Below are 55451 nucleotides of genomic sequence, written 5' to 3' on the forward strand. Positions count from 1 at the left end.
GTTCCGGCATCGCGCCAGTGGATGTCACTGGAAAAGTGCCGCACCTATGCAGGCGGCACGAATTGGGCGCGTGCGGCTTCAACGGCGGCGCGGGTATCGCAACCTTCGATATGGTCAATGCCGCCTGACTGTTTTGCAGACCGTAACGCCTGCACATCAGACAGTCCTCGGGGACAGATTCATGACATGCCAAGAAGCTATCACCAAAATTTGTACCTGATTGAGCACCCTTCAATCGCTGTGCTCAGTGGAAACTATCCCCTGGGGATAGCTCCATACACGGCCAAGGAGCGCTGTTTTGGATAGGCTGTGTTTTCCGTCATCGCGCCAGTGGATGTTGCTGGAAAAGTGCCGCACCTATGCAGGCGGCACGAACTTGGCGCGTGCAGCTTCAGCGGCGGCGCGGGTATCGCAACCTTCGATATGGTCAATGCCGCCTGACTGTTTTGCAGACCGTAACGCCTGCACATCAAACAGACCTCGGGGACAGACTCATGGCATGCCAAGAGGCTATCACCAAAACTTGTACACCCTTCAATCGCTGTGCTCAGTGGAAACTATCCCCTGGGGATAGCTCCATACACGGCCATAGAGCGCTGTTTTGGATAGGCTGTGTGTTCCGTCATCGCGCCAGTGGATGTTGCTGGAAAAGTACCGCACCTATACAGGCGGCACGAATTGGGCGCGTGCGGCTTCAACGGCGGCGCGGGTGTCGCAACCTTCGATATGGTCATTGACCAGACCCATTGCCTGCATGAAGGCGTACATGGTCGTGGGGCCGACAAAGCTGAAGCCGCGTTTTTTCAGATCCTTGGACAATGCGGTGGATGCCGCTGATGTGGTGAGCGTGCGCAGCGCATCGCCGGTGATGCGTGGCGGCCTACCTTGCGCCGCCTGTGGCGCGTAGCGCCAGACATAATGGGCGAACGAACCATATTCACGCCGCAGTTCCAGCACGCGCCGCGCATTGTTGATGGTCGATTCAATCTTGCCCCGATGGCGCACGATACCCGCGTTGCCCAGCAGGCGCTCGACATCCGCTTCCGTGAAACACGCCAATTCATCCGCCTCGAAATTCGCCATCGCCGCGCGGAAGGCTTCGCGCTTGTTAAGGATGGTCAGCCACGACAGCCCCGCCTGAAAGCCCTCCAAACAGAGTTTCTCGAACAGGCGGCGCTCATCACTGACCGGAAAACCCCATTTCCGGTCGTGATAGTCGCGGTACAGCGGGGTGCTGTGGCACCACCAACAACGCACGAGACCAGCTTCGTCGGTGAATAAGTCGGTGTCGGGAGCAGGCATGAGTAGGCGATTTCAAGAATATTGGGAAAGTGGGGTGTTGCACTATACCCGTGGCATAGCACCAGTGGCCGTTTGATTGGCGTCTGCTAAACAGACGCAGGGACTTGCCTGCATAAAGTGAAGGCTGTTAGCCAAAGGAAGCTTGCATTTCTATCTATCTTGTGCTAAGCGTTAGAGAAATCATGCTCCCAGCATAGGACGCGGTCAGGTACAATGCACGGCACATCCTTCTCATTTGACAAGGGCATGGAAAATATCGCCTCTCCCGTACAGAATAAATCCAAGCTGTCGCCTGTTTATTTGGATAATCCTTCTGACGCAGTTCCCACACTTTCTCGCAACAGAAAACGCCGTATTGCATTTGGCTGGTACGGCGGAAAATTTTCACATCTGGATTGGTTGCCCGATTTGTTGCCGGAAGCTCCCCACGTCCACCATTATTGTGAACCTTTTGCAGGTTCAGCCGCCGTACTGCTGAACCGCGCACCTGCCAGCGTGGAAACCTATAACGATATTGATGGTGAGGTGGTCAATTTTTTCAGGGTTCTGCGCGACCAGCCTGACGAGTTAATCCGCGCGATTGCTCTCACCCCTTTTTCGCGCGAAGAATACCACCAAGCCATTTATGAGGACACACAGGAACTTAACGCTGTAGAACGCGCCCGTCGGTTTTATATAAGGGCTAGACAAACTCGTACCGGATTGGCGCAAACTGCTTCTTTGGGGCGCTGGGCTAATTGCAAAAATACCAGCCGTGGCGGCATGTCCGGTGTTGTTTCAAGATGGTTGGGTGGCGTGGAAGCCTTGGATTCCATCGCGCAGCGCCTGTTGCGGGTGCAAATAGAAAACCGACCGGCGGTCGATGTCATCCGTTTGTATGACAGTCCGCAAACCCTTTTTTATTGTGATCCTCCTTATTTGCATGCAACACGCGGTGACAGCAAAGCTTACGGCTTTGAAATGGATGAAAGCCAGCATAAAGACCTGGCACAGGTGCTCAATGACTGCCAAGGCATGGTTGCCGTATCAGGATATGAACATCCGTTGATGGATGAACTGTTCCCACAGAAAAAATGGATGAAAACCAAGGGGGCGGATAAAACCATACATTCGACAAAAGACAAGCGCGCCGAATTTCTTTGGACAAACTACGACCCACATCAGCAAAAAGAGCTGTTTTCTTGAAAAACATGAACCCCGCAGACATCCTGAAAAACATTCAGAAGCATGCAGAAAAATCTTTGGCTACGTCGCTGCTGGAGGGCGTTGCCACAAGGGAAAGCATCGATTATATATGTCGCTGCACAAGCAACCGTTCTGGGGTTCGGCTAATCATGGCATGTCTACTGGCAAAGCTGGACAAGCCGGATGTTGACCCGCGCAAGCCTTACACGGAAATCGGAAGCGACGATTGTTTTTCTGGGCGTAGCTATGACGAACAGTATTTGACTGCATTCATCCACGCAAACCGTCTCCCTGTCAATGCAACGACGGCTTTTTTGACGCCCACATTGCGTAATATCAACCAGCCATTGACAACGGGTAGAGAACTGATTGGCAGACCGCGTGAACTTTACAATAATGCGCTGAAAATTTTGGAAGACGTAGCCTTACAACGTATCCCTGCCAACGTTGTATTGACGGAAATCGTGCGTGTCTTGATAACTATTCGGAATGAGCAAGATGCCCGCATGGATTCGTTGCTGAGATCAATCAAGCACGGCGAAGGAAGTTTGCCGCTTTCGTCAGAAGATATTGTTACGCTTATCAAGCAGCATCTGGCATGCAAACACGCCAGCCGCTTGCCCGTTCTGGTCGTTGCCGCCGCCTATCAAGCCGCCGGTGAAAAACTAGCCGAGTACATCAGACCACTGCACGGGCATAACGCCGCTGACCTGCAAACGGGTGCGCTGGGTGATATTGAGCTTTGTCTGGCCGGTGAAAACAAGACTGTGACGGCTTATGAAATGAAGATGAAGCAAGTGACGCGAGATGATATTGACCACGCCGTCAACAAGATTGCCAAGGCATCTTGTCAAGTGGACAATTATCTGTTTGTCACCACTGACCGCATAGACCCGATGGTTGCAGAGTACGCGGCCAGTTTTTATGAAAAAACATCCGGTACGGAAGTTGCCATTATCGATTGCATTGATTTTATCCGCCATTTCCTACATCTGTTTCACCGTATCCGGACAGATTATCTGAACGCCTATCAAGGACTGGTGTTGAATGAACCTGATTCATCAGTTAGTCAGGCTCTCAAAGAGGCCTTCCTTGCCTTGCGAAAAGAAGCGGAAAGCGACTGAGTTTTCAGATTGGAAGCGGTGTCAACGGCACGGCCAGTGCGGTACGCAGGGCATGCTGGCGAACGTCCGGCTCGGTCAATTCAAAGGTGAGCATGTCATAGCTCACATCAAACAGTTCCGCCATTTCCCCGACCAGTTCGTCTTGTACGCGCGGCACCGAAAATTCTTCCCCTTGCACGTCAAACTGTGCCAGCACGTCCTGAAAGAAACTGTCAAAATCGACGGTCAGCTCGCGGTCTTTGGCGTAGCGCTCCCAGACGAGTTTGCCCATGCTGCGCATGACCGCCAAGCGTTCGACCTGATGACGGCCCAATCCGGCATAGAGCACGGTGGGAATGGCGGGCAGCAGATAGCGCACGGCATCGCTCATGCGGCTGATGTGGGATTGTTGTATCGGATAGCCGTCTGCGCCCAATCTTCGTGCCAATTCAGACTGCGACAGCGGTTTGCCGGTTTCCTGCTCGTACAGTTCGCGCGCTCGTTCCACGCCCAGCGCGCGTTCGATAAAGGTCAGATTTCCGCGCAGTTCGTTTTCGGCCAGATGGCCGGTCAGGGTGATGATTTCGCCGCGCTCGGGCCACGGGCGAAACAGGCAGGAGATGCGGAAAAATTGTTCGTCTTTTGTTTCTGACCATAGTTCGCGCAGAATCGCCAGCCGGGTATTGCCGCCGTTGCGGATAATGTAGTGGGTTTCGCCTGGGCGGCGAGTAATGGCAGGCGCGGCATCCAGTCCGCGCTCGCGGATGGAGGCTTTGATTTCTTAGTAGGCCGGATTGCGTTTGACGCGCGGGTCGTGGTCGTAGGGGCGCAGCTCGTCCAGCGTCACCACCATCGGGGTATCGACAATCGGGTCGGTCAGTGCAGATGCTGATGGGCTGCTGCGCTCAAAGCCGCTTGCCAGCAACTTGTTGGCAAGGTTTTGGGGAGTCACTTCAGCCATGACCGTTTCCTTGGGCGACTGGCGTTGCGCCGGTGTAAATGTTGGCGCTGCCCTTGGTGAAGATAAGGCGACCATCCAAGGTGCGTCTGACTTGCCAGCCTTCGCGCAGGGCAAATTCAATCAGCTTGCGCAGGCGTTCATTACCGTGCTCCAGTTCATAGGCGGTGGTCATACGGCTGCCTCCCGTGGCGGACGAGCAGAACCCGATACAGCAAGCAATTGCGTCTGCCGCTGCGGCAGCAGTTCCAGCGCCAACATGCGCAAAGTATCCAGAGCAGCAGGCGCAACCCGTCCCGCAGGTTTTCGGGGTTCCACCCGATGCACCGGCAAGCCCAGTGTGGCCGCGCGAGGATAGGCTTCGATGGCAGGCACCGTGGTATCCAACACGCGAATGCTGGCTTGCCCTTGAAACAACTCGCGCAGCGCCTGCTGAATCATCCGCGCATTCGCAGAGACCGGATGGACGCGGTTAATCAGTAAGTGCAGTGGCGGCGGTTGGATGCCCAGATGCCGATACGGCGCGATGTCCTCCAATAATTGCAAGGTGCCGCGTCGTAACTCCCGCGCGGCGAGGATTTCCGGTGTGATGGGCGAAAGCGCAAGGTCGGAAGCCAACACGGCCATTTCCAGCAAGACACTGCGTGCGCCTTGGGTATCGATGAGCATCAGGTCGTAATGCGGAGCCAGCGTTGGCAGCAGGTGACGCAGGCGCAAGCGGCCATCGGCGGCGTGCAGCAACAGCGTGTTCAGCTCGCCCCGATGGTCGTTGGACACAATCAAATCCAGACCTGGAATAGTCGTGCGGGACACCAGTTCTTCCAGTCGCCGCTCATTGAATGCCAGCAGTTCATAGATGCCGCCAGACGCACGCTGTTCCAGCGTGTAGTACGACGACAGCGTAGGCTGCACATCAAAATCCAACAACAACACGCGCAAGCCCGCATCGGCCAGCAGACCGCCCAGATTGGCGGCGGTCGTGGTCTTGCCCACGCCGCCCTTGGTCGAAATAATCGAGATAACCTGCATGGCTACACCTGACGCGCCAGACGCTCAAGCACCCATTGTTCGACTTCCACCGAGTTCCAGCCCACCGCCCGCACGCCCAGCCGCACGGTTCTGGGAAGCTCGCCTTTCTGCATCAGGTTATAGAGATGCGCTCGTTTGAAGCCGGTCTTGGCCTGGACTTCATCAAACCGCAAAATGCGGTGTTCGACTGGGGGATGTTCCTGGATTTGTTCGGGGTTCGACACGGCGTTCTCCTTGGCGCTGGTCAGCGCGAAACGGCAGGGTTTCCATGTCAACCGGAATCGGTGTAAATCGCCATCAACAATCCGAAATGTACGCTGACGGTTTGATGCTGGCTGCGTTCAAGCGACTGTGTTGTGATGGTATTTGTCAACGCCTGACGGACATGGATGGCCCGAGCGTCATGCGCTTGGGCGCAAGGTTCAAGATCGATTCGGTCTGCTGTGATGCGGAAAAGGTCTTACAGGGCGCGAAAAGGCGTTTTTTGCCCTCTGAACCTCAGGAATTGCCCCAAAAAACGCCTCTGTAAGACTTTTTTGGAATGCTGTTAGACCGAAAAAGCATCACAGCATTCGGGGCGGATGAGTCTGCCGCCCCGAATTTTGGATGGCGCTTCAGTGCATCGCCACGCACGCCTCTTCATCGACAGGCTCAACGTCAAACGACCTGTGTATCGACATCCGCCTCGACGCACCGCTCTGCGACCAATCGCGCGGCCAGATGCAGATTCGTTGGCCGTACGGCATGAATGGCCGGACGCTGCCCCAACTTCTCGTAGGATTGCAGCAAAGCGCGATAGACATGCCAAGAATCCAGCCCCATCGGCACATGCTTCATCACCGCCTGAACCAGCTTGTGTTTGAGCGGGTCAATCTGCCAGTTCGGTACGCGCTGTTCAAAACGAAGAACGCCGTCAGGAAGATCATGCGGAATTGATCGCTTCGGAGAACTACGCCAACCCGCTGGTGATGGCTATCCAGAACTCCGTGTTCACCAACAAGTACGCCGAAGGCAAGCGCTACTACAGTGGCTGCGAGTATGTTGACGTGGGCAAGCGCCTTGCGATCGAGCGGGTCAAGGAATTGTTCGATTGTGACTATGCCAACGTTCAGCCTCATTCTGGCACCCAGGCCAACGCTGCGGTGTTCCTGGCTCTGACCAGTTCTGGCGACACGGTGATGGGTATGAATTTGGCACAGGGTGGTCACCTGACCCACGGCAACCCATCCAACTTTTCTGGTCGTCACTACAAAATCGTGCCATATGTGCTCGATCCCAAGACCGGAATCATTGATTACGACGAAATGGAGCGCATCGTGCTAGGTTTTCGGGGGGGGATTACCGGGCCAAGCCCGGCAATTCATTTTCTCTTCTTGCTGCTTTTGCCCTGCTTGGGCAGCGCCTTGGCGGCGTCCTCCAATGCTCGCACATTGGCATTTGCACCTTCGGCCTCCAACAAGGCTCGCCGCTGGACGGCGAACTGCTCATATTGGTTCTCAGCGTGGGCGTCGGCCTGCTTCTTGGAGATGCGGCCTGCGCCGGCGAGCACATCGCGTTCGTTGAAGGTCAAGAAGGCATCGAGCCGCTGCGCCCAGTCCTTCAGGAACACCTCCTTGCGCCGACGAGCCTGATCCTCGGCAAAGTCCAGCCACATCGTGACGATGCGGTTGAGTTCGCTGATTTCCGATTCCCGCAGGTAATTCTTGGCAACGCTCACATCGGCCTTCTGTACGCTGCCGGATTTCCAGGTCGTCAGCCCCATGTTGGGCTGGCGGCTGTCGGCACGCTCGGCGATCAGTTCGGCGGCGGTCTTGCCGGTGACGGCGAAGTGCAGCTTGTTCTGGATAAAGCGGAAGAACTGGGTGGTTTCCGGCAGCGTGGGCGAATAGTCCGCCGCCATCGAAAATATCTCGCGCACTCGCAGGTACATCCGGCGTTCGCTGGCCCGGATGTCGCGGATACGTTCGAGCAGCTCGTCGAAACGGTCGGGAACGGCGGAACCGGCGACAGGCGGATTCTTCAGGCGTTCGTCGTCCAGCGTGAAGCCCTTGACCAGGTACTCCGCCAGGCGCTCCGTGGCCCAGCGGCGCAATTGTGTGCCCCGTGGGGAGCGCACCCGGTAGCCGACCGCCAGAATCGCCTCCAGGCTGTAGTAGGCCACCCGGTAGTTCTTGCCGTCAGATGCAGTTGTCAACCAATGGTTGACAACTGCATCTGGCCGCAGCTCCTCCTCGGCAAAGATTGCCTTCAGGTGCTTGGCGACGTTCTGCTTGCTGGTTTGGAACAACTCGGCCATGCCCGCTTGTGGCAGCCACAGCGTATCGGCTACGAAGCGGCATTCGACTCGGGTTCGCCCATCCTCGGTCTCGTAGAGTAGGAATTCGCCGGGTAGAGCTTGAAGTTGGTCGGTCATGAGCAATACCCGTGCGAAATCTGCAGGAAAGCAGGAATATCCGTCATCCATCTGCCCCTAAACCCACCCGGCCGACAGTGCCTCGGCCTGCGGCAACAACACTGTCTAGCTCGAAACCGAGGGTGCCGCCGTTGTTGTCGTTCTGTGCCATTGTTTCCTGTCCTATGCGCGCGCCGGGCCGCTCAGTACGACCAGAAGTTTTTTGCCATCGCTACTCATGAGCAAACACCGCTAACAGGCCGACGATGGCGGAGCGTGCCTGCTCCTTATCTGGGCTGGCCAACATCGTGCGCACCCTGTGAGCCAAGTCGTCAGCCGATGGCACCGATACCGCACTGCCGGTATGCGCCTCCCGCATACCGGCAGTGATCATCTTGGCGGGCGGGTCGTACTCCCCCCGCTCATACCGGCTGTTCACGCAGCCATTTTAGCAAGGGCAGATAGAGGTTTTCATGTCGGTGGTTGAGTGCCCGTTCGAGCAACTGCAGGTAATCGTCGTCTTCCAGGTATGCTTCGACGAAGGTCAGCGGTTGATTGCGCACGGAAAGTCAGCCACGCATTGCGCTCCAGCGGTGTCAGCTGCTCATCCAGCAACAAGGCTTTCGGGGTGATGATGTCTGAAGGTTGATGTGACATGACAAGGGGGCGTCGGCCAGCGCACTTACATCAGCGTAGGCAGTGTACGGATCATCCAAGAAACGCCATGTACGTCCATCAAAAGACACATATCAGCTTTGGGTCCAAGAATAGATCCAAGCACGCCAGTGACCTCTTGTAATATCATTTAAAAAAGATACGAATCAATAAACCCTTCTGTATTGGTAAATGACGGCAGAACCATGCGCATGCGCTGATGATGATGGGTGCTGATATAGTTGCAAACCGACGTATCGAGCATGTCGATACGATACAGAAAAACAAACTGGAGCCAGCATATGGCGCTGAATCTCGCAAAAACGGTCATTGCGTATTTGCAGGCCCGGCCCGGAGAAAAATTCACGGCCAGGGAAATTGCCAGGTGGATATTTGCGACTTATCCTGAGCAATGCGAGCAAAAACGCGCCAACAGCCTGAGGGGCCGGATCAGATCGGATGCCGATTTGATGCAGCAACTCGTCGCAGAAATCGGCTCGTCCCGCCAGCGCATACAGGCCAGATGCCCTGCTATCAAAACAACTGAAGGGAAACCACGCAGGTATTACTATTCGGAACAATCAGACAGCGCAGAGGTTGCCGCAGCCGAGGGCGAATGGGGGGCCGGCACAACCGATGGCAATACTTCAATTCCCGATGAACGCACACTGTATATCCTGCTCCCGCAATATCTCCGGGATGAATTTGGCGTTTTCTGCAAACGTATTGACGAAAAGCGCGCATCGAACAAACGCGGGCCCAATGGAAACCGATGGTTATATCCCGATATGGTCGGGTTGGAGGATTTGGGCGCGGACTGGCACCGGGAAGTACGCGAGTGCGTCAAACAGTATTCTGACAAGCGCACCAGAGTGTGGTCGTTTGAAGTCAAGCGGCTGATCAATCGCTCGAATGTGCGCGAGTGTTTCTTTCAGGCGGTGTCGAATTCGTCATGGGCCAATTTCGGCTATCTGGTGGCGGCTGAAATCAACGGGCAGGACACGTTGAAAGAATTGCGGATGCTGTTCGCAGCGCATGGCATTGGTGTTATCAAACTGGATGTTGACAATCCCGCTGACAGCCAGGTGCTGATTCCCGCGCGTGAACGCAATGAAATCGACTGGAACATGGTCAACCGGCTGGCTGAGGAGAATGGGGATTTCATGGCCTATGTCAAACTGGTCAGGCAGTTTTACCAGACCGGCGAGGCGCGTTCGAGGGATTGGGATGCGCCTGAAGGTGAACCGCCCACTCAATAGTAAGATGATTCCATGGGCGGCCTTGGGGCCTTACTCGGCGGCAAAAAACCACTCGCGTCGCGCAAACATTAGGCCGATGGCGTAGATCGCGAAAGCAATAAGCGCCGTCGCGGGCGCAGAAAGCTCGGCGTAGCCGCCGCCAAAAACGTGCAGCCCGATCCCGACGACCGCGGCCAAGATCCATGCGGTAATTCCGAGTGGATTAGGAACGTGGCTCGATCGAAATTCCAGAGTGCCGCCCGACAGGCGATCATAACGATCGCTCAGAATATGAGCCATGGCCACAGCGACCCACGCAACGACGAAGATACCTTGATAGGCCAAGGCCTGCAGGAGATAACTGAACACGTCAGCCAGCATCAGTACATAGACGATGGCACCCACCGCAATCGCCCAACCGATCCGCCCGAAGCGAAGCCGGCCAAACAGTTGGACAAGCGCCTCCAGATTGACGGCGGCGAGATAGTAATTCGCCGTGTTGATACGGGTCTGGCTAACCCAAACGAAGGCCAGGCCCCAGATCCCCATAAGCTTCAGCAGCGCGAGGAGTACGCTGACCTCCGAGAGCGCGCCGATATCCGGTACGGTGCCGATCATGAACATGCCGAAGAGCCCGCTGACCAAGAAGGCCATGGCATAGAACGGTATTCCGAAATTAAACCAGGCGTGATAGCCGACGTCTTCTTCTCGACCGTTGCGGGCATAATCGAAGGTGAACATCATCAGTACCCAGATGCCCATGTAATAGACGAAGCAGGACCACCAGCCACCAGCAGGCTCACCCGTCTGCGGCCCCAAGTTCAGCCACTTGTCGCTGTAGCCGTACTCGCCGATGGCGAGCGCGACGGCAACGATGAGGCCGAGGATATAGAAGGGCAACAGGACGCCGTTGAACTTGTCGAGCCAAGTCTGGATGCTGCCGAAGATGAGCGGCACACTATAGAGCACCACGATCAGCGCCGCTATGGGATAAGCGATCGACGGCGCGATGGTAGTGATGCCGACAGCAATGACCGCACCTTCGAAGACGGCGTAATAGCGAAACGACTCAGCACGGTATTGATGACGCCATAGACGATTATCGTCAGCACCAGGCCGATGATGGCGTTGCGCGTACCGAAATTGAGTGCCATCGCCGCGCCGACGACAACATAGAAGACGGCGCTGCATACCGCCCACCAAGCCATGGTAAGCGCCATCTTGGGCATGCGCTTGTCTGCAGGAACTGCCGTTGCAGAGTAGTCGAGGTCATCAACCTCAGTACTTGAAATCTGTCCAGCCATGATGTCTTCTCCTAGTATCGGTTAGATTTTCGAGGCTTGCCAGTGGCTACCCGCTGGCTATGCCTGCAGGTAGTTCCGCACCCTGTTCAGGAGTACAGCTCGATCAGCACGCGCTTGGAGCGCTTCTTGCATATTGACCTTCACGAACCGCGTTGGTGTGTTGGGTTGCATCTGGCCGATCAAATCCATGTCCGCGGAAATGACCGCCCCCAAGGTAAAGTACCCACCGCCCGACACCGCATCGCGGTGCAGGATGATCGGCTCGGTTCCGCCGGGAACCTGGATCGAGCCATAGGGATAGCAGCTGTCGACGATGTTCGACGGATCGGAACCGGCACCGAAGGGCTGCTTGCGCTCGACGAAGTCCAGCTTGCGGCCGCCCTTGAAGCGGTAGCCCATGCGGTCGGCTTCGTTCGCCACCTTCCATTCGTCGGCGAAGAAGTTTTCCAGCGATGCCTCCGTCACACGATGCCAGTAGAGGCCGGGCACCACACGCAGCACCACCGGCGAGCCAGCCGCACGCATATACTCATGCGCAAGGGATGCACCTTCAGTGTCAAGACGCCCCTTGCCGATCGGCAGTTCGTCGCCGACGGCAAGGGGTCGGCCCTTGAAGCCACCGAGAGCACCAATTGGATAGGTCGAGCGGCTGCCCAGCGCTTCGGGCACGTCGATGCCGCCAGAGACCGCGATGCAGATGCGCGCGCCGGATTTCAGGAAATCGAAGGTGAGCACCTGCCCCGCCTTCACCTTGAAGGCGGTCCAGCCGGGCTGGGGAGTACCGTCCACCTTGACCGGCATATCCGCGCCGGTGACGGCAACCAGCGCATCCTCGGTGAATTCGAGCTGCGGGCCGATGAAGACGGCTTCGAGGCCGGCTGCCCCCTCGTCGTTGCCGACGAGCAGGTTCGCGGCGCGCATAGCAAAGCGGTCCATCGCGCCGCCGACCGGGATGCCGAGATGGAAATAGCCGGGACGGCCGAGATCCTGGACGGTGGTCGCAAGACCGTGGTGGAGAACTTTAATGGCCATTGAGCGTACCCTCCAGCTTGGCGTTATAGCCGTCGATATCCTTCTGGAATTCCCTCAGGTCGAAGCTGAGCTCGCGGATCGGCGGGGCGAAGCGACCCTTGTCGACATCCTCCACCGACTGGTCGTAGGCGTCGCGGTCGATCGGCTTGAACTTGACGATGTCGCCGGGGCGGAAGAAGACCATGAAGTCGCGCAGATAGCTGATCGTCTGGGCCGGATCGAAGATCGGCATCGGCGTGATGCCGAACATCTGGTAGCCACCGGCCCCGCGTACCGAATAGATGGCGCCGAAGCAGCCGCCGTGGCCGACCGTCAGCCTGGGCGTATCGGTACGGGGACGCGGGTATTTCGGCACCTGGATTTGCCGCTTGCGCTCGACCATCTGGTACATGAAGGGCAAGCCGGCGACGAAGCCGACCATGGAGACGAACCAAGGCGAACCGGAATGGGCAGCGACGAAATCGTCAATCGAGCCGTAATTGTTGATGCGCGCGGCATAGTCGAGGTCGGTGCCTGACGGATCCTGATGGCGCTCGCGGAAACGCATCAGCGTCTCATGCGTCCACGGATCGTTGTAGAAGACCGGGATCTCGACGATGCGGGTCTTCAGCACTGGCTCGGCCTTTTCCGCCGCGCCCTCGATCGCCTTCACTTCCTCCAGGATGTCGTCGGGATGAATGACATCCGGGTCGAACTTGATCTGGAACGAGGCATTGGCCGGACAAATCTCGGTGACGCCCCTGATGCCGCTTTCCCGCACGCCCTTCGCCATGGAAAGGCTCTTGAAGAAGGCTTCGAGCGACATCTCCTCGCTGCATTCAACGAAAAGGTGCTCATCGCCGCCAAAAGTGTAGCGTGCCGTCATTTCTTCACCTCCTCAGAAATGGTGCTTGGCTGGGGAAAGTTGACTTCAAGCCAACTTTCGAGAAAGCGCGTGTGGAAGCGACCGGCAGCGACCTCTGCATCCGCGGCCAAGGCAGCATGGAGCGGAATCGTGGTTGGAATGCCGTCAATCTTCAGGCCAAGGAGGGCCTGCGCGAGATTCATCAGGCAGTCGTCGCGATCCGTGCCATGGACGATGAGTTTGCCCAGCAGGGAGTCATAGAACGGCGGCACCGTGTAGCCGTCGTAAAGCAGGGTGTCGAAGCGCGTGCCCCGGCTTTGCGGAGCACTGAAGCGCGCGATTGTGCCGGGACACGGAGCGAAGTTCTTGAATGGATCTTCTGCATTGATCCGGCACTCGATGGCGTGGCCGGTGGTGCGGATATCCTCTTGTCGAACAGAGAGCTTCTCACCGTCGGCAATCCGGAGCATCTCCTGAACAAGGTCGAGGCCAGTGATCATTTCGGTCACGGGGTGCTCGACCTGAATACGCGTATTCACCTCGATGAAGTAGAATTTTCGTGCTTCCTCGTCGTATAGATATTCCACCGTGCCGGCGCCGCGGTAGCCAACGGCCCGAGCGAGCGCGACAGCGCTTGCGCACAAACGCTTTCTGACATCATCCGGCAGACCGATGGCTGGCGCTTCCTCCCAGACCTTCTGGCGCCGTCGTTGCAGCGAGCATTCCCGTTCGTAGCAGTGCACAAAGTTTTCTCCGTCGCCGAGAATCTGCACTTCCACATGTCGCGCCTTCTGAACCAGCTTCTCGATGTAGAGGGTGCCGTCGCCAAATGCCGCTTCCGCTTCAGCAGAGGCCTGCGGAAACTGGCGTTTGAATTCCTCAAGGTCATGGACGATACGGATTACACGCCCACCGCCGCCGGCGGCCGCCTTGATCATCACTGGAAACCCAAGCGCTAAAACGAGTGCGACCGCCTCATCAGGATCTGCAATCCTTCCGTCACTGCCTGGAACGGTGGGAACGCCAGCCTTTTGCGCGACTTCGCGCGCGGCCACTTTGTCTCCAAGGAGGCGGATCGACGCTCCTGACGGCCCGACGAACTTCATCCCGGCCGCAACGACGGCGTCAGCGAAGTCTGCATTTTCTGCCAGAAAGCCATAGCCGGGATGCACTGCATCGACATTGGCCGACTTCGCAGCCGCCAAGACGGCCTCAACGTTGAGATAGGACTTCTTGGCGGCTGGGGGGGCGATCAGGATGGCTTCGTCGGCAAGTCGCACAGCAAGAGAATCGGCGTCGGCGGCGCTGTAAACCTGCACCGTTCGGAGCCCTAAAGCCTTGGCAGCACGGTTGATGCGTACTGCAATTTCGCCTCGATTGGCGATCAGGACGGAGCGCATGTTCATGCCTGCACCTCGGCCAGTGTTTGGCCTGCCATCACGGCGTCGCCATCATCGACCAGGAAACGAATGTTGAGCCCTGCAATTCCGGCGCAGATCTGGTGAAACGACTTCATCACCTCAATGAGACCGATGACATCCGTTGCTTCAACCGCATCTCCGTCGGCTTTTAAAACAGGGCTTTCGGGCGAAGCGCTCCGATAAAAAACGCCGGGTAAAGGTGACTTGATTTCAATCGTACTCATTTTTATTTTTCCTATGATTTTGTTGGGTGAAGCTATATGTTTGTGACAGGTTCAATGCGTATGCCGTGCGCGATCAGCGCTGCGTGCATTGCACTTGCAATTTCGAGGCAACCCGGTGTGTCGGAGTGAAAGCAGATCGACTCGAATTCGATATCAATGTCCGACCCATCGACGGTGCGCACGCGGCCGTCCACGCACGCACGGACGACCTTGTCGGCGACAGCCTGCGGGTCCAGTCGGCCACTGTGCCGCGTGAACACGATGGAGCCCGTATCGTCATAGTCTCGGTCGGCATAGAACTCCCGTACCGTGGGCTGTCCTGCCGCGATTGCCGCTCGGTAGGTTGTGGATACGCCCATGCAAAAGATGGAGGTGCCAGGTGAAGTGACGCGCATCGCCTCAACGAATGAGCGGGACATCGCCTCATTCCTTGCCAACTCCATATAAAGCGCGCCATGGGGCTTCACATGCCTGAGATTTGCGCCATGGCGGCGGCAGAACTCTCGCAGGGCACCTACTTGATACAGGATGTCATTGACGATCTCGTCGGCGCTGCCATGGATTCTTCTCCTTCCGAACCCTTGGAGATCCCGATAGCCCGGGTGTGCGCCAATGCTGATCCCACGCTGAACTGCGGCGCGCACCGTCGCATCCATCAGGTTCGGGTCGCCAGCGTGGAAGCCGGTAGCGATGTTCGCCGAACTGATGAACGTCATCAATTCAGCGTCGTCTGCACCCCCAAGGTGCCAGCAGCCAAACCCCTCTCCCATGTCGCAGTTTATGTCGACAACAGCGAGTGCCATGTCTCATTCCTCCCCGAATGACCCATTTGATCATCCCTATTTCAGTTCGAACTAGAATGGCAGTGAGAGGCGAGATTGTAAAATCATATAATTTGAGGACAATACACAGAACTTCTGATGCAATCGACACGAGCGGCTCACCCGCATTTTTACTAATAATGTTAATTGGTTACGGGTAATAAGGATGCTCTGAAGCACACTGTATGACTTTGAGCGTATTGATTTTTTTCGATAAATAAGGCAAGACTTCCAAAAATTACTGAGGCGTGATTATGCAGATAAAGATAAGTCTCCGTCAGATACGCTATTTCGTTGCGACGGCCGAACATAGGCAGATTTCCCAGGCGGCCATCGACCTTGGCATTTCGCAATCGGCCATCACCGGCTCGATCAAGGAACTGGAGCAGGTTGTTGGTCAGAGTCTTTTCAGCCGGTCAACCCAAGGAATGGAACTTACCGTCGCCGGCCGACAGTTCCTTTTTCACGCATACGAAATTCTGGAAAAGGTGCGCGAGGCGACCAACCTGCTTTTGCCGTCAAACGATTTTTCCGGCCGGTTGAATGTCGCGGCGACATACACGGTGATGGGGTACTTTCTGCCCAGTCATCTCGGACGGTTGCGGCGCGCCTGGCCGAACCTCGATATCCATCTCTACGAGGTTAACCGTGAAGCTATCGAGGAAGGTCTTCTGTCAAATCGGTACGATGTCGCGGTGTTACTGACTTCAAATATCATTAACTCGGATCTTTCGATTGAAACTTTGATCAGTTCCCGCCGTCGCCTTTGGGTGGCTGCGAGGCATCCGCTTCTATCTCGGAGTTCAGTGGGTTTGCGGGAAGTCGCCGAGGAGCCGTATATCATGCTGACGGTGGATGAAGCCGCACACACAACGCTGAAATACTGGACGACCACGCCGTACCGTCCGAACGTCGTATTGCGAACATCGTCTGTGGAGGCGATGCGATCATTGGTGGCCGACGGTCAGGGCGTGGCTATCCTGTCCGATATGGTGTTGCGGCCTTGGTCACTTGAAGGAAAACGCATCGAGACCATCGAACTGACTGACCTAATACCCTCAATGGATGTCGGTCTTGCCTGGCCACGCGACGCCCCCTTCAATCCTGCGTTGGAAGCTTTTCGCTCATACTTCAGGCAAACATTTTTTCTGCCACTCAGTCGATAGTGGAGCGTCACTCTAACTTCAAGAAATTAGCGCCGACTGCTCGAATAGGTGAGCAGCTTTCCGTCGGAAATGCTGTACCACAGGCCGTGGATGTCCCGCTGACACGAAGCGATGGCTTCCTTATTCGAGTTTGGCGTCGATCATATTGGAGGGATAAGGCAATGGCGGGATCGCGCTGTGCTGTGTCACTGCGCCTTACCCTGCACCAGCCGCCAGTCCTGGGCCTGCTGCTGCGTGTTCCACAGCCGCGCATAAAGCTCCCGCGGGCGAGCAGCGCGTCATGTTGGCCCTGCTCGACGAGGCGCCCCTGGTCGAGCACCAGGATGCGGTTGGCGTGGCGCACGTTCTTGAGCCGGTGGGCGATGACCACCACGGTGCGTCCGTGCGCAAGTTCCGCCATGGCGCGCTGGATCTCGGCTTCTGCTGAAGGGTCGACGCTGGCCGTGGCTTCGTCGAGTAGCAGGATCGGCGCGTCCTTGAGCAGCGCGCGGGCGATCGAAATGCGCTGGCGCTCTCCGCCCGACAATGACGCGCCGCCTTCGTCCAGCACGGTGTCGTAGCCCTGCGGCAAGGCTTCGATGAAATCGTGTGCTTGCGCTCGCCTGGCCGCGCTAATGGCCTGTTCGCGAGTGGCGTCAGGGCGGCCGATGCGCAGATTGTCCAGCACGGTGCCGGAAAATAGCAGCACGTCCTGAAACACCATGGCGACGTGCCGCTGCAGTGCGTGGGTGCCGATCTCGCGCAGGTCCACGCCCCCCAGGCGGATGGTGCCGCCGCTGACGTCCCACAGCCGCGCGATCAGGTGCACCAGCGTGCTCTTGCCCGCGCCGCTGGGGCCGACCACGGCGGTCAGGCCCTGGGCCGGAATGGTGCAGCTCACGCCATCGAGCGCGGGTGGTGCGTCTTTCTCGTTCGTGCCTTCATAGGTGAAACGCACATCCTCGAACGCGATCTCATGGCCTTGTGGCGACTTGGGCTGCGTGGGCTCAGTCAACGCAGGCTCGGCCAGCAGCGCCTCGATACGCCCCAGTGCCCGCTTCGCGAAGCGCAGCAGCATCGTGGATACGCCCACGTCGAACAGTTGCCGGTACACCGGCAGCGCCAGCACCAGGAACAGCACCAGCACTTCGGGGGCGAGTGTGCTGTTGCCCAGCCACCAGGCACCGGCCACGACCAGACTGGCGTAACCGGCTTCCAGCAGGAAGCCGTAGGCCGCCAGCCAGGGTGCCGGTTTGGATTCCACCGCCAGCATGGCCGCATGCTGCTCGCCAAGCACGGCTTCGAGGCGCTGCCAGGCCTGGCCGAAGCGGCCAAAGCCGCGGATCACCGCGATGCCCTGTACGTATTCGAGCAGGGCCGCGTGCGCGCGGGCATTGGCGGTGATCACGCGCGCGCCAGGTCGCGCCAGCACCTGCTGGGTCCAGACCAGCGCGCCGAAGGCCAAGGGCAGCCCCACCACCATCACCAGTGCCAGCCGTAGATCGACCCAGAACAGGAACAGCGCCAAGAATAGCGGCATCGCGATGCCCGACACGAACACGCCGAGGAAATGCGACCACAGGTTCTCGACCAGTTCCAGGTCGGAGGTCAGGCGCGCGCCCAGGTCGCCGCCGCGCTGGCGGCCAAACCAGCCCATTGGCAGGCGGCGCAGATGGTCGGCCACGCGCAGCCGGGCCTCGCCCATCATCGCGTAGGCACCGTTGAACACCAGCGGCATGGCGATGCAGCCAGCCGCGATGCGCAGCGCCACGCAGGCGGCCATCGCCAGACCGATGAACAGCGCACCCTGTGCCGTTGCGCTGCCAGCGAACACGTCGCGCAGCAGCAGGTACAGCAGCGGGTACGGCGCGGCGGCGAACAGGCCTTCGAGGACTGAGCACGCTAGGCCGCGCAGCAAGCGCGGATCGCGTGTGCCGGAGAGGCGAAAACCGGACTGCACCAGCTCGCGGATCATGGCTGTACCTCCTGCGGGGCGCTAAGCGACCAGTGCCGCGCTTGTTCGTGGTCGCGCCACAGTCGCTGGTAGACGGCGCAGTCCCTCAGCAATTCGTCGTGCCTGCCCTGGGCGGCGACACGGCCGCCGTCCAGCACGACGATGTGGTCGGCGTGCATGACGGTACGCAGCCGGTGGCCAATCATCAGCACCGTGCGGCCCTGGCGCAGTTCGTCCAGCGCCTGCTGGATCAGCGCCTCGTTCTCGGCATCGACGCTGGCGGTGGCCTCGTCCAGCAGCAAAATGGGGGCGTCCTTGAGCAGCGCACGGGCGATCGACAGGCGCTGGCGTTCGCCGCCGGACAGCCGCGCGCCGCGCTCGCCCAGCGGGGTGTCGTAGCCCTGGGGCAGCGCCAGAATGAAATCGTGCGCCCGCGCTGCGCGGGCAGCGGCCTCGACCGCTGCGTCGCTAGCATTGGACCGGGCCATCCGCAGGTTGTCGCGCACCGTGCCGTCGAACAGCACCACCTCCTGGAACACGATGCCGAGCCGGCCCAGCAGCGCATCCAGCGGCCATGCGCGCACGTCCACGCCGCCCACGCGCAGGGTACCGGCCTCGAACTCGTACAGGCGCGCGACCAGCCGCGCCAGTGTGCTCTTGCCCGAGCCGCTGGGGCCGACCAAGGCGGTCACTTGACCGGCCCGGGCCGTGAAGCTCACGCCGTCGAGCGCCAGCCGATTGCCGTAGCGGTGGCGCAGGTCGGCGAACTCGATGTCCAGGGTTCCGTCAGGAACTTGCGCCACGGCGCTGTCGGCCAGTGTCGGCGCGGCCAGCACCTCGTTGATGCGGCCCAGCGATTCACCGCGATGCATCTGTTCGCCCAGCGCAAAGGTCAGCCGCAGCAGCGGCATCAGCACCGCAGGGGCCACCAGCAGGAAAAGCACATAGGTCGGCAGATCCAAACTTGCCTGGGCGTGCAGCCAAGCGCCCAGCGGCGCGACCACCACCAGGTTGGCCGTCAGAAGCCCAACGAACAGCACCCAGCCGCTGGCACTTTCCAACGCGTAACCGCTTACCCAATCCACCGCACCGCGCACGGCAGCGGCCAGTTCACCGAAGTTACGGGCATCCAGCCCGAAGCTCTTGACGACATGCACGCCACGCACGAACTCGCCGACTTGGTCGGCGATGCGCTTTTGCAGCGCGCTCCACGCGCGCATCTTCTGGGCACCACGGCGCATAAACCACCACTGCGCCAGCAGCGCCAGCGGCAGCGGCACCAGCGCGGCCAAGGCCAGCCGCCAATCGGTCGCGAACAGCAGAGCCAGGGCCGCCAAGGGCACCGTGGCCGCGGCCACCGCATCGGGCAGCATGTGGGCATAGAAGCCTTCGAGGCTGTTCACGTCGTCGTTGAGCGTACGTCGCAGGCTGCCCGAACCACGCCCGGCGAAGAACGACAGCGGCACCTCGCCCAGCCGACGCGCCATCGCCAGCCGCAGCCGGTGCTGGATGGCGAAGGCACCGGTGTGGGCCAGCACGTGGCTCGCCGCCATCAAGGCCCAGCGCAGCGCCAACAGGCCCAGCATCCACCCCAGCAGCGGCCAGAGCGCCGCCATGTTGAACGGCCCGCCCGAGAGCAGTTCCAGCGTGATCCGGTAGATGAACCAGAACGGCGCGATGCTCAGCGCCGCCGAGGCAACGGCCGTGACGAGCGCGCCGCTCAGAGGCCACGGCGCGATGCGCAGCAAGCTTCCGAAGCTCAGGGGCCGATCGCCGCGGATGGGAAGCGACTCGTCGTGACGTGAAGACTGCATGGTTCTCCATGGCCCGAAGGCTTTAGCTCGCGCCCACCAGTTGCAGCGCACAGGATCGGGCTTGCTCGGCAGAGCAGGCCACGCGCACGGGCACGCGGTAGGCCTTTTCCAGCGGCTCCAGCATCGCCTGCACGTGAGGCAGGGCATTGGCGTCGCCGCACAGCAACACCATGCCCCGGCAATGCGCGCCGAAGGCCTCACGGTGCGCCTTCAGCCACAGCACGGTCTTCTTGCGGCCATCGGGGTCCCCGCGTTCACCCGGCTCTGGCAAGCGCTCATACAACAGGACGAAAACTTGCCCGGCCTGCATCAGCGTCTCCATGTCCGCCAGCCACTGCTCAATCTGCGCGGCGGACGATGGCATGGCCGGCATACGCACCACGGGCAGCGCGGACGTGTCCAGGAATTGGGTCGATCCGGGCATCATGTGCCTCCTGACAGAAATCTTGATGTCTAATTGTAAGTGAATTACAAATGATTTTCATTAATATTTTATCGACAAAGATCCCTCGATCAGCAAGCTCAGGATTCAGAGCGCCGAGAGCCGGGACGATACCTGCCAGCAGGCAGCCCCAGAAGGAGGTGGCAAACAGCCGGGAGCTGCTCACCACAAAGATCATCCGGTCGCCGGCACCAGCCTTTCGAGGTGAGGAGTTCTGCGAGACTGTTCGCCTCTTTCGCAAGTGACCTATAGGTCTGAACGTCCTCGCTGCCTTTATGGGGCGAGACGTGAACAATGGTCTGATCGCCGAATTCCGTTGCGGCGTATTCGAGCGTTTCCGGCAGCGTCGCGTGGCCAAAACGGGAGGTCGAGGGTCAGAGTCATATCGGTTCAGCTCGTTGAAATGACCAGCCAACGCCTCCTCACGTGCAGTTGGACGCACTGCCGAGGCGGTCGCGTTCGAATCCTTAGGTGGCGGGAGCCGCTGACGGCTCTTCACCACGTCGTTTCCTTGTCAAGACCTGTCACTTTCTTTAAGAATGATGCTTGATGAATACAAAAGTATTTTTTAACCAAGTAGGGAAATAGGTAAACGCCATGAGTCTGCTACCTTGGCAATATATCAATACCGTGCTGCTGGATATGGACGGCACCTTGCTTGATTTGCATTTTGATAATTATTTTTGGCTTGAATATCTGCCCGCTTGTTATGCCAAACAACAAGGCATGACATTAAGCGAGGCAACAGGTTATTTGCACGGGTTATTTCGTCAGCATGGCGGAACGCTTAATTGGTATTGCACGGATTTTTGGAGCGCCAAGCTTTCGCTGCCGATTGTTAAGCTCAAACAACAAGTCGCTGAGCGCATTGCGGCTCGCGAAGGCACTTTAAATTTCTTGACGGCATTGCAACGGGCGGGTAAACGTTTAATTTTGGCGACCAATGCGCACAGTGATTCGCTTCATTTAAAAATGCAGCGAGTGCCGCTTGACGCTTATTTTGAACGAATGATTAGTAGTCACCATTACGGTTATCCCAAAGAAGATGCGCGGTTTTGGACGGCGTTAAGCGAAGACCTCAAGCTCAATCCGGCGCGTTGCCTGCTGATTGACGACAGCCTCGCGGTGCTGCGCAGTGCGAGGCGATTTGGCATTTTGCATCTTTTGGCGGTCAAGCAGCCGGATAGCCAATTACCGCCAAAAGACACCGAAGAATTCGCCGCCGTCCACGACTGGCCGCCGTTACTGCGCGGCCTTGGCATCAAAGACGATGCGCCCGCCCAGTAGTGTGTAGCGCACCTCGCCGCGCAGGGTCTTACCGATAAACGGGCAGTTGCGACCGCGTGAATACCAGCGCTCGCCCGCGCAAAAATCCTGCGTTGGTTTAAACAGCACTAAATCCGCACTGCATCCGGCGGCAATCTTGCCCGCAGGCAGGCGCAGCGCGCTCGCCGGGCCCTTGGTTAAACGCGCAAGCAGGGTGGATAAATCCAGCAGGTCGTCTTGCACCAAGGACAATGCCAGCGGCAGCAGCAGTTCGATGCTGCTGATGCCAGGTTCGGTGCTGGCAAATGGGGCGTTTTTCGCGTCCGCTTCGTGCGGCTGGTGATGGCTGGCGATGGCATCAATTGCGCCGCTTTTCACCGCTTCGAGCAATCCGGCGCGGTCGGCGGCGCTGCGCAGCGGGGGCTGCACGTGGTAGAGGCTGGAAAAATCCGCCAGCGCTTCATCGGTCAAAAGCAATTGATAGAGCGCCACATCCGCCGTCACGGGCAGGCCGCGTGCTTTGGCATCAGCGATCATCCGTGCGCTGCGGGCGCAGCTTAGGCCGGAAAAATGCGCACGTACACCGCTTTGTTCCACCAATAACAGATCCCGCGCCAGCGCCACGGTTTCCGCACTTTCCGGGATGCCTGCCAAGCCTAAAAAACTCGCCACCTTGCCTTGGTGAGCCAAGCCGCCTGTGGCGAGCGCTTTATCTTGTGGGCGAAAAATCACGGTTAAATCAAAGGTTGCTGCGTATTCGAGCGCGTGCAGCAGCAATTGGTTGTTGTCAAAGCCGCCAAGCCCTGCGCTAAACGCTACGCAGCCGCTGTCTTTAAGTGCCATCAGTTCGGCCAGACGTTGCCCTTGCATGCCTTGCGACAGTGCGCCAATGGGAAAAACTTTGGCGTTGCCCGCTTCACGGGCGCGGTCGAGGATTAAATCGACCACGGCGCTGCTGTCCGTCACCGGTAGGGTATCCGGCGTGCAGCACAGGCTGGTGACGCCTCCTGCGCTAGCGGCGCGGGTTTCGCTTTCGATACAGCCTTTTCGCGTAAAGCCCGGCTCGCGCAGCGAGGCGGCCAGGTCAACCAGTCCGGGCGCTGCAATCAGCCCGCGCCCGTCGATGCGCAAATCCTGCGAAAAATTACTGGGCATATGCCCTAGCGCGGCAATTTTGCCCTGTTGCAAGTAAAGCTCGGTAACGCGGTCAAGCCCGCTGGCCGGGTCGATCACCCGTGCGCCGCTGATATGGATTTGCATCAGTGCTCCTCCCGTTGCTGGCGACGCGCGGTCTGCCCGCTCATACACAAGGACAGCACCGCCATGCGCATGGCAATGCCGTAGGTGACTTGGTTAAGGATGATGGACTGCGCGCCATCGGCGACCTCTGAGGCAATCTCCACGCCGCGGTTAATCGGCCCTGGGTGCATGACTAACGCATCCGGTTTGGCGGCTTTAAGCCGCTGCGCGGTTAAACCGTAGCGGGCGAAAAATTCGCCTTCCGATGGCAGCAAGCCGCCTTGCATGCGCTCACGTTGCAGGCGCAGCATGATGATGACGTCCACATCTTGCAGCCCGCGCTCAATATCGCTAAACACGCGCACGCCGTATTGTTCGATGCCGACCGGCAACAGGGTTTTCGGCGCAATGACGCGAATATCGGCGCAGCCTAAGGTTTTTAGCGCCTGCATATTGGAGCGGGCGACGCGCGAATGCAGCAGGTCGCCGACTATGGCGACTGATAAGCTGGCGACATCGCCCTTGTGACGGCGGATGCTGAGCATATCCAGCATGCCTTGGGTGGGGTGCGCATGCCTGCCGTCGCCGCCGTTAATCACCGCAATGTGCGGGCAGACTTCGCGCGCGATAAAGTGCGCCGCGCCGGAATCGGCATGGCGCACCACAAAAATATCTGCGCCCATCGCCTCCAGATTGCGTAGCGTGTCCGTTAGCGTCTCACCCTTGCTGGTTGAGGAGGTGGCAATGTTGAGCGTGATGACATCCGCCGACAGCCGCTTGGCTGCCAGTTCAAAGGTGGTGCGGGTGCGCGTGGAGTTCTCGAAAAACACATTGCACAAGGTTTTACCGCGCAGCAGCGGGACTTTTTTTACCGCGCGCGAACCGACTTCCAAAAACGAGTCGGCGGTATCCAGCAAGTCGGTCAGTAGCGCCCGCGGCAGACCGTCCAAGGTTAAAAAATGGCAAAGCTCGCCGTTTTTATTGAGTTGCAGATGACTCATCGGCTGTCTCGCAGTTCGAGGATAAGAGGCGCAGGACCGCTCAGTTTGACCCGCGTCCCCTCCGGCAGGCTAAGCGCCGCGCCGGTTACATCGGCGCGGATGGGCAATTCGCGGGCATTTAAGTCAAGCAGGCAGACCAAGGTGACGCTGGCCGGTCGGCCGTAATCGAACAGTTCATTCAGCGCCGCGCGGATGGTGCGGCCACTCATCAGTACATCGTCCACCAGCACCAAATCAGCACCGTCCACGGCAAAGGGCAATGCGCTGGGGCGGATTTGCGGATGCAGGCCGCTGTGTTCAAAATCATCCCGGTAAAAGGAAGCATCCAGCACGCCAAACGGCGCGGCTTCTTGTTTCAGCTCGCGCAGCAGTGCTTTGGCAATCCACACGCCGCCGGTATGAATGCCGACAAACTGCGGTTGGTTGATGGGTTTGCGCCGCAGATGCTCACGCAGCGTAGCGGCCATTTCGGGCAAGAGTTCAGCAGGTTGCGGCAGGTTCAAGCGGTTGTCCTTTTGGTTGGTTTTGCAAAAAGCCTTCAACAATTAAAGCAGCGGCCAGTGCATCAATGGGTTTATTGCGCGATTTGCGCCCGCCGTCTTGGCTTAACCGCTCGTCGCGCGCGGCAAAGCTGCTTAAGCGTTCATCGTGCAGATGCACCGGCAGGTTAAAGCGCCCGTGCAGGCGGCGGGCGAATTTTTCCGCTCGCTGGCTGATGTTACCTGCCGAGCCGTCCATATTCAGCGGCAGGCCGACGACCAGCGCATCGGGCTGCCACTCGCTGAGCAGTTTTGCAATGTCATCCCAATTGGGCACGCCGTCACGGGCTTTAAGTACCGCCAGCTCGCGCGCCCCGCCGGTCACGCTTTGCCCCACGGCTACGCCGATTTTTTGAGTGCCGTAATCAAAGCCCAGCACCCTGTTCATCAGGCATGTCCCAATTGCGGGGCGATTTGCGCAAGGCTGATGCCAAGCTGCGCTGCTGCCGCATCCAGGCGTTTATGCCAAGGCAGATCGAAGAGGATTTCACGGCTGGCGGGCGTGAGCAGCCAAGCGTTTTGCGCCACTTCGTTATCCAGTTGACCGACATCCCAAGCGGCGCAGCCCAGCACCACCAGATGATGATTAAGGCGCTCGTCGCCACCGGCAATGGCGAGCAGCACATCTGGCGACGTGGTCAGCGCCAAATCGCCCAAGGGCAGGGTGGAGCTGGCCACAAAGCTCGCCTCGTGCAGCACAAAACCGCGCTCGACCTGCATCGGTCCACCGGCATAGACCGGCAGATGGGTGCAGTGCTCAGGCACCGTTTCATCCGGATGCAATTGGCTTAATAAATCGGCCAAGTTAAGGCCGTTGGGGCGATTAACGACCAGCCCCATACTGCCGTGCTCGCCGTGTTCGACCAGATAAATCAGGCTCTTGGCAAACTTGGGGTCGCGCATCTGCGGCATCGGCAGTAAAAAATGGTTTTTCAGTGTATTGGTTTCGTACATAGCGTTAACGTCAGATTGCCGTCTTAATGCAGACGAGCCTAAAAGCCGATTCTACGCGCAGCCGGGGATTAAAAGCGAAGGATGTCGCTTAACCGACTTGGCTTGTGTCTTCAGGCCGCGCGCCTCTTGCATTGACTTAAAGCAAGCCTTTGGCGCGATACTATGCGCTTTTTTGCCGCGCTCGCCCTGTCTTGGCTTTGCTCTTATAATTTGCTCCCGTCCGTAAATGCTGCCTTGTTGCGCCAAGTGGCAGCCTTTGCGGGTAGCCTTGCTGTGGAGCTTCTGCCGTGAATACAGCCATCAATCCTGCTGGTTCTTATAACTATAAAGTGGTTCGCCAATTTGCCTTGATGACGGTTGTCTGGGGCATTTTGGGTATGGGTATGGGCGTATTTATCGCCCTGCAACTGGTATTTCCCCACTTTAATTTTGACTTGCCCTGGACGAGCTTTGGCCGTCTGCGCCCGCTGCATACCAATTTGGTGATTTTTGCCTTTGGCGGCTGCGCCTTGTTTGCCACTTCTTACTACGTGGTGCAGCGCACTTGCCAAACAAGGTTAATTTCCGACGGTTTAGCCGCCTTTACCTTTTGGGGCTGGCAGGCCGTTATTGTGCTGGCGGGGCTTTCGTTGCCTTTGGGTTTGACCAGCTCCAAAGAGTACGCAGAGCTCGAATGGCCGATTGATATTCTGATTACCATTGTTTGGGTCGCCTATGCGCTGGTGTTTTTCGGCACCATCGTCAAGCGCAAATCCAGGCATATCTATGTCGGCAACTGGTTTTACGGCGCGTTTATCGTGGTCACGGCGATGTTGCATATCGTCAATAACATCGAAATTCCGGTGACTTGGTTTAAATCCTATTCAGTCTATGCCGGTGCAACCGATGCCATGATTCAGTGGTGGTACGGGCATAACGCGGTCGGGTTTTTCTTGACCACCGGCTTTTTGGGCATGATGTATTACTTTGTGCCAAAACAGGCCGAACGCCCGGTTTATTCCTACCGACTTTCGGTCGTTCACTTCTGGGCGCTGATTACCCTTTATATCTGGGCAGGCCCGCACCATTTGCACTACACGGCATTGCCGGACTGGGCGCAGAGCCTTGGTATGGTGATGTCGGTCATCCTGCTCGCGCCGTCTTGGGGCGGCATGATTAACGGCATGATGACGCTCTCCGGTGCCTGGCACAAATTGCGTGATGACCCGGTGTTGCGCTTTTTGGTGGTGTCCTTGGCCTTCTACGGCATGTCCACCTTTGAAGGGCCGATGATGGCGATTAAAACCGTCAACGCGCTGTCGCACTACACCGACTGGACCATTGGTCACGTGCACGCCGGTGCCTTGGGCTGGGTGGCGATGGTATCGATTGGCTCGCTCTATCATTTAATCCCGCGTGTCTATGGCTTAACCCGCATGCACAGCATCGGCCTGATTAACGCGCATTTTTGGCTCGCCACCGTCGGCACGGTGCTCTATATCGCCTCGATGTGGGTCAACGGCATTACCCAAGGCTTGATGTGGCGCGCCGTTAATGAAGACGGCACGCTGACCTATTCCTTTGTCGAAGCCTTGGTCGCCAGTCACCCCGGCTTTGTGGTGCGCGCTATTGGCGGCGGCTTCTTCGCCTTCGGCATGCTATTGATGGCCTGGAATACCTACAAGACCGTCCGCGCGGCCAAACCGGCCAGCGCACAAAGCGCCGCATTGATCCCGGCGGGAGCACACTGATGAAACACGAAGTTTTTGAGAAAAACATTGGTCTGCTGCTGTTTGGCATGGTGCTGGCGGTAAGTGTCGGCGGCTTGACGCAAATCGTCCCGCTGTTTTTTCAGGACGTGACCAATCAGCCGGTCGCTGGCATGAAACCCTACACGGCGCTGCAACTGGAAGGCCGCGATATTTACATCCGCGAAGGCTGCGTCGGCTGCCATTCGCAGATGATCAGACCGTTCCGCGCCGAAACCGAACGCTACGGCCATTACTCGGTCGCCGGTGAAAGCGTGTGGGACCATCCGTTCCTTTGGGGATCCAAACGCACCGGGCCTGATTTAGCACGGGTCGGCGGGCGTTATTCGGATGAATGGCACCGCGCCCATCTGTACAACCCGCGCAACGTGGTGCCGGAATCCATCATGCCGTCCTACCCCTGGCTGGTGGAAAACCAGCTCGACGGCAAAGACACCGCCGCGAAAATGCGTGCACTTCGCGCCGTCGGCGTGCCTTATCAAGATGAAGACATTGCGGGCGCTGCGGATGCGGTTAAAGGCAAATCGGAAATGGACGCGCTGGTCGCCTATCTACAAGGCTTAGGCACCGCCATTAAAAGCAAGAGGTAAGCAACATGAGCATTGGCATGATTCGCGGCTTAGGCACGCTGGTGATTTTTATCGCCTTTGTTGGCATGCTGCTGTGGGTATTTAACGGCAAGCGCAAAAAAGATTTTGAACAGGCCGCCATGCTGCCCTTGGTGGATGACGATGCCGAACTGAGCGCCAAACCCGCCGAAGAGCAACAGGCAAAAAGCCAGGGCAAGCCTGCTGGAGAACACCCATGACCCCGTTTTGGAGCCTGTACGTCAGCCTGCTGTCGATAGGCACATTGATTGGCTTGACTTGGCTGCTGTTTGCCACCCGCCGTGGGCAACGGGCGGATGCCGACAACAATATCGTCGGCCACTCGTTTGACGGTATCGAGGAATACGACAACCCGCTGCCGAAGTGGTGGTTTATGTTGTTTGTCGGCACCATCGTCTTTACCGTGGGTTATTTAATCCTTTACCCGGGCTTGGGTAACTGGAAAGGACTGTTCCCCGGCTATCAAAGTGGCGAACAGTTCACCGATGGGCAAAAAGGCTGGACGGGCGTGCACGAGTGGGAAAAAGAAATGGCGCGTGCCGATGCCCGCTTTGGCCCGATTTTCGCCAAATTCGCCGCCATGCCCATAGAGGAAGTCGCCAAAGACCCGCAGGCGCTGAAAATGGGCGGACGCTTGTTTGCCTCCAACTGCGCCATCTGCCACGGCTCCGATGCCAAGGGCGCTTACGGCTTTCCCGATTTAACCGATGAGGTTTGGCGCTGGGGCGGCACGCCGCAAGACATCAAAGCCAGCATCATGAACGGTCGCCACGGCGTTATGGCACCTTGGGGCGATGCCATCGGCGAAGCGGGCGTGCGCAACGTTGCCGCCTATGTCTTGAGCGAACTGGCAAAACGCCCGCTGCCCGCTGATGCCAAGGCCGACCTTGCCGCTGGCAAGCAAACCTTCGCAACCATCTGTGTCGCCTGCCACGGCCCGGAAGGCAAAGGCATGGCCGCCTTGGGTGCACCGGATTTAACCCGCCCGGATGCCTTTATCTACGGCACCAGCTACGCGCAAATCCAGCATACCGTGCGCCACGGCAGACAAAACCAAATGCCCGCCCAAGCCGAACTGCAAGGGAACGACAAAGTGCACTTGCTCGCGGCCTATGTGTACAGCCTGTCGCACAAAGGTGAAGGGCAGACGCCGTAATCTGACACGCACAGCCGCCGCCATTCGTGCGGCGGCGTATTCCTGAAGATTGCTGGACACGCGCGAATTTCAGCGGGTATCCGGCTGGGCGCCGTGACTTATGCCTTGTTATAAAGCGAAGGACTACCCTCGGGGCGGGTTTTAAAGCGCCGGTGCGCCCACAGGTATTGTTCGGGATGCGCTCTGATGACTTGTTCCAGCCATTGGTTGATACGCAGGCAATCGGCCTGTTCACTTTCCCCGGGGAAATCCGCAAAAGGCGGATGAATCACCAAGCGATAACCACGGCCATTGGGCAGACGCTCTTGGGTAAAGGGTAAAACCCGCGCCTTGCCTAATCGAGCCAAGCGGCTGGTCGCTGTGACTGTAGCCGCCATTACGCCAAACAGCGGCACAAACAGGCTGTGTTTGCGTCCGTAGTCTTGATCCGGCGCGTACCAAAGGGCGCGGCCTTGGCGCAAAAGGCGCAGCGCTGCGCGTACATCCTCGCGCTCAATCGCCAAGGAATCGGCGTTATGCCGCTCACGCCCGCACCGTTGCAACCAGTCAAACAGCGGGTTGTCATGGGTGCGGTACATGCCATCGATACTGTGCTGCCCGCCCAGCAAGGCCGCGCCGATTTCAAGCGTGGTAAAGTGCGCGGCCATTAAAATGACCCCTTGGCGCTCTTGCTGCGCCTGTTTGAGATGCTCCAGCCCTTCGATAAGACCTAGCTTGCGCAAACGGGCAAGCGGCCACCACCAGCTTATCGCCATCTCAAAAACCGCCATGCCGGTCGAGGCAAAGTTCTCTTTAGCGAGGCGTTCGCGTTCGCTTTCGTCAAGCTCAGGGAAGCACAACTGCAAATTACGCTGCACAATCTGCCGCCTGCGCTGCGCCAATCGGTAAACCACCGCGCCCAAGCCACGCCCCAATTTAAGCAGCAGGCTAAAAGGTAACTGCGCAAGCAGCCAGAGCAGGCCAAACCCCATCCACATAGGAAAGTAGCGCGGATGCAAAAAGGCAGGACGAAAATGGGGAGCGGCCATTGCAGGTCTTTATCAACAATATGGGCGGGGGATTTTAGCGGTCTGTGCTTATCGGCGGCACTACCTTGTAATTTTGATTTAACGTGCGGGAATTTAAGCCGTTCGTATGCCGTCCCAGCAACTTGGCAAACTGGCTGTCGTAAGTCTTTCCATTAAAAATGACGGGATGCAGCTCTAATCGGGGTCTGCCAAAACCAAAACGCGGCGGCAACACTTTCCCCCAGCTGAACGCTTCAGCAGGCACCTTCGTCCCTGCTGGCTCAATCAGCAATATCACAGCGCCCTCGCGCTCAATAATAATGGTCAAGTTACCATTGCCGTATAAATCAGCAATGGGTGAATTCGCGCGGATAAGCAGATCAATTTCATGCGGCTTGTAACTCGAAACCTTCGCCCGGTTTGGCAGTAGACCCAATAAAAAGCGCCCTACAATGATTTTTTCTGAGGCTTTTTCCAGCTCCCTTTGATTGGCATTGAGACAAGCGGCCAAGCGGTCAACCTGATCCATGTCAAACTGCTCAGGCGGGAAATACAACGTACGCCCTGCACGCGTAATTTGTTCACGAAGATCAGGGGGCATCTGGTGCAGATAATTAAGCAGATACTTGTCATGGTTTTTGTAAAGAATGCTTGTTAGCACAATACCGCGATAACGATAACGAATATCTAACCAAGCAATACCGGCCAGAGTAGGGTCATAAGGCCTGGCATCAATCACAAACTCGCCATCCGGGCAATCAAGACGGGCAATCAATTGATAGCTAGCCAAAGTAATACCCGGCCATATCAAACCGAGCAACAGCAACGCGCAGGATAATATCAAAATAGTCATGATCATTAGCGTTATCGGCTTTGCACATAGAGCAAAGGGTTTCACTGATCGTTGATTGACGCGGGCTTAGTATAAGTCGAAGGGCATCGGCTTGCACTGTGCCAACCGCCGCGCTATAAGTTGCAGCCCTTTCCATCTGCTGTACAAGGTGCTTATGAGTCAAGCCGATACCCCGCCCGCTTTTGTCCTTAAGGGCAGCATGCTGGCCATCAGTATTTTGCAGCTGGAAACCGGCGACCTTGAGCAAATCGATAACGCTTTGCAGGAAAAAGTCGAGCAGGCCAAGGATTTTTTCCAGCATATCCCGCTAGTGCTGGCGCTCGATAAACTGCCCGAAGACAGCGCGATAGACTTGCCCGCCGTGCAGCGGTTGTGCCAGCAGCACGGCTTAAAGATTATGGCGCTGCGCACGGAACAAGCCGCCCATATCGCCCTCGCACAGTCACAACAACTTTGTGTACTGCCGCCTTCTGGCATGCGCGAGAAATTCATTAGCTTAAATGAAGGCAATCCGCAGCCCGTCGCCGAAAAAATCGTAGAAGACGCCGCGCCCAAATTACCCACCCAATTTATTACCAGCCCGGTGCGCAGCGGTATGCAAATCTATGCCGAAGACCGCGATTTAGTGGTGCTTGCGCCGGTCAGCACCGGTGCGGAACTGTTGGCCGATGGCAATATCCATATCTGGGCGCCGATGCGCGGACGGGCGCTCGCGGGCGTGAAAGGCGATGCCAGCGCCCGTATTTTCTGCCAGCAACTTGCCGCCGACTTGCTCTGTATCGCCGGTATCTACAAATTGGGGGAAGACTTGCGCCGCGACCCGCGCTGGGGGCAATCGGCGCAACTAATACTGGACGGGGAGCAGTTGAAAGTCAGCCCTCTTTAGCTGATACTTCGCCGATTTTCATATTTTTTAGCGAATTTAGCCCGATTTCTTCGGCTAAGAACGGGGGGTAACAGCTTGGCAAAGATACTGGTCATCACTTCCGGCAAGGGCGGGGTGGGTAAAACCACCACCAGCGCCGCCATCGGCACCGGGCTTGCCTTGCGCGGCCATAAAACGGTCATCGTGGATTTTGACGTGGGGCTGCGCAATCTTGACCTTATCATGGGCTGCGAGCGCCGCGTGGTGTATGACTTTGTCAATGTGATCAATGGGGAAGCCAGCCTTAAGCAAGCGCTGATTAAAGACAAGCGCCTGGAAAACCTCTACATCCTCGCCGCCAGCCAAACGCGCGACAAAGACGCTTTGTCGCTCGAAGGCGTGGGAAAAGTCATCAACCAGCTTTCTGAAGTGTTCGATTACATCGTCTGCGATTCGCCCGCCGGTATCGAAAAAGGCGCGCATCTGGCCATGTATTTTGCCGATGAAGCGATAGTCGTCACTAACCCGGAAGTCTCCTCGGTACGCGATTCCGACCGCATGCTGGGCTTGCTCGCCAGCAAATCCCGCCGCGCGGAAAAAAACCTGTCGCCGATTAAAGAACACCTGCTGCTGACCCGCTACGACCCAAGCCGCGTCAACAAAGGCGAGATGCTGAGTATTAAAGATGTCGAAGAAATCCTCGCCGTTCGCTTGATTGGTGTTATTCCCGAATCCCAGTCGGTGCTTAAAGCCTCCAACAACGGCGTGCCGGTTATCCTCGATGAAGAAAGCGATGCAGGGCAGGCCTACAGCGACGCGGTCGAACGCTTGCTGGGCAAAGAGATGGATCTGCGCTTTACCGACGAACAGAAAAAAGGCTTCTTCCAGCGCTTGTTTGGAGGCCAAAAATGAATATTTTTGACTTTTTCAGGGAGCTGAGGAAAAAGTCATCGGGCGGCCAATCCTCCGCACAAGTCGCCAAAGAGCGTCTGCAAATCATCGTCCACCACGAACGCGGCCAACGTAACCAGCCGGATTACCTGCCCGATTTGCAGCGCGATTTGATTGAGGTGATCCAGCGTTACGTCAAAGTCGATGTCGAACAGGTGCAGGTGATGCTGGAAAGCAAAGACAACCAATCCATTTTGGAACTGAACGTCACCCTGCCGGACCCTGTCGCCACCGAGGCGGGAGCTTAACTTACCTCGCCCTCGTGCAGCAGGTAGTGCACCAGTCTTGCGATATTGCGTGCGTAGTCGCCAATGCGTTCCAGTGAGCGCAGTGTCCAGATAATCGAGAACACGCGGGAAATCCCGCGTGGGTCTTCCATCATGTAGGTCAAGAGTTCGCGCAAGGCGCTTTTGTATTCGCGGTCGATGGTTTTATCGCGTTCGATAATGGCAAGCGCCTGCTTGCCGTCCAGGCGGGCGAAGGCGTCGAGCGCTTCGCGCACCATCTGAGTCACCTGCCCGCCGATATGACGCACTTCGATATAACCACGCGGCGCGGCACCTTCTTCGGCCAGTGTAATGGCACGTTTGGCGATTTTGCCGGCCTCTTCGCCGATACGCTCCAAATCAATCACCGCTTTGCAGATGCTGATGACCAGGCGCAAATCGGATGCCGTCGGCTGGCGACGGGCGAGGATGCGCAGACAGGCTTCGTCAATCTGCTCACGCATTTGCTGGATATGCGGGCGGTAGCTACGCACTTGTTCGGCTTGCGCGGAATCGGCCTCCATCAGCGCGTTGAGCGCTTCGCTCACTTGCCGCTCAACCGCGCCGCCGAGCGCCAAAAAGGCGCTGCTCAAAGCTTGTAGCTCGCTGTCAAACTGGCGCGAGATATGGCGTTCGTGGTCTTTCATGGTCTTCTCCTTCCCTCCAGGCCCGTTAATCAGCCATAACGGCCGGTAATGTAATCTTCCGTCTGCTGCTGCGCCGGACGGGTAAAGAGCGTGTCGGTGGGGGAAAATTCCACCACCCGGCCTTGGTGCATAAAGGCGGTAACGTCCGATACCCGCGCCGCTTGCTGCATGTTGTGGGTGACGATAAGCAAGGTGAAGCGGCTTTTCAGTTCAAACATCAGCTCCTCGATTTTTAAGGTGGAAATCGGGTCGAGCGCCGAGCAAGGCTCATCGAGCAGCAGCACTTGTGGCTCGATGGCAATGGCGCGGGCAATCACCAGTCGTTGCTGCTGGCCACCGGATAAGCCAAAGGCCGGGCTGTGCAGGCGGTCTTTAACCTCATCCCAGAGCGCCGCGCCTTGCAGCGCTTGCTCGACCGCCTCATCCAGATCGCGTTTGCGACGGATGCCCGCTATGCGAAGGCCGAAGGCGACGTTCTGCCAGATGCTGCCGGGAAACGGGTTGGGCTTTTGGAACACCATGCCGATACGGCGGCGCAGTTCGGTGACGTCTTCTTGTTGAATATTGCGCTCGCCCAAGCGGATTTCGCCCTGCATGCGGCAGCCGTCAATCAACTCGTGCAGCCGGTTGCAGCAGCGCAGCAGGCTGGATTTGCCGCAGCCGGATGCGCCGATAAAGGCGGTAATGCGCTGCGCAGGCAGCTCAAGGTCGATGTCAAATAGCGCTTGCTGTGCGCCGTAAAACAGGTTCAGCCGATGGATGGAAAGCGTCTGCCCAACCTCAGCGGTTTGGCGGGTAGGGCGGGCGAGCGCGTCGAGACGGGCGGCGTTCATGATTAGTGCTCCAGCAGGCGGTATTTGTCACGCAGACGGCTGCGCAGCAGCATGGCGCTTAAGTTAAGCAGCACAATCAGCAGCATCAGCAGCAAGGCAGTGGCGTAAACCAAAGGCCGCGCGGCTTCGATATTCGGGCTTTGAAAACCCAGGTCGTAGATATGAAAACCCAAGTGCATGATTTTGCGTTCCAGATGCAGATAGGGCGCGCTGCCATCAACAGCGAGCGCGGGCGCAAGTTTGACCACGCCAACCAGCATCAGCGGAGCCACTTCCCCAGCCGCGCGGGCGACCGCCAAAATCATGCCGGTGAGCAGTGCCGGGCTTGCCATCGGCAATACCAGTTTCAGCAGGGTTTCGGCCTGGGTTGCGCCGAGCGCCAGAGCGCCTTCACGCAAACTGCGCGGAATGCGCGACAAGCCTTCTTCGGTGCTGACGATCACCACCGGAAGGGTCAACAGCGCCAAGGTCAGCGCCGCCCAAAACAGCCCAGGGGTACCGAAGGTCGGCGCGGGCAGGTTGTCTGCAAACAGCAAACGGTCGATGGAGCCGCCCAGCACATAGACAAAAAATCCCAGCCCAAACACGCCGTAGACAATCGACGGCACACCGGCGAGGTTGTGTACGGCAATCCTGATCAAGCGGGTGAGCAGGCCGTTTTTGGCGTATTCGTGCAGATAGAGCGCGGCAATGACGCCTAGGGGCGTGACCATCAGCGTCATCAGTAGCGTTAATAAAAAAGTGCCAAACAGCGCCGGGAAAATCCCGCCTTCGGTATTCGCCTCGCGCGGCGCTTCGCTTAAAAACGCCATAAGCTTTTCGCCATAAAAGCCGATTTTTTGCAACAGACTCATGGCATTGGGCTGATAAGCGCGAACCACTTGGCTCAGGGCGATCACCTGCGTTTGCCCGTCTGCGCGCTGCATCAGCAGGCTATCGCGCGCGAGTTCATGGCGAAGTGCTGCAAGTTCGGCGCTGTCTCCTGAGGTTTCCAGCTTTTGCGCTCGCCCGATCAGCGCCCGCACCCGCGCAAGGCGCGGCGCGACTTGTTGCTCTGCCTTGGCACCTTCGGCGACCGTTTGCCCGTTTTCCTGCACGGCCAGCAGGTGGCCGTAAAAATCGCCCCATTCGCGCCGCTCCAGCGCCCAAAGCGCGGGATGCGCCAAGGCTTCGCTTAAGCCATCATCCAGCAGCCAGACAAAGTCATGGCCGAACTGCTCGCGCCCACCGATTTTCAGCAGCTTGCGGGTTAATAGCGGGCTTTTATTGTCTGGCAACGGCAAGCCGCTTTCTGCCAAGCGCTGGCGCGGTAGTTGCTCGCTTTGTATCCACTTGCCGATAAGCTTTTGCGGTGCCTCACCGGGCAGTTGGTATTCAAGCTGCCAGAGCGCAGCAGGCCAGAACTGCCCCAGCCCGCGCAATGCCAAAAGTGCCAGCAGGCCGCCGACCATGATCAGCGCCAGCGCCGTGGCGGCGGCGCACAGCCAGATATAGGGCTGCCCGCTTTTAACCCAATTAAAGCGCCGCATAGCGTCTCCTTAGCCGCTGGCGCACCCATTCGGCCAGGCTGTTCATCACAAAACAGAGCAAAAGCAGCAACAATGCGGATAAAAACAGCAGTCGATAATGGGTGCTGTCTACCGCCGCCTCCGGCATTTCCACCGCCACATTGGCGGCGAGCGTGCGCATGCCTTCAAACAGGTTGCCATTGATCAGCGGCGTATTGCCGCTTGCCATCAGCACAATCATGGTTTCTCCCACGGCGCGGCCAAAGCCAATCATCAAGGCGGAAAAAATCCCCGCACCGGCGGCGGGCAGCAGTACGTGCAGCAGTGTTTGCCAAAGTGTTGCGCCCAAGGCGAGCGAGCCTTGGGTCAGGCTTTTCGGCACACCGGCAAGCGCGTCTTCGGCCAGTGAATAGATGTTGGGGATCACCGCAAAGCCCATCGCAAGCCCCACCACCAAGGCATTGCGCTGTTCGTAGCCAATGCCGCGAGCGCTAAGCCAAAGGCGCATATCGCCGTTAAACAGCGCCGCCTCCAATAGCGGGCTAAGTTGCAGGGTCGCCCAGCCAAGCAGCAATAAAAGCGGTATCAGCAGCAGGCTTTCGTAGCCATCCAGGCGTGAAAGCGGCAGGTGGCGGCAGCAGAAGGCGAGGGCGAGCGTACCCAGCGGCAGTATTAAAAACAGGCTAAACAGCCCAGGCAGGTGGTCTTCCACATAGGGCGCAAGTATCAGTGCGGCAAAAAAACCCAAGATGACGGTCGGCAGCGCTTCCATCAACTCAATGACCGGTTTGACCTTGCGCCGCAGCGCCGGTGCCATAAAGTAGGCGCTGTAAACGGCAGCGGCAATGGCAAGTGGTGCGGCAAAGAGCATGGCGACCAAGGCCGCTTTAAGCGTGCCAAAGGTCAGCGGGGCAAGGCTGAGCTTGGCTTCAAAATCCACCGTGCTGGCTGAAGACTGCCAGATGTACTCGGGCTCTGCATAGTTCTCGTACCAAACCTTGCTCCACAGCGCCTGCCAGGATAGCTCTGGATGCGGGTTGTGCAGTGGGTGTACGGCAAACGCGCCGCCTGCTTCCACCAGCAGGCGGTCGGCTTGGGGCGACAGGGCGATTTTGCCGTGATCGGTTGGCAAATGCTGATCAAGCAAGCGGCGCTCAGCCGTGCTATGAAACAGTCCCAGATTGCCCGCCGCATCCAGCGCGGCAAAGCCTTTGCGCCGCGCTTCCGGCTCAATCTGCACAATGGCGCTGTCCGCCAGTTGGAAGCGCCTGATTGATTTCAGCTGCACATGGCCGTCTTTATCGGCGACCGCAAACCACTGGGTCACTGCACCGCCGGAGTCGCCAATCAGCAGCGAAACGCCGCCGTTTAGTTTGCCGCTCGCGGTGACCTTTAAATCGCTGCCCGCCAGTAAGTGGTATTGGGAGATCAGGCGCGGCTTGCGCAAATCCAACAATTCCAGCCGGTCTTTGCCGCTTTGCACATAGGCAAAGCGCCCGCGCGGGTCAATATCCAGATAGGTGACGGCGGAAGCTGCTGCGGGCAAATCAAGCGGCTCGGCAGTCCAATGATCGCCGGCCAAAAGGGATGACTCGCGGCGCAGCCAAAGTCCGTTTAATTGCTGCCCGCTAGCGGCAATCAGCAACAAACGCCCGCGCTGTTCTGACAGCGCCAAAGCGTTAAGTGCCCGGCCTTGCTTATCCAGCACAAACGCAGTGTTTCCGTAGGGAAAACCAAGCGACGGCTGGACGCTTTTACCTTGCGCCTGAAAGCGCGTTTGATAGCGCGGTGCAAATACCAGCGCGCTGCCATCGGAGAGCGCCGCCGCATACAAATCCTGCTCCGGCAGCGCCCGCACCAATGCCTTTATATGTACGCCTTCGGGCAGCGGCAAGTGCTCGCGCAGTAGTTCGCGGCCATTATCCAGCGCAAAAAATACCACCTCGCCCTTTTCGCCAAGCCGAAAACCTAACTGGTTTTGTTCCTCTACAGCCAGCAACCAAGCGGGCGCTTGGTCCTTCAGCCAAGCCGGTGACTGCCAATCAGCCAAGGTCAAACGTGCACCTTGAAACAGCGGCCAAACGATATAGCCCAAATAAACCATCATCAGAGCGATGGCAAACAGCACGGAAAGCCCGCCAAACAATACCTGAGCACGCAACAGCCCATTTAACCCCGACCGCCAAATCCGCCTGCGCGTCAATGCCGGTGCTTGCCAATCAATGACCGATTTGTCACCCATCACTTTTGCCCGTTTGCGAGTTTTGGGCATAGCCTGCTTAAGATTTGTGACGGGAAGATGACAGGTCATGGGCAGTGCCTAATGCTGGTGACGATTTAAATCACCAGCATGGCGAGCGAGTAGATACAAGACGGCTACACCCCTACCGGCGTGCCGTCGTGCTTTTGGATTGCCACGGTGGCCGAACGCGGGCGCACCGCTTGCGCCGAGGCCACTGTGGCGTCCGTCGTACCGCTGGCGGGCCAGTTGGCCGGGTGCTGGATGTTCAGAAACAGCGTGCAGTGGTCCGGCGTATAGGCAAAGCCGGTGATTTCCGCTTCATTGGGGGCGATAAAAAAGCGCCGCAAGTCTGCCTGATTGGCGCTGTTGATCGCGGGTAGAGCGGGGTCGATGCGGCGCTCAGTGCGTGCGCTCAGCGCCTGCGGCACGACCGCCAGCATCTGGTCGTTAATCGCCTTGGCCACGGCGTTATTGCGCCCGTCGTCGATGCCGTTATCGGTCTGGATCCACAAAATGCCCCGCTCATCGAAGGCGATGCCGTCGGGGCTGGCGAACTGGTTGGCAGCGGTCAGCGCCGAACGGTTGGTGGCGGCCTCGGCCTCGGCAGGCGAACCAAACACGAATACGTCCCAGACAAAGCGGTGGCTACCTGGCTCGTCGTGCCAGCGCACGATGTGGCCGCTCACGTTATTCGCCCGCGGGTTGGCCGCGTTGGTTTCAGTACGCTGGTTGTTGTTGGTCAGCGTCAGATACACATCGCCATTTTGCGGGTGCACCGCCGTCCATTCGGGCCGGTCCATTGGCGTTGCACCCAGCAAATCGGCGGCGGCGCGGGTGTGGATGAGGATGGCGGCGAGATCACCGAACACCTCGCCCAGCGTGCGCCCATCCTGCGTGCGCGTAGGCGGCGTGAGCGCCAGCCACTCACCGCTACCATCGGCGTCAAAGCGCGCCACGTACAGCGTGCCGTGATCCAGGTATTTGTGGCCGACGGCAAGATGGTTGCCATCGGCGGGCTTGGCATCGCGTGGGTCCCACAGAGCATCCGACACATAGCGGTAGACGTATTCAAAGCGCGCATCATCGCCGCTGTAAAACGCCAGCGGCTCGCCCGCCACCGGTTTGCCGCAGGCGGCGGCCTCGTGCGCAAAGCGGCCCATGGCGGTGCGCTTGACGGCGCGGCTGGCCGGATCATAGGGGTCGATTTCGACCAGATAACCAAAGCCGTTGACTTCGTTGCGCCAGTCCGACAAGGCGTCCGTGCCGCGCTCGCTGACATCAAAGCGGGCAAACTCGCCAGCCACTTCGCTCGCGTCGCCCGCGGCCGTCTCCCATTGATAGCGCCCGGCTTGCGCGGCCACGCCGACGCGCGCTTGATGCAGCGGCTGTTCGCCGCGGTTGACAAAGCACATGGCCCAGTTTTCCTCGGCGCTGAGGTAAGTCCCCCACGGCGTCGTACCGTTGCCGCAGTTATTGTTGGTGCCGCGCACCGCTTTGCCGTCGGGCGCAAAGGGCGTACGCACCCAGCGGCTGCCCGCCACCGGGCCGGAGAGCGTCATGGTCGTGGCCGAGGTAAAGCGCCGGTTGTAGGGAGAATTGAGCACCACATCCCAGCGTCCGTCTGGTTGCGTGCTGCGGATATGCATGACGCTCACGCCATGCGCGTTGATTTCCTTGCGCACCTCTTCGGCCGGGCGCCTGCCGTCGACCAGCGTCGGGCCGTCAGGATGCAAGGCCGCCTCGTCGATGTATTCATGATTGACCACCAGCAGCCCCTCGCGGGAACTGCCAGCGAGTGGAAAGTAATGCATACCGTCGTGATGCATGCCGGTCGTATGCAGCAAATCGCTGCTGCTATTGCCGCCGTCGCTGCGCCACGGCGCGGCCTGCCCGGAAAGCGGCGTCCCCCAAGCGCCCAGCACGGTCGCGCGATAGCCCGGCGGCACCACACAGGCGTCGGTCATCGCTGCCGGCAGCGAGGCAAAGCCCAGTGTCGGCGTGGGGGCATGTTGGATGCGGCTCGCGCTGGCGGCGCTGGCAGCGCGACCCGTGCCAGCAAACAGCGTCACTGCGGAGGCCAACGCGCCGCCCATCACGACGCGGCGCGACAGCTGGCGTTGCAAAATCGCGCTAAACGGCGTATTGCCGCTGGCGTTACGGATAACCGGGTCGGAAATAGACTGGCTCATCGGCATGCTCTCCATAAAGTAATAGGCGCGAGCGCAAAAAGTGCGGCAAAAAGTGCGGCAAAAAGCGTGCGCTCGCGCCTATTCTGAAAAGCGTTGATGAAACCTTCGTGACAGTGTCTTGAATGTGTTAGCGCTAGGATGCGCTGAACCAGTGCTCGAGCCGGACGGTTACGCGGCCTTTTTCAGCTCCTCCAGCAACGGTTGTCCATCGGCGCTGTATCGGCCTGATACGCGATCATGGGCTTGAGCAGTACAGCGCAGTAGTAAAACACCTTACCTCTTTTAACCCTCCAGCAAAGAAGCCGCTTCCGGGCGGTTTTTTTGTGCCCAGTACAAATTAATCTCAGGTTCGTGCGTTGCAGGCTAATTTATTTGTTTATACAATAAAACCATGCTGACCGTTATTGAAACGCCCAAATTCCAAAAGCTGGCCGATACGCTGTGGACAGAAGCTGAGCGCTTGGAATTTATCAGTTGGATTGCCGTTAATCCGCTGGCCGGTGATGTTATCCCCGGTAGCGGCGGTGCTCGCAAAGTGCGCTGGCACGGTAAGGCAAGGGTAAACGTGGCGGTTTACGGGTGATTTATTTCCACTTGCCGGTCGATAAAGTTGTGTTATTGATAGCCCTGTACGCCAAATCACAGCAAGAAAACATCTCGCCCAAAACCATTGAAAGGAGTTTGCGCAAATGATTAACTCACTCGCCGACCTTAAAACGCTGGATGTCGAAAAAATCGCACAAGCTATTGAAACCGATGCCGGTATGCCAGTAACCGATTTACGCACATCGTTGCAACAGGCCAAAAGTGGACAATTTGCCGTTGTGCATAAGCCGGATGATCTGCGCCGCCGTGGTCGCCCGCGTGGCGCTGTTGCCGAAGCACGTAAAGTAATTACCGCCTTCAGGCTGGATACTGATGTACTTTATGGCCTGCGCGCATCCGGCAAAGGCTGGCAAACGCGCGTCAATGCGCTTTTGCGCGAGGCGGTGGAACAGGGGCGGATTTAACCGTACAACTTGGTGGCTAAACCATAAATGCCGCTTTCAGCAGTTGCCGGGTATATTCGTGCTGTGGATTTGTAAAAATGCTTTTTGCCGCGCCCTGTTCAATCACCTTACCTTGTTTAAGTACCAATAATTGATGGCTTAAGGCTTTAACGACAGCCAAATCATGGCTGATAAATAAATAGGTTAATTGGTATTTAATTTGCAGATTGCGCAGTAACTCGACCACTTGCCGCTGTACCGTGCGGTCGAGTGCGGAAGTCGGTTCATCCAGAATAATAAGCTCAGGCTTTAATACCAAAGCGCGGGCAATGGCAATGCGCTGGCGCTGGCCGCCAGAAAATTCATGGGGATAACGGTGGCGTGTATCAGGGTCTAATCCTACTTCCAGCAACGCGTTAATAATGGCTTGCTCGCGCTCTTTTTCATTGCCGAGACGATGAATAGTTAAACCTTCGCCAATAATCTGCGCGACCGAAAGTCTTGGGCTTAAACTGCCGTAAGGGTCTTGAAACACTACTTGTAACTGTTTGCGCAGCGGGCGCATTTGGCTTTGCTTTAAGCGGTCAAGTGTCTGGCCATTAAATTCAATACTTCCTTGACTGTTTAACAAGCGCAAAATAGCAAGCGCTAAAGTGGATTTTCCCGAACCGCTTTCACCGACAATACCCAGTGTTTGCCCCTTGGCTAACGAAAAACCAACCGCATCGACCGCTTTAATATAATCCGCGGTGCGTTGCAATAAACCTTTTTTAATGGCAAACCATACACGTAAATTATCCACTTTAATTAAAGTATCCGCCGCCGGATTTAGCACCGGCTCGCCGGAAGGTTCAGCGCCAAGCAGTTCTTTAGTGTAGGCATGCTGCGGCGTCGTAAATAATTGGGCGGCGCTGCCTTGTTCAACCAAATGCCCACAATGCATGACACAAACGCGCTGCGAGGTACGCCGAACCAAATTTAAATCATGACTAATCAGCAGCAGGGAAAGCCCGCATTGTTGCTGCAAATCTTGCAATAAGTCGAGGATTTTATGCTGCACTGTTACATCTAAAGCCGTAGTGGGTTCATCGGCAATGAGCAGTTCGGGTTCATTGGCAAGTGCCATGGCAATCATCACGCGCTGGCGCTGCCCACCAGAAAGCTCATGCGGCAAGGCTTTAAGACGCTTGTGCGGCTCACGAATGCCCACTTGTTCTAATAGGCTTAATATTTTTTCACGAGCCTCACGAGTATTTAATCCCTTATGCAAGGCGAGCACTTCGCCAATTTGTTTTTCGATATTGTGCAGTGGGTTAAGCGAAGTCATTGGCTCTTGAAAAATCATGCTGATTTTATTGCCACGAATTTTTCTTAACTCCGCTTCAGGAGCTTTTAATAAATCTTGCCCGGCATAATGGATGCTACCGGCTGGATGCCTGGCTAATGGATAAGGCAACAGGCGTAAAATCGAATGCGCGGTAACGGATTTGCCCGAACCACTTTCACCCACCAGCGCCAGTGTTTCGCCCTTTTTAATTTCGAAAGAAACGCCATCGACTACGCGTTGTGCCTGCCCATTTTCAATAAATTCTACGGCGAGATTTTCTATTTTAAGCAATGCAGTATTATTTTCTGGGGTCAAAAGCATCACGCGCCGCCTCGCCAATAAAGACCAATAAACTCAGCATTAAACCCAATACACAAAATGCACTGATACCCAGCCAAGGCGCGTGTCGGTTATTTTTAGCCTGGGCAATCAACTCGCCTAATGAAGGCTCGCCCGCCGGTAAACCAAAGCCTAAAAAATCCAGTGCAGTCAAGGTGCCAATAGCACCCGTTAAAATAAAGGGCATAAAGGTTAAGGTCGATACCATTGCATTGGGCAGAATATGGCGAAACATAATAGCGGCATTATTCATCCCTAAAGCCTGTGCCGCACGGACATATTCCAAGTTACGTCCACGCAAAAACTCGGCGCGTACTAAATCCACCAAAGTCATCCAGGAAAATAGCAGCATTAAGCCCAACAGCCACCAAAAATCGGGTTGTACAAAGCTTGCCAGAATAATCAGCAAATATAAAACCGGCAAACCTGACCAGATTTCCAAAAAACGCTGGCCGGATAAATCGACCCAACCGCCGTAAAAACCCTGTAATGCGCCGACTATTACCCCAACAATAGAACTTAATAACGTTAAAGTTAATGCAAAGAGTACAGAAATACGAAAGCCATAAATAATCCGCGCCAATACATCGCGGCTTTGGTCATCGGTACCCAGCCAGTTATCTGTAGAAGGCGGCGAAGGTGCCGGCCGACCTAAATCATAATTGATAGTGGAATAGCTAAAAGGAATGGGCGGCCAGATAATCGTTCCGTTTTTTTCTGCAATCAGTCCTTTTAGATAAGGGCTGCGATAATTGGCAGCTAATGGAAATTCGCCGCCAAAGACGGTCTCTGGATACTCTTTAACGATCGGCAAATACCAATGCCCGTCATAGTGCACAGCCAGCGGTTTGTCATTGGCTATCAGCTCAGCGCCAAGGCTGATCACAAATAAGGCAATAAATAACCAAAGCGACCACCAGCCACGACGGTTTTCTTTAAAACGTGACCAGCGGCGGCGGGCGAGCGGGGAAAGTTTAAATAACATGGATTATCCTGCACGAGCGCTAAAGTCAATGCGCGGGTCAACCAGCGTATAGGTAATATCGCCAATCAGCTTAACCAATAAGCCGAGCAAGGTAAAAATAAACAAAGTAGCAAAGACTACCGGATAATCGCGGTTAATGGCGGATTCAAAGCTTAATAAGCCTAAACCATCCAGTGAAAAAATCACCTCAATCAATAATGAGCCGGTAAAAAATAAACCGATAAAGGCCGCCGGGAAACCGGCAATAATAATCAGCATGGCATTGCGAAAAATATGCCCGTAGAGCACACGTCGTTCACTTAAGCCCTTGGCGCGAGCGGTGACCACATATTGCTTGCTGATTTCATCCAAAAAACTGTTTTTGGTTAAAAAGGTTAACGTGGCAAAGTTGCCGATGACCAAAGCGGTTAATGGTAAAGCCAAGTGCCAAAAGTAATCACGGATTTTGCCAAACAACGAAAGCTCATCAAAATTGCTGGAGGTTAAACCGCGTAGCGGAAACCAATCCCAATAACTGCCGCCGGCAAACAGCACTATCAATAAAATGGCAAATAAAAAAGCCGGTATGGCATAGCCAATAATAATCAGTGAGCTACTCCAAATATCAAAGGTACTGCCGTGCCTGGTCGCTTTGGCAATGCCTAATGGAATGGAGATAAGATAAATAATTAAAGTGCTCCATAAGCCTAAAGAAATCGATACCGGCATTTTTTCGGCGATTAAGTCGATGACCTTGACATCACGAAAGAAACTATTGCCAAAATCCAGTCGTGCATAGTTTTTTAGCATAATCCAAAAACGTTCGGGGGCGCTTTTATCAAAGCCGTACATGCGTTCAATTTCTTGTACTAACTCTGGTGCCAACCCCTGTGCACCACGATAATGTGAATTGCCAGAAGATACCTCGCTGCCACCGCCAGAAATACGTGAAGTCGCTCCGCCATTATCCAGCCCTTCAAGGCGCGCAATCATCTGCTCGACCGGCCCGCCCGGCGCGGCCTGGATAATAATAAAATTAAGCAGCAAAATACCAAGCAGGGTTGGGATAATCAATAAAAGACGGCGCAGAATATAGGCCAGCATTATTGCTCCTGTTTATTTGGCTTTTGTGCAGATATACTAACCATTTTACCTTGTTGCATTCTGCAATTATTCGCCTGCCCGTTGTGCTTTTTCGCTTTTTTGCCACCAAGTCATCAAGCCAATATCGTAGAGCGGAGTGATTTTAGGGCGGCCGAATTTATTCCACCAAGCAACGCGCCATTGGTCGGTATGGTAGTTGGGGATAACGTAATAGCCCCATTGCAATACGCGATCGAGGGCGCGCGCCTGGTTAATCAGCTCTTGTCTGGAATCTGCGCGGATTAAGCCTTCAACCAGTTGGTCAATGGCCGGATCGCGCAGGCCAATAAGATTGCGGCTGCCGGGGTTGTCGGCACTGGCGGAATGCCAAAATTCGCGTTGTTCATTACCAGGTGAGTTGGACTGCGACCAGATCGCGCTGGTCATATCAAAGTCGCGCGAGCGCATGCGGTTGATAAACTGTGAAACATCCACGCGGCGGATTTGCATATCAATACCCAACTCGCTTAAGTTGCGTTTGAACGGCAGGATAACGCGCTCCAAATTAGTTTGATGCAGCATAAATTCAAAGCTTAAGGGTTTGCCGTCAGGGCCGGTCATTTGGTTGTTTTGGATGCTGTAACCGGCTTCTTTTAATAAGCTAAAGGCGCGGCGTTTTTGTTCGCGGATAATGCCATCACCTTGCGTTTGTGGCAGGGTAAAGACTTGGCTAAAGGCCTCATCGGGGATTTGTCCGCGCAGCGGCTCAAGAATGGCAAGCTCGGCGGCGCTGGGTAATTGGTGTGCGGCCATTTCTGAGTTTTCAAAAAAACTGCTGGTGCGTTTATAAGCGCCAAAGAACAGTTGTTTATTGGTCCATTCAAAGTCAAACAATAGGCCAATAGCTTCGCGCACTCGTTTATCTTTAAATAGCGGACGGTTTAGATTAAATATATAAGCCTGCATGCCCACCGGATTATGGTTGGGGATTTCCATCTTGATCATCCGCCCGTCATTTAATGCAGGCGAGGCGTAGCCGGTCGCCCAGTCTTTGGCAGAATATTCAAGGTTAAAATCAAATTGGCCACCTTTAAAGGCTTCCAAGGCGACGGACATATCACGGTAATAGTCAATATCGATACGGTCAAAGTTATTAAAGCCGCGTGTTACTGGCAAGTCTTTTGCCCACCAGTTTTTGACTCTTGAATATTGAATACTGCGTCCGGCTTCCAGTTTTTCTACGCGGTAAGCGCCGCTGCCTAAGGGGATCTCTAAGGACGTTTTGGAGAAATCGCGCGATGCCCACCAATGTTTGGGCAGTATTTGCAGTTGCCCCAAAATCATCGGCAACTCGCGGTTATCGTTACGCTTAAAAACAAAGCGCACGGTTTTTGCGCTTAATATTTCTACCTTTTCTACATCGGCATAATAATGACGGTACATCGGGTCGCCGTGTTTTAGCAGTTGTTCAAAGGTAAATTGCACGTCTTCTGCAGTGACCGGTTCGCCGTCGTGCCAGCGTGCTTTGGGATTAAGGTTAAAGGTGACGCTGCTGTTGTCTGCGGCTTTGTCGATGGTTTCGGCGAGCAGGCCGTATTCGGTAAAAGGTTCGTCCGGCGATTGGAAGGTCAGGCTGTCGTAAATCAGGCCAATGCGGCTTTCCACATTGCCTTTGGGGATAAACGGATTAAGGCTGTCAAAGCCGCCGTAGCTGGCCAGTTTCAGTCGCCCGCCTTTGGGCGCGTCTGGGTTGACAAAGTCAAAGTGGGTAAAGTCTGGCGGGTATTTCGGCGCTTCGTCGTACAGGGTGATGGCGTGCTTGGGGGCGGCGAAGGCAAGCGGGGCAAGGCAGGCAAATAGCAGTGGCAACAGTCGCATGGGGCAGCTTCCAGCAGTCTTTACGATGGGTGCGAGGGTAGCAGTTTGTGTGGGGTTTTGCTGCTTGCTATGGGTTTGCCTTCTCCCCCAGCTCCTCTGCCGTAAGCCGGAGCGGGGAGGCATTGTTTGCGCTGGCGGTGTTGTTTTTGCTTTGTTTGAGTGGGGTGATTTTGGGGTCGTAGAGATTGCCTTTGACTTGGTAGCGTATGCTGGCAAGGCGCGAGACCTGGTCGCCCAGCAGGCGGTCTATCACAAAGAGTGCGCCGCCTACCGCAGGCGCTCCAGCAATAACCGCAGCGAGTGGCAGGTTGTTGGTGAGCGGCAGCATCACTTGTAGCGTGGCATCGACCTGTTCGCTTTGCATATCAATCATGCCATTAAGTTCCAGGTCGCTGGAGGGGCCTTTGATGGAAAGCGGTTTTACGCTGTGGTACAGGCCGTTTTGAGCGGCCAGCGTGCCTTTGAGGCGATCAAAACTTAGACCCTTATCGAACAGGTCGGAAAAATCCAGCCTAAGCCTTCTGCCGATGGCTTCAAAGTTGAGCAGGCCAAAGATGTGCAGTGCCTGTGCACTGCCTTCGACTTGGTGGAGCTGGCCTTTTTGCAGGCTGGCGCTTAGCTCGCCGGAAAACTGCCCCAAGGAGAAGCCAAGTGGCGAGCCGGGCCAAGAGCCATTGACATCAAGATGGAATTTCTCGCTGGTGACGTTCGGCGCAAACTGCCAGGCGCTTAACACTTCGGCAAGATTGTTGCCGTGCAGGCGACCTTGGTAGCGCGAGCGCGGACCATTTTGGGTGTTTTCCCAAGCAAAGGTGCCACCGATTTTGAGCTTTCGGATGTCAAGGTCGATGGCATCAATTTGCATGCCGTTTGCATTGGGGCGCACGTTAAACGCCACTGCGCCGAGTGGCTGCGCATCGTAAAGCAGGCGGTCAATACGCACATTGAGCGGCGGGATTTGTTTGGGGTCGAAGGTAGCCAGCGCGTCTGTCTGCGCCCCGCCGTTTGTTTTCGGTATGGCGAGATAGTCCAGCGTCAAGCGGATCGGGCTGTCCTTGGCAGACGGCAGCAGCAGCTGACCTTTGAGCTCGCTGCTGTCGAGTTGGATATCCCAGTTATCCGCTTGACGCGCCGCTTGCAGATGCAGGTAAGAGAGCTCGCCTGCCCCTGCTTGCAGCTTATCAATACGAATATCCATGCTGCGCAGCAGGCTGTGAATAGACGAGGACGAGGCGGATAGATAAGGCGCAAATATCGGCTGCCAAGCCTTTATATCGACCTGCTGCAAACGTCCGAGCAGGTTAATGCCAGAGGGTGCGGGCGGGCGCGGCAAGTCGGGCAGCCCTTGCCCGCGGCCTATCAGCAGCTCGCCGCGCAGCGTATCCAGTGACTGCCCTTGCGATAAGGCCAGCCGCGCAAGGCCGCCAAAACTGGCAAACCAGAGCTTTTGTCCGCTTGGCGGCAGCACCAGGCGCAGATAGCTTTTGCGTTCTTCTTCGTCCGTTTTGCCAAAAGGCGCTGGCAGGTCTACGAGCAACCCTTTGAGATTGGAATCAATGCGCAGTTCCTGGCTGTCTTTATCGATATAAAGGGCGAGGCGGTAAGGCAAGGTGCCGCGAATCGGCAGCGGTTTATCCAGTTTCAGCCAGTCTTGCAGCGTGTCGGCAGCAATCTGTCCGCTGGCCTCGATGCGGCTTTGTTCCTCAGCGTTTTTGCCGGAAGCGACTATTTTGCCTTGTACCCGGTGCCCCAGCGCTTCGGCGCGATAATCGGGGGAGGACAATCCCTTTTGGCTGTCGTAAGCGAAGGTGCCTGCAATGTTGCTGATCGCCAGCAAGGCCGGCCGGGTCAGTGTCAGCTGAGCCGCTTTTGTGCTGACTTGCGCGCGCACTTGGGGTTTGCCGCCATCAAGCGGGATGTCGAGCGCGATTTGGCCGTCCAGCAGGCCGCTGCCGGTCCATCCGGCAAAAGTCTCGCCGGTGCCTATCGGTGCACGCTGTAGCAGATGCAATAAATCTTCCATGCGCTGTTTAACGCTGGCTTTTACTTGCAACAACGGGGACTTACCGTTTTCAACCGGCAGCACTTGCGCGCTGGCCGCTGCAAAACGACTTTGCAGCATGTGCCCGGCGGCCTGCTCAATGCGCACCCAGTTGTTTTCGACAAAAATTTGAGCGCTGGTTTTTTCCAGCGAAGGAAAACCCGGCCAGAACGCAAGTTCCGCGTCTTTGGCCTTTAAATACAGATTGATCACCCGCGCGTGCTCGGGTGCCTGTGCATGCACCGAACCTTGATACTGGAAATAGCCTTCTTCGACCGTAGCGGCGCGAATGGCGGTGTTTAGCCAGTTTTTAAGCGCGGGCGGGAAACCCTCGTTCACTCTGGGCAGGTACTGCGCGGCGTGTTTGGCCTCGGCCTTAATAATGCCGATGCGCAAATCCAGATAGCTTTCTCGGGACTCATCCCAAAACAATTGCAATGCCAAATCGGCAACGGCTTGCTCGCCCGTGATGCCTTGCACCTTGGCATAGGGCAGCGTCAGCGCAAAGCCTTGCTCGTCGATCTGCCAGCGCAAGGTTCCAGCGGCTTCGCTGTAGCGCCAAGGCGTGGCAAATACGTCCTGAACGTGCAAGACAAAGTCTTCGCTGGCAAAGCGCAGCTCACCGCCTTGGGCACTGCCTTCAATACTGCCGCTTAGGTTTTCGGCCGCGGGAACGTGTTGATAGGCGCTAATGCTGACATTTTGCAGATTGCTGGCAAATTGCAGACGGCTCAGCGGCGCGGCACCGGGTTGATAGCTAAGTTGCAGATTGCGCAGCAGGCCGCGCGGTTTAAGCCCATCCAACCAAGCGCGGGCGGTATCCGGCAGTTTGACTTGCGCCAGCAGGGTGAGTAACGGGGAAAGCTCCAGCCGGTCAGCTTGCACTTGCAGACGGCCTTGTTGCTCACGGGCCGCAAGCTGTATCGCCCCCCAATCCTTACCATCAAGCTGGGCAATGGATTTGTCCAGCCGTAACTTTAAGCCGTCGTTATCGCGCTTAAGCTCGCCGCTTAGCGCTAGATTGGTAATGCTGAGCGCTTTGCCTTTGGCAGCTTTAAGTTCAATGCTCGCCGCATTCAGTTGCAGTGCGCCGCGCTGCCATTGGCTTTGTTCGATATGTAGCCAAAGCTGGCCACCCAAGTGCAATTGACTCAGCAAAGCGCCGTCTTGCAGAACGCCATCTTGCAGCCCGGCAGGCAGATAGGGCGCCCAATCGTAAGCGGGCAGTTTGAGATAGAGCGAGGCCTCCCTTGGCGGCCAGTCGAACGTTTCTGTTGACTGAGTACCAAGGCGCAGCAGCAACGCTTCGCCCGTTTCCAGATGCAGGCGGGCGCTCAACTGGGGCTGTTCTTCGCTGCTACTTAACGCAACGCTGCCATAGCTTAAAACCAGCGGCTTGGCTCCTTGCGCCTGAATTTGAATACGGCTGTCCTGCAAAATAATTTGCCCGGCTTGCAAGGCGTAAAAAATCGATGCAAGCGCTTGCATATCCACCGGCTTTGTGGACGAAGCGGTAAACCCGGCCACTTGCCAGCTTCCTTTCGTATCTTGGCTGACTTGCAGATTTAATCCGCTAAGGCCGGTATAGGCGAGGCGCGGTTTTAGCGCGAGCAGGCTTTTGATAAGGTCGGGGCGTAGTTCAAGCTGTTCCAGCGCCAGGTGTTTTTCGCCTTCGCCGATTTCAATTTGGTAGGCGGTAAAAATCGGCGCAAAGCCTTGCCAGCGCCCTTCCAGTCTGCCGATATGCACCGGCTCGCCGGTTGCCTTACTGACCAGTGCTTCGACTTCTGCTCGGTAATCGGCGAGCCAAGGCATCAGCTCGCGGCCAAGGCTGACCCAGCAGGCCAGCAAAATCAGCGCGCAAGCGCAAAGTGAAGTCAATAATCGCAGTAGTTTCAGCAGCCATTCGCCGAAAGGTTTCATCAGCGCGGCACCTCTTTTCGGGTTAGCAGGATTTAAAGCAGCACCACATCGTATTGTTCCTGGCTGTACAGGCTTTCCACCTGGAAGCGGATGGGGCGACCAATAAAGGCTTCAAGGTCTGCCACGTTGGCCGATTCTTCATCCAAGAGGCGGTCAACGACTGTCTGGTTCGCTAGCACGCGGTAGCCGCCTGCGCCAAAGGCACGCTCTTCACGCAAAATTTCACGGAAGATTTCATAGCAGACGGTTTCAGCGGTTTTCAGTGTACCGCGCCCGCTACAGCAGGGGCAGGTTTCGCAGAGAATTTGTTCGAGGCTTTCGCGCGTGCGTTTGCGTGTCAGTTGCACCAGGCCAAGCTCAGTAATACCGACGATATGGGTTTTGGCGTGGTCGCGCTCAAGCTGGCGCTCCAAGGTGCGTAGCACTTGGCGGCGGTGCTCTTCACCGGCCATATCGATAAAGTCGATGATGATAATGCCGCCTAAATTGCGCAGCCGAAGCTGCCTGCCAATCGCCGTGGCCGCTTCCAGATTGGTTTTAAACAGGGTTTCTTCCAGCGTTTTATGGCCGACAAACGCGCCGGTGTTGACATCGATAGTGGTCATCGCTTCGGCCGGATCTATCACCAGATAGCCGCCGGATTTGAGCGGGACTTTGCGCTCCAGTGCGCGCTGGATTTCATCTTCAATGCCGTACAGGTCAAAAATCGGTCGCTCGCCCGGGTAATGCTCAAGGCGTGAGGCGGCTTCGGGTACCAGTTCTTCAGCAAAGCGGCTGATCTTTTGGAACACTTCACGCGAGTCAATGCGCAGTTTTTCCGTGCGCGCACTGAATAAATCGCGCAATGTGCGCAGCGCCAAGGGCAAGTCTTCATAAATCAGTGCAGGGCAGGCGGCCTGTCCGATGCGCGTTTGGATTTGCTCCCACAGGCGGCGCAGGTAGCGGATGTCGGCGCGGATGTCCTCGGCATTCATGCCCTCGGCCACGGTGCGCAAAATAAAGCCGCCCGCCTCGCGGACACCTTCAGCCTCCAGTGCTTGCCCGAGGATTTGCCGCAGCCGTTCACGTTCGGCTTCATCCTCAATCCGCAGCGACACGCCAATATGATGGCCGCCCGGCATATAGACCAAATAGCGCGAGGGAATGGAAAGCTCGGTCGAAAGCCGCGCCCCTTTGCTGCCAATCGGGTCTTTGCTGACTTGCACCAACAGGCTTTGTCCTTCACGCAGCAGATGGCTGATCGATTGCTCTGCAAGGTTGCTACTGCTGCTCGCCGCTTGCACTAAATCCGCCACATGGATAAAGGCGGTACGCGAAAGGCCTATCTCGACAAAAGCCGCCTGCATGCCCGGCAACACACGCACCACTTTGCCTTGGTAGATATTGCCAACAATACCGCGGTGCTGTGTGCGTTCGAGGTGGATTTCCTGCACTACACCGTTTTCCACCACCGCGACACGGGATTCCATCGGGGTGACGTTGATCAGGATTTCTTCGCTCATTGATCTAATCTTTTATCTAATTTTCGACCAGATTAAGCCGCCGTTGCAGGCCGCGCAGCAGCAAAAATATCCAGGGCCAAAGCACCGCGCTAATAAACGCGGGCAGCAAAAAGGATAAAAGCGCCGGGCGGCTGCCGCCCAGAACGCCCAGCCACAGGTGGATAAGCTGTGCGCTGGCAAAAATCAACAACAGCCACTGGCTTTGCCACCACAGCGTACTGCGCAGCAAGCGCCGCTCAGCCAAGCGCAGACAAAACACCAGCCAAAGCAGCACCAGCGCGTGCTGCCCAAACCAAGTGCCGAACAACACATCGGCAAACAGACCCAGCACAAAAGCCGTGAAAAAACCTACCCAGCTCGGTAGATAGAGCACCCAAAAACTTAAGATCAAGGCGAGCCAAAGCGGCCTGCCCGGCTGCATAAAATCGGGCAGCGGAACAATATCGAGCAGCAATCCACAAAACAGGGACAGCCATAAGGGCAATGGGAGCCGCAGCGGGGAGGCGTTCATGGCTCAAGCGGCGGCGCAGCGGCAACCGGCACTTTACCTGCTTGCTGCGCATCACCGGCTTTGCCCGGCGGCGGGAATATCAACAGCAGGTAGCGGCTGCGATCAAATACCGCTGTGGGTTCGGCGAGCACGCTAATAAAGGGTTGGCTGGGGTCGTGCATCACCTGTTTAACCCGCGCGACCGGGTAGCCGGCGGGAAAACGCTGCCCTAAGCCTGAAGAGAGCAGCAAATCGCCCTCTTTAATATCCGCAGTGCTCGGCAGATGACGCAGCTCAAGCCGCGTAAGGTCGCCGGTGCCGCTCGCTATCGCACGCAGCCCGTTACGACTGACCTGTACCGGAATGCTGTGATTGCTGTCCGACAACAAAAGCACCCGCGCACTGCGCGGCATCAGTTCAACGACTTGACCCAGCAGGCCGCGCGCATCCAGTACCGGTTGACCCAAAAATACCCCGTCAAAGCTGCCTTTGTTAATCAAAATGCGCTGGCTGAACGGGTCGGGGTCAGTGCCGGTCAGTTCGGCAATCAACACCATTTCGTCCATTTGCCGCGCCGAACCTAAAAGTTCGCGCAGCCTTTGATTTTGTTCGCGCAGCGGGGCGAGCCGCTGCACGCGATGCGACAGTAACAGCGCTTCCTGCTTAAGTCGTTCATTTTCGGAGAGCAGCGCCTGACGCTCGGTAAATTGCGCGGCAAGCCGCTGCCAGCCCTGTGCTGGCGCGTTAACCAGCTGATGCAACGGCATCAGCGCTTGTCCCAGCGCGGTGCGAACGACCTGAAGCACCTCATGCTGCGCATCAACCCACATCAGGCCGATGGAGAGCAATGCGAAGGATAAAAATCGCAGTCCGTGCGAAGTTTTTTTGGTGAACAGTGGCTTAATGGTCTAAATCCTCGTCAAGCGGATTATTCCTTGGAAAACAACTCCATCGCGCGTTTACCCATCATTTCCAGCGCTTTGCCACCACCACGAGCCACGCAGGTGAGCGGGTCTTCAGCAATAATCACCGGCAGACCGGTTTCCTGTGCCAACAGTTTATCCATATCGCGCAGCAACGCACCGCCGCCGGTCAGCACCAAACCCCGCTCGGCGATATCCGAGGCGAGTTCCGGCGGCGATTGCTCCAAGGCACTGCGCACCGCCTGCACGATGGCGGTTAAGGATTCCTGCAAGGCTTCGCGCACTTCGCTGGATTTGAGCACAAAGCTGCGCGGAATACCTTCGGCCAGATTGCGGCCGCGCACTTCCATCTTTAACGGTTCGCCGCCGGGGAAGGCGGTGCCGATTTGCTGCTTGATCGTCTCGGCGGTGGACTCGCCAATCAAGCTGCCGTAGTTGCGCCTGACGTAGGTGACAATCGCCTCGTCAAAGCGGTCGCCACCGATGCGAACCGATTCGGCGTAGACCACGCCGCTTAGCGAAATCAGCGCAATTTCCGTCGTGCCGCCGCCGATGTCCACCACCATCGAGCCGCTGGCTTCTTCGACCGGAAGACCCGCGCCAATGGCGGCAGCCATTGGCTCTTCAATCAAAAATACTTCGCGTGCACCCGCGCCCAAGGCGGAATCGCGGATGGCGCGGCGCTCGACCAAAGTGGATTTGCACGGCACGCAGACCAACACACGCGGCGAAGGGTTTAAAAAATTGTGTTCATGCACCTTTTTGATGAAGTAGTGCAGCATCTCTTCACAGACGCGAAAATCGGCAATCACCCCATCTTTGAGCGGGCGGATGGCGGTAATGTTGCCGGGCGTGCGCCCGAGCATGCGCTTGGCTTCCATGCCCACGGCCACGACGCTTTTTTGGTTGCCGTGTGAGCGGATGGCAACGACCGAAGGCTCGCTTAAAACAATGCCGCGCTCGCGTACATAAATCAGCGTGTTGGCGGTACCCAAATCAATGGAAAGGTCGCTGGAGAACATGCCGCGCAGCTTTTTAAACATAATGAAAAAGACCTAAAAAAACTAAAAAAATGAAGAAATAAAGCGCATAACCGAGGGGATGGATTTTTGACAGCAAAGCAATACGGCAAAGTGCAAAAAATCGCGGCAAACTCTATCAATCGGCGACATTTTGAGCAACTGGCTCACTGTGCTAAATTGCCCATCTTTTGGCTTTCGCGCCGATTTTTGCGCATTTTTTACCTGCCCGCCTTTAT

General features: G+C 56.9%; 54 protein-coding genes and 2 pseudogenes. 17 read left to right on the forward strand and 39 right to left on the reverse strand.

The genetic code is table 11. The features are described 5' to 3' along the window. Nucleotides 1–309: 309 nt before the first annotated feature. Nucleotides 310–441 carry a hypothetical protein gene (locus AXE65_RS14300; protein ID WP_275574865.1) on the forward strand — a complete coding sequence of 44 codons (132 nt, stop codon included), beginning with the start codon at nt 310–312 and terminating at the stop codon, nt 439–441. 219 nt (nt 442–660) lie between these two features. Here the strand turns inward: AXE65_RS14300 and AXE65_RS06685 are convergent, their stop codons facing one another. Continuing rightward, complete coding sequence (locus AXE65_RS06685) at nt 661–1302, reverse strand: DNA-3-methyladenine glycosylase I (protein WP_068389858.1); 642 nt, start codon at nt 1300–1302, stop codon at nt 661–663. Between the two features lie 246 nt (nt 1303–1548). On the opposite strand from AXE65_RS06685, the gene AXE65_RS06690 reads away from it, so the two are divergent. Further along, nucleotides 1549–2487 carry a DNA adenine methylase gene (locus tag AXE65_RS06690; RefSeq protein ID WP_079214080.1) on the forward strand — a complete coding sequence of 313 codons (939 nt, stop codon included), beginning with the start codon at nt 1549–1551 and terminating at the stop codon, nt 2485–2487. Between the two features lie 5 nt (nt 2488–2492). After that, nucleotides 2493–3611, forward strand: a complete 1119-nt coding sequence (locus tag AXE65_RS06695; protein WP_068389993.1) for a restriction endonuclease, SacI family — start codon at nt 2493–2495, stop codon at nt 3609–3611. 16 nt (nt 3612–3627) lie between these two features. Here AXE65_RS06695 and AXE65_RS06700 read toward each other — a convergent pair. The 4 genes and pseudogenes from AXE65_RS06700 to AXE65_RS06715 form a co-directional block, all read right to left on the reverse strand. Then, nucleotides 3628–4551 (reverse strand): annotated as a pseudogene (locus AXE65_RS06700) (ParB family protein); the annotation flags it as partial. Then, entirely contained in the window at nt 4544–4723 is a 180-nt protein-coding gene (locus tag AXE65_RS06705; RefSeq protein WP_068389861.1) for a hypothetical protein, read from the reverse strand. The pseudogene AXE65_RS06700 and the gene AXE65_RS06705, both read right to left, overlap by 8 nt. Beyond that, nucleotides 4720–5577, reverse strand: coding sequence for a ParA family protein (locus tag AXE65_RS06710; protein WP_068389864.1), 858 nt, complete (start codon nt 5575–5577; stop codon nt 4720–4722). The genes AXE65_RS06705 and AXE65_RS06710 overlap by 4 nt, the downstream gene beginning before the upstream one ends. Before the next feature lie 2 nt (nt 5578–5579). Further along, nucleotides 5580–5801 (reverse strand): AlpA family transcriptional regulator, encoded by a 222-nt coding sequence (locus tag AXE65_RS06715; RefSeq protein WP_068389867.1) that lies wholly within the window; start codon nt 5799–5801, stop codon nt 5580–5582. 44 nt (nt 5802–5845) lie between these two features. Between AXE65_RS06715 and AXE65_RS06720 the strand changes: the two genes are divergently transcribed. Further along, complete coding sequence (locus tag AXE65_RS06720) at nt 5846–6106, forward strand: hypothetical protein (RefSeq protein ID WP_068389870.1); 261 nt, start codon at nt 5846–5848, stop codon at nt 6104–6106. A 128-nt stretch (nt 6107–6234) separates the two neighbouring features. Here AXE65_RS06720 and AXE65_RS13565 read toward each other — a convergent pair whose 3' ends face one another. Then, the gene (locus AXE65_RS13565) at nt 6235–6414 is read right to left on the reverse strand and encodes a hypothetical protein (protein WP_068389873.1); all 180 of its coding nucleotides are present in this window, start codon (nt 6412–6414) and stop codon (nt 6235–6237) included. A 29-nt stretch (nt 6415–6443) separates the two neighbouring features. On the opposite strand from AXE65_RS13565, the pseudogene glyA reads away from it, so the two are divergent. Then, nucleotides 6444–6899, forward strand: a pseudogene (gene glyA / locus AXE65_RS13310) (serine hydroxymethyltransferase); the annotation flags it as partial. Between the two features lie 38 nt (nt 6900–6937). Here glyA and AXE65_RS06735 read toward each other — a convergent pair. Together AXE65_RS06735 and AXE65_RS13940 are read right to left on the reverse strand one after the other, a co-directional pair. After that, the gene (locus tag AXE65_RS06735; protein ID WP_068389996.1) at nt 6938–7990 is read right to left on the reverse strand and encodes a virulence RhuM family protein; all 1053 of its coding nucleotides are present in this window, start codon (nt 7988–7990) and stop codon (nt 6938–6940) included. Between the two features lie 401 nt (nt 7991–8391). Next, nucleotides 8392–8532 carry a hypothetical protein gene (locus AXE65_RS13940; RefSeq protein ID WP_162492710.1) on the reverse strand — a complete coding sequence of 47 codons (141 nt, stop codon included), beginning with the start codon at nt 8530–8532 and terminating at the stop codon, nt 8392–8394. 393 nt (nt 8533–8925) lie between these two features. On the opposite strand from AXE65_RS13940, the gene AXE65_RS06745 reads away from it, so the two are divergent. Next, nucleotides 8926–9882 (forward strand): COG2958 family protein, encoded by a 957-nt coding sequence (locus AXE65_RS06745; protein ID WP_068389878.1) that lies wholly within the window; start codon nt 8926–8928, stop codon nt 9880–9882. Nucleotides 9883–9912: 30 nt separating this feature from the next. Here the strand turns inward: AXE65_RS06745 and AXE65_RS06750 are convergent, their stop codons facing one another. From AXE65_RS06750 to AXE65_RS06775, 7 genes are read right to left on the reverse strand one after another with little or no spacing between them, the layout of a single operon-like run. Then, nucleotides 9913–10818, reverse strand: a complete 906-nt coding sequence (locus AXE65_RS06750; protein ID WP_338061935.1) for a purine-cytosine permease family protein — start codon at nt 10816–10818, stop codon at nt 9913–9915. Nucleotides 10819–10844: 26 nt separating this feature from the next. After that, complete coding sequence (locus tag AXE65_RS14340; protein WP_338061936.1) at nt 10845–11165, reverse strand: hypothetical protein; 321 nt, start codon at nt 11163–11165, stop codon at nt 10845–10847. A 57-nt stretch (nt 11166–11222) separates the two neighbouring features. Further along, on the reverse strand, nt 11223–12197 hold the full coding sequence (locus AXE65_RS06755) for a 5-oxoprolinase subunit C family protein (protein ID WP_068389881.1): 975 nt from the start codon (nt 12195–12197) through the stop codon (nt 11223–11225). Next, the gene (locus AXE65_RS06760) at nt 12187–13062 is read right to left on the reverse strand and encodes a 5-oxoprolinase subunit B family protein (RefSeq protein WP_068389884.1); all 876 of its coding nucleotides are present in this window, start codon (nt 13060–13062) and stop codon (nt 12187–12189) included. Before AXE65_RS06760 ends, AXE65_RS06755 begins: the two co-directional genes overlap by 11 nt. After that, nucleotides 13059–14447 carry an acetyl-CoA carboxylase biotin carboxylase subunit gene (locus tag AXE65_RS06765; protein WP_068389888.1) on the reverse strand — a complete coding sequence of 463 codons (1389 nt, stop codon included), beginning with the start codon at nt 14445–14447 and terminating at the stop codon, nt 13059–13061. Before AXE65_RS06765 ends, AXE65_RS06760 begins: the two co-directional genes overlap by 4 nt. Next, the gene (locus AXE65_RS06770; protein ID WP_068389891.1) at nt 14444–14686 is read right to left on the reverse strand and encodes an acetyl-CoA carboxylase; all 243 of its coding nucleotides are present in this window, start codon (nt 14684–14686) and stop codon (nt 14444–14446) included. The genes AXE65_RS06765 and AXE65_RS06770 overlap by 4 nt, the downstream gene beginning before the upstream one ends. A 32-nt stretch (nt 14687–14718) precedes the next feature. After that, the gene (locus tag AXE65_RS06775) at nt 14719–15489 is read right to left on the reverse strand and encodes a 5-oxoprolinase subunit PxpA (protein ID WP_068389894.1); all 771 of its coding nucleotides are present in this window, start codon (nt 15487–15489) and stop codon (nt 14719–14721) included. A 278-nt stretch (nt 15490–15767) separates the two neighbouring features. Here AXE65_RS06775 and AXE65_RS06780 point away from each other — a divergent pair, with 278 nt between their 5' ends. Next, nucleotides 15768–16673 carry a LysR family transcriptional regulator gene (locus tag AXE65_RS06780; protein ID WP_068389998.1) on the forward strand — a complete coding sequence of 302 codons (906 nt, stop codon included), beginning with the start codon at nt 15768–15770 and terminating at the stop codon, nt 16671–16673. A gap of 7 nt (nt 16674–16680) precedes the next feature. On the opposite strand, the gene AXE65_RS06785 is transcribed toward AXE65_RS06780, so the two are convergent. From AXE65_RS06785 to AXE65_RS06795, 3 genes are read right to left on the reverse strand one after another with little or no spacing between them, the layout of a single operon-like run. Continuing rightward, nucleotides 16681–18627 carry an ABC transporter ATP-binding protein gene (locus AXE65_RS06785; RefSeq protein WP_239685042.1) on the reverse strand — a complete coding sequence of 649 codons (1947 nt, stop codon included), beginning with the start codon at nt 18625–18627 and terminating at the stop codon, nt 16681–16683. Beyond that, complete coding sequence (locus AXE65_RS06790; RefSeq protein ID WP_068713284.1) at nt 18624–20420, reverse strand: ABC transporter ATP-binding protein; 1797 nt, start codon at nt 20418–20420, stop codon at nt 18624–18626. The genes AXE65_RS06785 and AXE65_RS06790 overlap by 4 nt, the downstream gene beginning before the upstream one ends. 22 nt (nt 20421–20442) lie before the next feature. Continuing rightward, nucleotides 20443–20847, reverse strand: coding sequence for a hypothetical protein (locus AXE65_RS06795; RefSeq protein WP_204376533.1), 405 nt, complete (start codon nt 20845–20847; stop codon nt 20443–20445). 612 nt (nt 20848–21459) lie between these two features. Here AXE65_RS06795 and yrfG point away from each other — a divergent pair. Beyond that, nucleotides 21460–22149, forward strand: coding sequence for a GMP/IMP nucleotidase (yrfG, locus tag AXE65_RS06800; protein ID WP_068389899.1), 690 nt, complete (start codon nt 21460–21462; stop codon nt 22147–22149). On the opposite strand, the gene AXE65_RS06805 is transcribed toward yrfG, so the two are convergent. From AXE65_RS06805 to AXE65_RS06825, 5 genes are read right to left on the reverse strand one after another with little or no spacing between them, the layout of a single operon-like run. Further along, nucleotides 22105–23388 (reverse strand): dihydroorotase, encoded by a 1284-nt coding sequence (locus tag AXE65_RS06805; RefSeq protein WP_068389903.1) that lies wholly within the window; start codon nt 23386–23388, stop codon nt 22105–22107. The two genes, yrfG and AXE65_RS06805, sit on opposite strands and share 45 nt — an antisense overlap. After that, nucleotides 23388–24368, reverse strand: coding sequence for an aspartate carbamoyltransferase catalytic subunit (locus AXE65_RS06810; RefSeq protein ID WP_068389906.1), 981 nt, complete (start codon nt 24366–24368; stop codon nt 23388–23390). The genes AXE65_RS06805 and AXE65_RS06810 overlap by 1 nt, the downstream gene beginning before the upstream one ends. Next, on the reverse strand, nt 24365–24871 hold the full coding sequence (gene pyrR / locus AXE65_RS06815) for a bifunctional pyr operon transcriptional regulator/uracil phosphoribosyltransferase PyrR (protein WP_068389909.1): 507 nt from the start codon (nt 24869–24871) through the stop codon (nt 24365–24367). The genes AXE65_RS06810 and pyrR overlap by 4 nt, the downstream gene beginning before the upstream one ends. Beyond that, nucleotides 24849–25295 carry a Holliday junction resolvase RuvX gene (gene ruvX, locus AXE65_RS06820; protein ID WP_068389911.1) on the reverse strand — a complete coding sequence of 149 codons (447 nt, stop codon included), beginning with the start codon at nt 25293–25295 and terminating at the stop codon, nt 24849–24851. Before ruvX ends, pyrR begins: the two co-directional genes overlap by 23 nt. Further along, nucleotides 25295–25861: a YqgE/AlgH family protein gene (locus AXE65_RS06825; RefSeq protein ID WP_068389914.1), complete on the reverse strand. Its 567-nt coding sequence runs from the start codon at nt 25859–25861 to the stop codon at nt 25295–25297. Before AXE65_RS06825 ends, ruvX begins: the two co-directional genes overlap by 1 nt. 287 nt (nt 25862–26148) lie before the next feature. Here AXE65_RS06825 and ccoN point away from each other — a divergent pair, with 287 nt between their 5' ends. Genes ccoN through ccoP form a run of 4 tightly spaced genes read left to right on the forward strand, consistent with a single transcriptional unit; the run spans nt 26149 to nt 29373 of the window. Beyond that, complete coding sequence (gene ccoN, locus AXE65_RS06830; RefSeq protein ID WP_068389918.1) at nt 26149–27591, forward strand: cytochrome-c oxidase, cbb3-type subunit I; 1443 nt, start codon at nt 26149–26151, stop codon at nt 27589–27591. Further along, a complete protein-coding gene (ccoO, locus tag AXE65_RS06835) occupies nt 27591–28199 on the forward strand; it encodes a cytochrome-c oxidase, cbb3-type subunit II (protein ID WP_068389921.1) in 609 nt (202 codons plus the stop codon). The genes ccoN and ccoO overlap by 1 nt, the downstream gene beginning before the upstream one ends. 5 nt (nt 28200–28204) lie before the next feature. Next, nucleotides 28205–28417 (forward strand): cbb3-type cytochrome oxidase subunit 3, encoded by a 213-nt coding sequence (locus tag AXE65_RS06840; protein WP_068389924.1) that lies wholly within the window; start codon nt 28205–28207, stop codon nt 28415–28417. Further along, entirely contained in the window at nt 28414–29373 is a 960-nt protein-coding gene (gene ccoP / locus AXE65_RS06845; RefSeq protein WP_068389928.1) for a cytochrome-c oxidase, cbb3-type subunit III, read from the forward strand. The genes AXE65_RS06840 and ccoP overlap by 4 nt, the downstream gene beginning before the upstream one ends. A 98-nt stretch (nt 29374–29471) precedes the next feature. Here ccoP and AXE65_RS06850 read toward each other — a convergent pair whose 3' ends face one another. Together AXE65_RS06850 and AXE65_RS06855 are read right to left on the reverse strand one after the other, a co-directional pair. Next, nucleotides 29472–30401 (reverse strand): lipid A biosynthesis lauroyl acyltransferase, encoded by a 930-nt coding sequence (locus tag AXE65_RS06850; RefSeq protein WP_068389931.1) that lies wholly within the window; start codon nt 30399–30401, stop codon nt 29472–29474. Nucleotides 30402–30435: 34 nt separating this feature from the next. Continuing rightward, entirely contained in the window at nt 30436–31233 is a 798-nt protein-coding gene (locus AXE65_RS06855) for a hypothetical protein (RefSeq protein ID WP_153015409.1), read from the reverse strand. Between the two features lie 154 nt (nt 31234–31387). Between AXE65_RS06855 and minC the strand changes: the two genes are divergently transcribed. From minC to minE, 3 genes are all read left to right on the forward strand, one after another. Continuing rightward, entirely contained in the window at nt 31388–32119 is a 732-nt protein-coding gene (gene minC / locus AXE65_RS06860) for a septum site-determining protein MinC (protein WP_068389937.1), read from the forward strand. Nucleotides 32120–32194: 75 nt separating this feature from the next. Beyond that, a complete protein-coding gene (minD, locus tag AXE65_RS06865) occupies nt 32195–33010 on the forward strand; it encodes a septum site-determining protein MinD (RefSeq protein WP_068389940.1) in 816 nt (271 codons plus the stop codon). Continuing rightward, nucleotides 33007–33297, forward strand: coding sequence for a cell division topological specificity factor MinE (gene minE, locus AXE65_RS06870; RefSeq protein ID WP_068389943.1), 291 nt, complete (start codon nt 33007–33009; stop codon nt 33295–33297). The genes minD and minE overlap by 4 nt, the downstream gene beginning before the upstream one ends. Here the strand turns inward: minE and phoU are convergent. The 5 genes from phoU to AXE65_RS06895 all read right to left on the reverse strand — a co-directional run bounded on the left by phoU (nt 33294) and on the right by AXE65_RS06895 (nt 40734). After that, a complete protein-coding gene (gene phoU, locus AXE65_RS06875; RefSeq protein WP_068389946.1) occupies nt 33294–33962 on the reverse strand; it encodes a phosphate signaling complex protein PhoU in 669 nt (222 codons plus the stop codon). The genes minE and phoU overlap by 4 nt on opposite strands. A 29-nt stretch (nt 33963–33991) precedes the next feature. Continuing rightward, nucleotides 33992–34795 (reverse strand): phosphate ABC transporter ATP-binding protein PstB, encoded by an 804-nt coding sequence (pstB, locus tag AXE65_RS06880; RefSeq protein ID WP_068389949.1) that lies wholly within the window; start codon nt 34793–34795, stop codon nt 33992–33994. A gap of 2 nt (nt 34796–34797) precedes the next feature. Next, complete coding sequence (gene pstA / locus AXE65_RS06885; protein ID WP_068389952.1) at nt 34798–36324, reverse strand: phosphate ABC transporter permease PstA; 1527 nt, start codon at nt 36322–36324, stop codon at nt 34798–34800. After that, nucleotides 36311–38575: an ABC transporter permease subunit gene (locus AXE65_RS06890; RefSeq protein ID WP_068389955.1), complete on the reverse strand. Its 2265-nt coding sequence runs from the start codon at nt 38573–38575 to the stop codon at nt 36311–36313. The genes pstA and AXE65_RS06890 overlap by 14 nt, the downstream gene beginning before the upstream one ends. 104 nt (nt 38576–38679) lie before the next feature. Next, a complete protein-coding gene (locus AXE65_RS06895; protein WP_068389958.1) occupies nt 38680–40734 on the reverse strand; it encodes a PhoX family protein in 2055 nt (684 codons plus the stop codon). A gap of 391 nt (nt 40735–41125) precedes the next feature. Between AXE65_RS06895 and AXE65_RS14155 the strand changes: the two genes are divergently transcribed. Continuing rightward, a complete protein-coding gene (locus AXE65_RS14155; protein WP_239685043.1) occupies nt 41126–41317 on the forward strand; it encodes a hypothetical protein in 192 nt (63 codons plus the stop codon). Between the two features lie 106 nt (nt 41318–41423). After that, complete coding sequence (locus AXE65_RS06905) at nt 41424–41744, forward strand: BrnA antitoxin family protein (RefSeq protein WP_239685044.1); 321 nt, start codon at nt 41424–41426, stop codon at nt 41742–41744. A 16-nt stretch (nt 41745–41760) separates the two neighbouring features. Here AXE65_RS06905 and AXE65_RS06910 read toward each other — a convergent pair whose 3' ends face one another. The 9 genes from AXE65_RS06910 to AXE65_RS06950 form a co-directional block, all read right to left on the reverse strand. Then, nucleotides 41761–43371 carry an ABC transporter ATP-binding protein gene (locus AXE65_RS06910; RefSeq protein ID WP_068389962.1) on the reverse strand — a complete coding sequence of 537 codons (1611 nt, stop codon included), beginning with the start codon at nt 43369–43371 and terminating at the stop codon, nt 41761–41763. Further along, nucleotides 43349–44374: an ABC transporter permease gene (locus tag AXE65_RS06915; RefSeq protein ID WP_068389965.1), complete on the reverse strand. Its 1026-nt coding sequence runs from the start codon at nt 44372–44374 to the stop codon at nt 43349–43351. Before AXE65_RS06915 ends, AXE65_RS06910 begins: the two co-directional genes overlap by 23 nt. Nucleotides 44375–44377: 3 nt before the next feature. Next, on the reverse strand, nt 44378–45457 hold the full coding sequence (locus tag AXE65_RS06920; RefSeq protein ID WP_068389967.1) for a microcin C ABC transporter permease YejB: 1080 nt from the start codon (nt 45455–45457) through the stop codon (nt 44378–44380). 66 nt (nt 45458–45523) lie between these two features. Continuing rightward, entirely contained in the window at nt 45524–47314 is a 1791-nt protein-coding gene (locus tag AXE65_RS06925) for an extracellular solute-binding protein (RefSeq protein ID WP_068389969.1), read from the reverse strand. A 67-nt stretch (nt 47315–47381) separates the two neighbouring features. Further along, entirely contained in the window at nt 47382–51278 is a 3897-nt protein-coding gene (locus tag AXE65_RS06930) for a YhdP family protein (protein WP_068389973.1), read from the reverse strand. A gap of 32 nt (nt 51279–51310) precedes the next feature. Then, nucleotides 51311–52780, reverse strand: a complete 1470-nt coding sequence (rng, locus tag AXE65_RS06935; protein WP_068389976.1) for a ribonuclease G — start codon at nt 52778–52780, stop codon at nt 51311–51313. Nucleotides 52781–52796: 16 nt separating this feature from the next. Then, entirely contained in the window at nt 52797–53291 is a 495-nt protein-coding gene (gene mreD / locus AXE65_RS06940; protein ID WP_068389979.1) for a rod shape-determining protein MreD, read from the reverse strand. After that, on the reverse strand, nt 53288–54139 hold the full coding sequence (mreC, locus tag AXE65_RS06945) for a rod shape-determining protein MreC (RefSeq protein WP_068389982.1): 852 nt from the start codon (nt 54137–54139) through the stop codon (nt 53288–53290). The genes mreD and mreC overlap by 4 nt, the downstream gene beginning before the upstream one ends. Nucleotides 54140–54198: 59 nt before the next feature. Next, the gene (locus AXE65_RS06950) at nt 54199–55236 is read right to left on the reverse strand and encodes a rod shape-determining protein (RefSeq protein ID WP_068389985.1); all 1038 of its coding nucleotides are present in this window, start codon (nt 55234–55236) and stop codon (nt 54199–54201) included. Nucleotides 55237–55451: the final 215 nt, after the last annotated feature.

The sequence above is a fragment of the Ventosimonas gracilis genome, from assembly GCF_001580025.1.
Classification (GTDB): domain Bacteria; phylum Pseudomonadota; class Gammaproteobacteria; order Pseudomonadales; family Pseudomonadaceae; genus Ventosimonas; species Ventosimonas gracilis.

What these genes read in the sequence shown, in the direction of transcription:
- mreD (WP_068389979.1), bottom strand. Translation starts at nt 53,291, where the DNA reads ATGAACGCCTCCCCGCTGCGGCTCCCATTGCCCTTATGGCTGTCCCTG.
- AXE65_RS06690 (WP_079214080.1), top strand. Translation starts at nt 1,549, where the DNA reads ATGGAAAATATCGCCTCTCCCGTACAGAATAAATCCAAGCTGTCGCCT.
- AXE65_RS06765 (WP_068389888.1), bottom strand. Translation starts at nt 14,447, where the DNA reads ATGAACATGCGCTCCGTCCTGATCGCCAATCGAGGCGAAATTGCAGTA.
- AXE65_RS06895 (WP_068389958.1), bottom strand. Translation starts at nt 40,734, where the DNA reads ATGAGCCAGTCTATTTCCGACCCGGTTATCCGTAACGCCAGCGGCAAT.
- AXE65_RS06905 (WP_239685044.1), top strand. Translation starts at nt 41,424, where the DNA reads ATGATTAACTCACTCGCCGACCTTAAAACGCTGGATGTCGAAAAAATC.
- phoU (WP_068389946.1), bottom strand. Translation starts at nt 33,962, where the DNA reads ATGAAAGACCACGAACGCCATATCTCGCGCCAGTTTGACAGCGAGCTA.
- minC (WP_068389937.1), top strand. Translation starts at nt 31,388, where the DNA reads ATGAGTCAAGCCGATACCCCGCCCGCTTTTGTCCTTAAGGGCAGCATG.
- AXE65_RS06745 (WP_068389878.1), top strand. Translation starts at nt 8,926, where the DNA reads ATGGCGCTGAATCTCGCAAAAACGGTCATTGCGTATTTGCAGGCCCGG.
- AXE65_RS06925 (WP_068389969.1), bottom strand. Translation starts at nt 47,314, where the DNA reads ATGCGACTGTTGCCACTGCTATTTGCCTGCCTTGCCCCGCTTGCCTTC.
- AXE65_RS06695 (WP_068389993.1), top strand. Translation starts at nt 2,493, where the DNA reads ATGAACCCCGCAGACATCCTGAAAAACATTCAGAAGCATGCAGAAAAA.
- AXE65_RS06850 (WP_068389931.1), bottom strand. Translation starts at nt 30,401, where the DNA reads ATGGCCGCTCCCCATTTTCGTCCTGCCTTTTTGCATCCGCGCTACTTT.
- AXE65_RS13565 (WP_068389873.1), bottom strand. Translation starts at nt 6,414, where the DNA reads ATGAAGCATGTGCCGATGGGGCTGGATTCTTGGCATGTCTATCGCGCT.
- AXE65_RS06755 (WP_068389881.1), bottom strand. Translation starts at nt 12,197, where the DNA reads ATGGCCATTAAAGTTCTCCACCACGGTCTTGCGACCACCGTCCAGGAT.
- AXE65_RS06810 (WP_068389906.1), bottom strand. Translation starts at nt 24,368, where the DNA reads ATGAGTCATCTGCAACTCAATAAAAACGGCGAGCTTTGCCATTTTTTA.
- AXE65_RS14340 (WP_338061936.1), bottom strand. Translation starts at nt 11,165, where the DNA reads ATGGCTGGACAGATTTCAAGTACTGAGGTTGATGACCTCGACTACTCT.
- AXE65_RS06795 (WP_204376533.1), bottom strand. Translation starts at nt 20,847, where the DNA reads ATGATGCCCGGATCGACCCAATTCCTGGACACGTCCGCGCTGCCCGTG.
- AXE65_RS06950 (WP_068389985.1), bottom strand. Translation starts at nt 55,236, where the DNA reads ATGTTTAAAAAGCTGCGCGGCATGTTCTCCAGCGACCTTTCCATTGAT.
- rng (WP_068389976.1), bottom strand. Translation starts at nt 52,780, where the DNA reads ATGAGCGAAGAAATCCTGATCAACGTCACCCCGATGGAATCCCGTGTC.
- AXE65_RS06920 (WP_068389967.1), bottom strand. Translation starts at nt 45,457, where the DNA reads ATGCTGGCCTATATTCTGCGCCGTCTTTTATTGATTATCCCAACCCTG.
- AXE65_RS06760 (WP_068389884.1), bottom strand. Translation starts at nt 13,062, where the DNA reads ATGACGGCACGCTACACTTTTGGCGGCGATGAGCACCTTTTCGTTGAA.
- AXE65_RS06840 (WP_068389924.1), top strand. Translation starts at nt 28,205, where the DNA reads ATGAGCATTGGCATGATTCGCGGCTTAGGCACGCTGGTGATTTTTATC.
- minE (WP_068389943.1), top strand. Translation starts at nt 33,007, where the DNA reads ATGAATATTTTTGACTTTTTCAGGGAGCTGAGGAAAAAGTCATCGGGC.
- AXE65_RS06710 (WP_068389864.1), bottom strand. Translation starts at nt 5,577, where the DNA reads ATGCAGGTTATCTCGATTATTTCGACCAAGGGCGGCGTGGGCAAGACC.
- AXE65_RS06890 (WP_068389955.1), bottom strand. Translation starts at nt 38,575, where the DNA reads ATGCCCAAAACTCGCAAACGGGCAAAAGTGATGGGTGACAAATCGGTC.
- AXE65_RS06790 (WP_068713284.1), bottom strand. Translation starts at nt 20,420, where the DNA reads ATGCAGTCTTCACGTCACGACGAGTCGCTTCCCATCCGCGGCGATCGG.
- AXE65_RS06775 (WP_068389894.1), bottom strand. Translation starts at nt 15,489, where the DNA reads ATGGCACTCGCTGTTGTCGACATAAACTGCGACATGGGAGAGGGGTTT.
- ruvX (WP_068389911.1), bottom strand. Translation starts at nt 25,295, where the DNA reads ATGAACAGGGTGCTGGGCTTTGATTACGGCACTCAAAAAATCGGCGTA.
- AXE65_RS06915 (WP_068389965.1), bottom strand. Translation starts at nt 44,374, where the DNA reads ATGTTATTTAAACTTTCCCCGCTCGCCCGCCGCCGCTGGTCACGTTTT.
- AXE65_RS06735 (WP_068389996.1), bottom strand. Translation starts at nt 7,990, where the DNA reads ATGACCGACCAACTTCAAGCTCTACCCGGCGAATTCCTACTCTACGAG.
- ccoP (WP_068389928.1), top strand. Translation starts at nt 28,414, where the DNA reads ATGACCCCGTTTTGGAGCCTGTACGTCAGCCTGCTGTCGATAGGCACA.
- AXE65_RS06720 (WP_068389870.1), top strand. Translation starts at nt 5,846, where the DNA reads ATGTCAACCGGAATCGGTGTAAATCGCCATCAACAATCCGAAATGTAC.
- yrfG (WP_068389899.1), top strand. Translation starts at nt 21,460, where the DNA reads ATGAGTCTGCTACCTTGGCAATATATCAATACCGTGCTGCTGGATATG.
- AXE65_RS06855 (WP_153015409.1), bottom strand. Translation starts at nt 31,233, where the DNA reads ATGACTATTTTGATATTATCCTGCGCGTTGCTGTTGCTCGGTTTGATA.
- AXE65_RS06770 (WP_068389891.1), bottom strand. Translation starts at nt 14,686, where the DNA reads ATGAGTACGATTGAAATCAAGTCACCTTTACCCGGCGTTTTTTATCGG.
- AXE65_RS06705 (WP_068389861.1), bottom strand. Translation starts at nt 4,723, where the DNA reads ATGACCACCGCCTATGAACTGGAGCACGGTAATGAACGCCTGCGCAAG.
- AXE65_RS06805 (WP_068389903.1), bottom strand. Translation starts at nt 23,388, where the DNA reads ATGCAAATCCATATCAGCGGCGCACGGGTGATCGACCCGGCCAGCGGG.
- AXE65_RS06910 (WP_068389962.1), bottom strand. Translation starts at nt 43,371, where the DNA reads ATGCTTTTGACCCCAGAAAATAATACTGCATTGCTTAAAATAGAAAAT.
- AXE65_RS06685 (WP_068389858.1), bottom strand. Translation starts at nt 1,302, where the DNA reads ATGCCTGCTCCCGACACCGACTTATTCACCGACGAAGCTGGTCTCGTG.
- AXE65_RS06930 (WP_068389973.1), bottom strand. Translation starts at nt 51,278, where the DNA reads ATGAAACCTTTCGGCGAATGGCTGCTGAAACTACTGCGATTATTGACT.
- ccoO (WP_068389921.1), top strand. Translation starts at nt 27,591, where the DNA reads ATGAAACACGAAGTTTTTGAGAAAAACATTGGTCTGCTGCTGTTTGGC.
- AXE65_RS06785 (WP_239685042.1), bottom strand. Translation starts at nt 18,627, where the DNA reads ATGATCCGCGAGCTGGTGCAGTCCGGTTTTCGCCTCTCCGGCACACGC.
- pstA (WP_068389952.1), bottom strand. Translation starts at nt 36,324, where the DNA reads ATGCGGCGCTTTAATTGGGTTAAAAGCGGGCAGCCCTATATCTGGCTG.
- AXE65_RS14155 (WP_239685043.1), top strand. Translation starts at nt 41,126, where the DNA reads ATGCTGACCGTTATTGAAACGCCCAAATTCCAAAAGCTGGCCGATACG.
- AXE65_RS06825 (WP_068389914.1), bottom strand. Translation starts at nt 25,861, where the DNA reads ATGTACGAAACCAATACACTGAAAAACCATTTTTTACTGCCGATGCCG.
- pstB (WP_068389949.1), bottom strand. Translation starts at nt 34,795, where the DNA reads ATGAACGCCGCCCGTCTCGACGCGCTCGCCCGCCCTACCCGCCAAACC.